Raw genomic sequence first — 57,671 nt, forward strand, 5'->3', positions numbered from 1 at the left:
AAAGGGGTAGGAAAAGAAATAAAACATGTAGAAATGAACTATGCTCCAACTTTGGAAATAAAAAAAGATGCGTTTGAAGATGAAATTATTGAAGATATTGATATTCTGTTTATAGGTGCTCTTAATCCGAGGCGACAAGCTATTTTTGATCATCTAAAAGCGATTGCCCCGAATTTAAATATAGTTTTTAAAAATAATGCGTGGGGAATTGTTAGAAATGAATTGATTGCTAGAGCTAAAATTATATTAAATATTCATTTTTATTTATCAGGAATTCTTGAAACACCTCGCGTGTCTTATGCAGTCGCAAATAAGAAATTTATTATTTCCGAAAATAGTAATCCAGAAGATGAGGTAGAGTGGCCAGGAATTGTGTTTACTCCGTACGAAAAAATAATTGAAAACGTAATGAAATATATAGAATTACCAGAAGAACGGAAAAGATTAGCGGAAAAAGCATATAATCATTTTGAAGCTAATGAAAGTTTAGGTACATTGAGCATGAGAGATGAAACAAAGTAATTGTACAAAACTCATACGAAAGTATGAGTTCTTTTTTGTTTATCATACTATTTTATGAAACAAGTTAACTCTTTATATTGTGTTTTGTATAGAAATTTCTGATAATATATAAGTAGAACTTGAAAACAAAGGGGAGAAATAATCATGAAACTAGTCGTTATTAACGGTACACCAAGAAAATTTGGTCGAACTCGTGTGGTGGCAAAATATATTGCGGATCAATTTGAAGGGGAATTATATGATTTAGCAATTGAGGAGTTACCTTTATACAATGGAGAAGAGTCACAACGTGATTTAGAGGCAGTAAAAAAATTAAAAACGTTAGTGAAAGCTGCGGATGGGGTTGTATTATGTACACCAGAATATCATAATGCGATGAGCGGTGCGCTGAAAAACTCTTTAGATTACTTAAGTAGTAGTGAATTTATTCATAAACCAGTTGCATTGTTAGCGGTTGCTGGTGGCGGTAAAGGTGGAATAAATGCATTAAACAGCATGCGAACGGTCGCTAGAGGTGTTTATGCAAATGCAATTCCAAAACAAGTTGTGCTTGATGGATTACATGTGCAAGATGGTGAACTTGGAGAAGATGCAAAACCATTAATTCATGATGTAGTTAAAGAATTAAAAGCATATATGAGCGTATATAAAGAGGTGAAAAAACAACTAGGAGTGGAATGATATGTCCTCACTTTATCATGATTCTCGCTTGTATTACATTCTAGGAGCCAATAGTCTATCTGCTATTGGTTCCGGAATTGTTATGATAACGATTCCTTGGCTGTTAATTAAAGAGAGTGGAGGAGAGACAACATTTGGTTATGTTTCTATCATTGCAACCCTCATTATGTTTTTATTAACACCATTCATTGGGCAAAGTATTGATCGTTTTTCAAGAAAATCTTTATTGCTATGTAACGAAGGAATCGGAATAGCCGTAATCGGAATAATGGTTATATGGGGATTTGCTGGGCAACCTTATCATTCTATTCACTATATTCTTATTTATATAGCCGGATCATTCTACTATTTATTGTTTTATCCTACAATATTTGCGTTCAACCAAGAGATATTTCAAGCAGAACATTATAAAAGTTTAAGTGGAACGATGGAAATACAAGGACAGTTAACACAAGTTATTTCTGGAGCGGCTGCGAGCTTCTTAATTGAAATTGTATCTTTGAAGTGGATTTTGTTAGTAGACATGTTAACTTTTGCTGGAGCATTTTTTCTTTTCTTATGTATACCGTACGTAAAGAAAAAAGAAGTGAAAAGAAAAATAACATTTAAGAAGCAATTGTTTGAAGGAATTCACTTTATGAAAAAACGTCCTAAGCTCTTTTGGTTCTTACTGGCCACTTATATGCCGTTTATAGGTGTTATGATGGCAAATTATTTAATACCAGTTTATATTTCGGATATACTTAAAGCCAATGCCTCTGTATACGCAATAGAGGGCACGATGTACGGTGTCGGAGCGGTTGTTGCAGGAATCTGTATTCCACTCATAATGAAATATGTAAAAACAGAAGTTTCAATCGTTATGACGATGTTCATTTATGTAATTTCAATTACCGCAATGATTATTGAACCTTCCGTAATTTTCTTATATGGACTTGCAATTTTTCATGCAGTTGGAAATGCGGGTACAAGAGTGGCGAGAAATGTATTGATGATGGAGGAAATTCCAAACGAAGTAATGGGACGTGTAGACAGCTTATTTCGCCTAATTGGTACTGGAATACGAATTGTATTATTAATGCTGTTTACAGCGGGTGTATCTAAAGCCGGAGTAATGCTTCCGTTTTACGTATTAAGCTGCATATTGATCTTCTCATTAGGAATCGCTATTTATTATGTACTATCACAACGTAAAGTAGCGGCGAATGTTTCTAATAAATCAATCGTTTAAAAAACACTTCTGCCGCCCTTTCTTTTTCTGTATAATAAAAAGAAAGGGAGTGCAAACTTATTTATGAACAAATGGATCTTTCTTATCATTTTATTATTACCGCCACTATACATCATTTATATGACGTTTAGAATGAACAAAGTTGCTCGTGAAAAGTTGAGCTATCACTCTCCGTACGTTCTTATACTGGGTGCAAAGTTATTTGGAGATAGACCGTCTTTATCTCTTCAAAATCGTTTGGATGTAGCGGTGGAGTATTTATTTTCCCATCCTGAAGCGAAAGTAATTGTTTCAGGTGGTCAAGGAGAAGATGAAGATATACCGGAAGCTCACAGCATGAGAAACTATTTAATGGTACACGGTATAGATGAGAGTCGTATTTTAATAGAAGATCAATCTACAAATACGTATGAAAACTTAAAGTTTAGTATGGATTTATATAATGTGAAACATGCAGTAGTTGTAAGTAATACGTATCATTTATATCGAACGAAAATAATTGCAAAGCGTTTAGGCATGAAGATGGAGGCACTAGCTGCTGAAACACCAATTCGTTCTAAGAGAAAAATGTATGTTCGCGAATATGCTGCTATTATGAAAACAATATTGTTCGACCGTTAGAGCTCAAATGTGAGCTCTTTTTTAATTTAAAAGCGTATCATTTGAAATGAATGCCATATTCCATCAAAATAAAGGAAACAACATTAAAGGAGTTGTATTTGTGATTCAATTTAATCATGTGTCAAAATCGTATGAAGATGGCACGAAAGCAGTGGATTCATTGCATTTAGAAATTAAAAAGGGAGAATTTTTTGTTCTCATCGGTCCGAGTGGATGCGGGAAAACAACGATAATGAAGATGATTAATCGTTTAATCGAAACGACTGAAGGATCGATTTTAATCGATGGAAAAGATATTCAACAATATAATATAAACGAATTACGTTGGGATATAGGATACGTGTTGCAACAGATTGCTTTGTTTCCTCATATGACAATTGCTGAAAATATTGCAATTGTTCCTGAAATGAGGCAATGGAGCAAAAAAGAAATTAAAGCACGCGTCGATGAATTGTTACATATGGTTGGATTAGATCCGGATATTTATCGAAATCGTATGCCTGATGAATTGTCAGGAGGACAAAAACAACGTGTCGGTGTCGTGCGAGCATTAGCTGCAAACCCGAAAATCGTTCTTATGGATGAACCATTTAGTGCGTTAGATCCATTAAGTAGGGAACAGCTTCAGAAGGATATTGTACAGTTGCAAAAAAAGATTCAAAAAACAATCGTATTTGTAACACATGATATGCAAGAAGCATTATCACTTGGAGATCGCATTTGTATTATGAAAGAAGGAAAAGTTGTTCAACTAGATACACCAGAAGGAATTATACATAATCCGAAAAATGAATTTGTAGAGGAGTTTATTGGAAATCGCGGACGAACTTGGTATCAGGGGAAAAGTATAGCAGATGTATTGCCGCTTGATCAAAGTGTGCAATTAGAAGGGCAGGCGCTATCATTACATTCTTCTTTACAAGAAGCGTTAGTTCGTGTGCGTGATGAGGAGGTCGTTCCAGTTGAAAAAAACGGTCAATATATTGGAGCGTTAACAAGTCGTCATATTGTCAATTACATTGTTGAACAAATGAAGGAAAGAGGCTAAACAGTGACTAATTTTATACAAACGTTCCAAGAACGAAAAATAGAATTACTAACTGCATTAAGTGAGCATTTACAAATATCGCTTATTTCATTATTTTTTGCAGTAATTATAGCGGTGCCACTTGGCATCTTATTAACAAGAAAAGAACGAATGGCTGAATTTATAATAGGAACTTCTGCAGTAATGCAGACAGTGCCATCACTTGCATTACTCGGACTATTAATTCCATTAGTAGGAATCGGAAAACTTCCAGCGATTATCGCATTAGTTGTGTATGCACTATTACCTATTTTACGAAATACATATACAGGAATAAGGGAATTAGATGAATCTCTAATAGAAGCCGCGAAAGCTATGGGGATGAATAGTTGGAGAAGATTGTGGAAGGTAGAACTTCCTCTTGCATTGCCTATCATTATGGCCGGTATTCGTACAGCGATGGTATTAATTGTTGGAACGGCTACATTAGCAGCTCTCATTGGTGCTGGTGGGCTCGGTAAGCTTATACTATTAGGTATAGATCGAAATGATCATGCACTTATCATTTTAGGGGCCGTACCAGCCGCGTTACTCGCTTTATTCTTTGATATAGTACTTCGCATACTTGAACGACCGAAACGCTCTTCTAAGCGTGTTATATTGACGATATGTATTGTTTGTATAATGATTGCTTCTCCATTTCTTTGGAGTACAGAAAAGAAAGATATTGTTATTGCGGGCAAACTTGGATCAGAACCTGAAATTTTAATTCAAATGTATAAGCAGCTTATTGAACAAGATACAGATTTACACGTACAATTAAAACCAGGTCTTGGAAAAACAGCATTTGTATTTGAAGCGTTGAAATCAGGGGAAGTAGATATATACCCAGAATTTTCAGGAACAGCTTTATCTACTTTCGTGAAAGAAGAACCAAAGAGTACAAATCGTGATGAAGTATATGAGCAGGCTCGCATTGGAATGGAAAAGAAATATAATATGATTATGTTGAAGCCAATGGAGTATAACAATACATATGCACTAGCTATGCCGAAAAAAATAGCAGATCAAAAGAATATAAATACAATTTCTGATTTAGGGAATGTTGCACAGGAAGCCAAAGTAGGATTTACATTGGAATTTGCTGATCGTGAAGATGGTTATAAAGGAATGCAAAAATTATATAACTATAAGTTCTCGAATGTTAAAACGATGGAGCCGAAGCTGCGTTATAGCGCAATTGAATCTGGAGATGTTAACGTAATTGATGCATATTCAACAGATAGTGAATTGGAGCAATACGGACTGAAAGTGCTGAAAGATGATAAAGGGTTATTCCCACCTTATCAAGGAGCACCATTATTAAGAAAAGAAACGTTACAGAAATATCCTGAACTTGAAAAGGTATTAAATAAATTATCTGGAAAGATTACAGATGAAGAAATGCGAAAAATGAATTATGAAGTTAACGTAAATGGTAAAAGTAGTGAAGAAGTCGCAAAACAATTTTTACAAAAAGAGAAGTTACTTCGTTAAATTTACAAGAAATATACAAATTTATATGTTTGAAATGACCGTTCATTACAAAATGAGCGGTTTTTTTGTGCATACTTATACATTTTTTCAAAAAAGTATTCCATTTTTGCTCATTTTCTTTTAGAATAAGTAATGTTTTCCTGAAAAAATATAAGAGAAACGTCTATTAGAGAAAAAGGTGACTTTAATAGTTGAACGAACATAACACCTAGAATGACAGATGGGGTGGTACAAATAGAAAAGAAGTTAGGATTTTTTCCATTAATCGCATTAGTAGTTGGAACAATGGTTGGTGGCGGTGTTTTTAGTTTACCGCATGATTTAGCAGTAGGAGCAAACAGTGGTGCAATAATAATTGGCTGGTGTATTACAGCGATGGGAATGATTCCACTTGCGCTCGTATATCAAACGTTAGCAAGACAAAAACCGGAACTTGAAGGTGGAATTTATAGTTATGCACGTGCTGGTTTCGGTGAATATATTGGATTTAATAGTGCTTGGGGATATTGGCTAGCAGGAATCTTAGGTAATGTCGCAACAATTATGTTACTGTTTAGTACATTAGGTTATTTCTTTCCAATTTTCAAAGGAGGAAATAATGTTGCGTCTATCGTTGGGGCATCACTTTTATTATGGACACTTCATTTTTTAATTTTATTTGGAATCCGTGAAGCTTCTATTATGAATGTGATCGCAACAATAGGGAAGTTAGTTCCAATCGTTTTATTTATTGTTGTAATGGTAACAGCCTTTCGCTGGGACACATTTACACATGATTTTTGGGGAGAAGGAACGATCTCACTTTCCGCTATACTTGGTCAAGTGAAAAATACAATGCTTGTAACACTTTGGGTTTTCATTGGAGTTGAAGGAGCGGTTGTATTATCTGGAAGAGCGAAGAATAGTCGAGATGTTGGTAAGGCAACAGTATTGGGACTTATTTTAGTAATGTCCATTTATATTTTAATTTCTGTCCTGTCAATGGGAGCTATGACAAGAGGCGAACTTTCTGTGTTAGAAACTCCGTCCATGGGACATGTATTAGAGCACGTTGTTGGTCCATGGGGTGCAGTTGCGATTAACATCGGATTAGTTGCTTCACTTGTCGGTACATTAATTGGCTGGTTTTTACTTGTTTCTGAAATTTCTCATGTAGCAGGAAAAGATGGCGTATTTCCGAAAGTCTTTACGAAAACAAATAAGAAGCAAACACCGCACATGGCATTATGGATTTCAAATGGTGTTGCCCAAATTATATTTATCATCGTTTTGTTTTCGGAATCAACATATCAAATTATGTATTTCATTGCATCAACATCAATTTTATTACCATATTTATTATCAGCGTTATTCCAATTTAAATTAGTCATTACAAACGAACTAAAAGACGCTAAATTAAAAAACGGAGCGTTAGCTTTAATTGCTTCTATTTACTCTGTATGGCTTCTTTATGCAGCTGGTTTAAAGAATTTACTACTCGTTTCAATTGTGTATGGAATTGGAATTATTGTTTACACGTTTGCAAGAAAAGAACAAGGGAACCGTTGCTTTGTAGGTGCAGAGAAGTATGTGATGTGGGCAATTATTGTTGCGGCTATCACATCAATATATATGTTATTAACTGGAAATATAAAAATGTAAAAAGTCCTTTTCATTTAAAGGGCTTTTTTCTTTGTTTAGAGAATATTTACTACATAAGATATTCAGGAGGGATGAGAATGGAAGAAAAAGAACAGTTGTCTAGAATAATTGATTTAGCTAGTGAGTTAAGGAAAGTATTAGTGCAAGAATCTTTTTTTAATCATCATCCTGAACTAAGAGGAGTCATTGAAAATTTAGCAAGTTCTGTTGAAAATTTGGCGGAATTACAAATAAGTAAAGATGAAAACGCTGAAGATCGATTACGTTACGTACTTGCGAAAATGAAAATTGCTCATAATGCAATTTTACAAGAGAAAAAAGCATTTCCTTCTCATTAATATAAGTTTTTATTTTGAACCTGGCGGATAACGTCAGGTTTTTTATTTCTAGTTTTTCGTTTCTTTCATACACTAAGAATAGTATGAAAAAAGAAGGTGACTAAGGTGAAATTACATAAAGCTCTTCAGCCAAGTTTTATAAAACGAATGTACTATATGAGATTTTTAGGGAAATTTACAAAAGCTGAGAAAGAGAAGAGTGGAGAGAATTTTTTTGTACAATGCTTATCGCCAATACCATTCACTTTACAGGAACAATTTATAAATGAACCATATGTATTTGAAGGGTTATGTAGCAATAAAAAGAATGAAAAAATTTTTTCGGAATTAAAGAAGAGGAAATTAGAAAAGCAATTAGTAATGTTTCGTCTTTATTATGAAAGAGGAAATGTATACGTGGAGTTAATATGTACAGAAGAACCGAAAGAAATAGCAAGCAGCTATAAAATGATTCCGGCACCTAAAGTTACAAATCATAAAAAAAGAGAATCTTTAGAGCGAAAACTTAGCAACGGTTATTTATCATTTCTTATGCCAAAATTTCCGAAAGACTTTGAGCCTCCCGAATTATTGTGGCACGATGGAAGACTGTACGGAAACATATCCCTAAAGTCATCAATTAGCTCAATCGCCTATTTTGAACAGAAACGTGAATGTAAATATATAAACTGCAGTGACTGGACGAAGTATGTAGAAATAGCGGTAGAAGATCAATTATATTTTGTAAGTGATTATGTATATGAGCAATTAAAAAAACGAATGCATGAAGAAGGTAAGCTAGTTGAAGTAGAGGATATAAAAATACAAAAAGATGAATGGGAATGGGATGAGCGTGAATCGTCCTTTTTACAGTATGTACAAAGTATGGTGCATAATAAAGGGTTATATTTGGATGAAACGGATATTTATAATTTCCATATAAGTGTAAAAACAAATATGTTAACGATTCTTGGTGGTATACCGGGCGTTGGGAAATCACGTTTTGTGCAAACTTATGCAGAAGCATTAGGGTTACAGTATGGGGAAGAGTTGGTTTGGATTCCAATTTCGCCATCGTATCAAGAACCACATGATTTACTTGGTTACCTTCATCCAAATGGTACTTTTATTGAATCTGAAGCGAAGTTAGTTAGGACGTTAATGAAGGCGAAAGAAAATCCAAATCAACTGTATATAATCGTTTTTGATGAAATGAACATGTCTCATATTGAGCATTGGTTTACTCCGTTTCTATCTGTTCTTGAACTTGAAACAAAAAATCGTATTTTAAACTTGTATGAGGGTGTACAGGACATAGAGAATTCAATTCCATCAACAATTGAAATTGGAGAAAATATTATATTTGTAGGTACTGTAAATTTTGATGAAACAACGAAAGAGCTCTCTGATCGATTATTAGACCGAACGAACCTAATAACGTTACAGAAAATTCCGTTTTGTGAGATGGGCATGGAACAGGGGAAAGTCGTATTACATCCACCTTTGAAAGTAACGGCGGGAGAATTTCGGATAAATTGGATGAGAAATAAAGCGATGATTGAAGTGTTTTCTGAAGAAGAATTAGAGCTATTAGATAAGTTGCATGTCGTATTGTCATCACATGACGCGTCTAAGGGGATTTCTTTCCGATGTGCAAATGCAATTGCGACTTATTTGCAAAACATACCGTTTCAAAATAACCATACCTATATGATTAGTAGAGAAGAGGGGTTTGATTTACAAATAAAGCAGCGTGTATTGACGAAAATCAGAGGGACCGAAATGATGGTTGGGCCTTTACTTTCTGAAGAAGCAAAAAGGGGGGCGACCTTAGTACCTCTTTTGCAATCTACACTTGCAAACAGAGTATCTACATTTGAACACTCTTTAGCATATATACGAGAAAAACGTAGAGAACTGGAGTTGTATGGATATGCAAAATGAAGGGCGTTATGAAACAAAAATCGTTGATACGAATGAAACGCTCCCTTTTGTATTAAAGTTAATCATTGGAAATGAGGGGAAAGGAGATTATATTTTATTAAATCGTCTTTGTACATCTACTACAGCATTAGTTCAATGTATTTATAAAGTACAAGAATTAAAACCAATAAGATTGCAGTACAATTATGAAATCCCAATGAATATTACTTTTATATGGAATAAAGTATATGAGGGACAGAAAAATATAAAAGAGGCTCAATATGAAATAAATGAAAAAAAACAAAGAGTATTAATATATGAACACGGGAAAACAGAATTCTTTTATCCATGGCGCTGTGGTCTATACCATTTTGAAGTGCGTATAGAAGATACAACGTATTATGGCGCATTTCAAATCGTACCGAAAAACTTTTTTGATGATCAATTTGAAATGATTCAAGACTATGTGAAGTCAATTTTAAATGAGTTGATTTTGGATAGAGGTTACTATAAAAAAACCTTCTCTGCACTTAGCGATATTGAGGATTCTTCTTATTTAGTGTTACTTAGAAAGTTACCGCAAAAAATGAAAATGATAAAGCAAATCTTTAAGAAAATAGAATCAAGCTCAAAATTTATAAATGAATATAAATGGGAAGGAAAAGAGCGAAAGCCAACAAGAAAAGGAACTATAGTGGCAGAACGAAAACCTTATGCCAAACATTATAATCGTAAGTTTATGGAACAAAAAAATAGTAAGGAAAATGCATTTCTTAAATATAAAGCGATGCAATTTTATCATTATTTAATTGAAGCTAAAAGTTTTTTACGTCAAACAATTGAAATATTAGAAAGAGAAAAAAAGAAAAAATCAGAAGAGTTTCAAGCTGTAAAAACGATTATACAAACAATTGAGCGTAATGGATCAGTAACCGATAGAGAGAAGCAAAAATATAAAAATATACATTTACTAAAAGAAGCCGATTTACGAAAGAGCTCAATGAAAATACAAGAATATAAAATATTGGCGCATATTGTGCATGAAAATGTACAATACTTTCAAATGTTAATGCACTCTTCATTTTGGAGGGAAGTTACTGAAACAAGTAACATGAACTTACATGATTTATCGATACCACATCAACAATTACTACATCATTTAGAAGTACTCCCGCAATATACGGATCAATCTCCATCATTATTATTTGTTTATAAGCCAACGTTTTTAGTGTATGAATATTACGCTTTTTTTATCGTTATTTCACTTTTAGAGCAAATTGGTTTTGAGGCTAGAAACTCCATCCGTGAACAAATACAAGAACATTTTTATGTAGATGGATTACAAGATGGAACGACAGTAGTTTTAGAACGAGATGATATAAAGGTGCATGTCGCATTTAATGACTTAATTGAAACACATCCTCTTATTGCATTAAGTAAAGGTAGTAATTTTTACAATGGTGAGGATACGAAGAAGCCAGATATTCGCTTAGACTGTTATGTAAAAGAAGATGGGAAATACGTATATAAATCTTCTATTATTATTGAAGTGAAGTATAGTCCAATGTACAATATTTTTCAGCACGTCGGAAATACGAAAGCAACTGAGCAAATGTATAAGTACTGGTCTATAAAGTATGTAGAAGAACAGGATGGAAAGCGAGTCTATTATCGAAGGTCAATTTATGAAGTCATTTGTGTATATCCAGGAAGCCATATGCATAGTAAAAAAATTGAATCTGGATGCGGTGTTTTCTTGCAGTTATATCCATATAAGACGAAACAAGGGGAAGAGAAATTAGCTGGAAAACATGGGATGGTACAAATTTTTGAAAAATGGCTAAAAAGCATTAAGAAGTAAAAGAAATCCTTTTTCATAAAGGATTTCTTTAGATTAAGAAGAATTATATGCTGTATGGAAAGAAACGTAGTGTAATTTAGATTTGAAAAGTGCTACAAATGTGTTATTAAAAGGAATGTGAGCGCGGGATAAAAGTCGATTAAATTGGAATCTAATTCATTTTGCAGAATATAATAAGTCATAAATATTTTTAGTTGCATACGAAGATTTGTTCTTATATGATAGATAGTGAAAGCGTTATCAAAAAACAGAGCGGCGATGGGAAAGGCGGTTAAATATGTTCCAGCGTGTTCAAACAAAGGAAGAACATTTTGGGTTCGAGCAACTATGGGGAGATTTTTGTGAAGAAAGAAACTTAATGTTCGTAGAACGTAATTTAAATCCATCACGATTTTTATTAATAGAAGATGAACATCCTATTGGTACAGTAGAATGTATTAAGTATACGGTACCTGAACAATCGAATTCTGAGTTTTTCTATCCGTTTTCTAAAAATGATTTAGTAAAAGATTTGAAGAATGTATATGAAATAGGCAAGTTAAGTATTTCGAAAACGTCTCGTGGAAGAGGACATTTCAAAAGGCTAACAGCTATTTTATTTATACATGCGTTAGAAACAAAAGCTGAATGGTACATTGCAGCAGTAACAAAAAGAATGTATATGTATTTACTTACACTTGGTTTTCCAATTGAACCAATAGATAATCCTTTTCAGTTTCATGATACTTTACAAGGTGTACCAGTAAGAATTCATGCTCGAAAAGGGGTTACGCATTTGTATTCTTTAAAAGAATTTCGTGATGTGATTCAAGGGAATGCTCATGCACAGGCATTAATTACAGAATACAGTAAAAATATTATGTTAACGAAATAAAGCGAAGTGAATATGTATAATAAAGAGAATAATATTTGTATAGGATATAACCGTTCATTAAAAAAGACCCTTATTATTTTAATAAGGGTCTAAAAATTATAATCCAAATATACTAAAAATCATTTTGCGGCGCTTCGGTTTCTTTTCTCGTTCATATGTTGGTTTTGAATCCGGAGTAATATAAATGGGTTCTTCTTTCGTTAGGGCAGCTTCTAACTTTTGAATTCGCTCTAACATTTCCTCCATTTCACGACGGTGTTGTAAAAGTTGGTACGTGACGACATCATTTGCCTTATCTTGCATTTGTTCTTCCATTCGATCAAGTCTTCTCGTAATAGTGTTTAATTGATTAGCTAATTGCTCAAAATCATTCGATGATATGTTTTGAACAATTGTATTAACTTGAGTTTTTAATTCCTCAACTTCATTTGAGGAAGCCTTTTGAGTAGATTGAGAATTTTGAGATTGCTCTATTTGAAATCGATGGTGTTCTAACATTTGATCGACATCCTCTTGTGTGAAAATAAAGTGGCCATATTTGTTTTTCTCTATCGTAAGATTTAATTGTTGCGCGATCCGGACAACAGCCTTTGGGCTAACACCTAATTTCTTTGCGATAAATGGTGTTTTATATTCCAAAATAATCCCTCCTATATATATCCTGTTGAATGATTTCGAGCTATGAAGTAAGTTCCCTTCTAGTGCGACAAAAGAAGTGTGGAATCGGCAAAGAAAGTGTTTTTTCACGAAATTGAGTTGAGGAGAATAGTTCTTTTAAATAAAAATGTCTTATCGCAACATTTAGAATAATTTGACGAGTGTAAATGAATTAGATTATCATAATGATAAATATCTTTTTTATGTATGCATATAATATATAAAAAGGTGGTTGCTAATGTAGAATTTTGTTAGAGTATTAGAATGCTTACTTCACTTGAATAAAATTAAGTAGGAGGTGGCTTCCTTGCTTACAAAGTAAGTAAGGAAAAGTATTTGGACATATATAGTATAAGTATAGTGATTGTTTTAATTGCCTTAACGGCATTTTTCGTTGCAGCAGAATTTGCAATTGTTAAAGTGAGAAGTTCACGAATTGACTATTTAATTGCAGAAGGAAATAATCGTGCAACATCGGTCAAAACAGTCATTACAAACTTAGACGAATATTTATCTGCTTGTCAGTTAGGAATTACTGTTACAGCTTTAGGAATTGGGTGGTTTGGTAAACCTGCGTTAAAGCAAATGTTTGATACGCTTTTTGCAAATTGGAATATCTCTACTCAACTAGCAGACATTTTTGCTGTAACTTTAGTATTTTTGTTAATTACTTTTTTACATGTTGTAATAGGGGAATTGGCCCCAAAAACATTTGCAATTCAAAAATCTGAACAAGTGAGTTTGCTTGTTTCTAAGCCGTTAATTTTCTTTTATCGTATTGCATTCCCATTCATTTGGCTATTAAATGGTTCAGCTCGAATCATTACGAAGCTGCTAGGGCTGAAACCGCCGAAGGGGCATGATGAGGTTCATTCAGAAGAAGAATTACGGTTGTTAGTTTCAGAAAGTTATAAAAATGGTGAGATTAATCAATCTGAATATAAATATGTAAATAAAATTTTTGAATTTGATGATCGGATTGCAAAAGAAATAATGGTACCTCGAACTGAAATGAATATTATAAGTAAAGAAATGCCTGCTGAAGAAGCTTTGCAAAAAATGTCTCGCGAAAAATATACAAGGTATCCAGTTGTTGATGGCGACAAAGACCACGTAATAGGTTTTGTGAATTTTAAAGATATTTTTACTGAGTTTGTACAACATAAAGCTGTTAATAAGAAGACAGTAGAGCAATATATGAGACCAATTATTTTAGTTATCGATTCTATTCCAATTCATGATTTGTTTTTAAAAATGCAAAAAGAAAGAACACATATTGCTATATTGATAGATGAATATGGTGGGACATCTGGACTTGTTACTGTTGAAGATATTTTGGAAGAAATTGTTGGAGATATTCAGGATGAGTTTGATACGGATGAGCAGCCAGAAATTCAACAAGTTAGTGAAACGAAGACGATACTAGAGGGAAAAGTACTTGTTAGTGAAGTGAATACGTTATTTGGTTTAGGGATTGATGATGATGGTGTTGATACAATCGGTGGTTGGATTTTAACGAAGAATATAGAGATTGCTGAAGAGGATTCCATTGAAATTGAAAATTATAAGTTTTGTGTGAAAGAATTAGATGGACATTATATAAAAAGATTAGAAGTTACAAAGATAGTAGAATCGATTGTTATTTTAGAAGATGAAAAACAAATTTCGTTACAAGAGCAAATTAGCTCGTAAACTCTGCTATATAGCAGAGTTTTTTTGAGCATAATGTTTTTTGAGGGATAAGGGCTATGATACAATGACATAAGTCAAACCTTTCACTAGGTGAAGTATTGTTGTATACATATATTTGGAAGGAGAAGAAGTATGAAAAAGCATTTATATATAAATGGAGATTGGAAATCTGTAAACACGTATAAACCATTATACGCACCATATTCTGAAGAAACATTAGCGGAAATTGCACAAGGCACGGAAGAAGATGTAAAAGAGGCTGTTACCGCTGCAAAAAATGCAATGACAAAAATGAATACATTATCTGCATATGATCGTGCGACTATTTTAGAGAAAGTTGCACAAAAAATGGATGAAAGAAGAGAAGAATTTGCAGAGATTATTGCAAAAGAAGCTGCAAAACCAATACGTGCTGCAAGGGGAGAAGTAGATCGTACTGTTCAAACATACAAATTTGCAGCTGAAGAAGCGAAGCGTATATATGGTGAGACATTGCCATTAGACGCCGCACCTGGTGCAGATGGGCGTATTGCATATACAATCCGAAAGCCGATTGGGGTTATAGGGGCTATTACACCATTTAATTTCCCATTAAATTTAGTAGCGCATAAAGTTGGACCAGCAATCGCTGCCGGAAATACAGTTGTATTAAAGCCAGCTGATCAAACGCCATTATCATCTTATGCATTAGTTGAGTTATTTGAAGAGGCAGGATTGCCAAATGGAGCTTTAAATATCATTTCTGGCCCTGGCCCCACGGTTGGTGAGGCAATCGTCAAAAATGATTACGTTGCTTCTATTACTTTTACCGGAAGTCCAAAAGTTGGAATCGGAATAAAACAAAAGGCTGGGCTAAAACGAGTTACGTTAGAACTAGGCTCAAATGCTGCTGTTATTATTGATGAAGATGTAGAGTTAACAGATGAAATAATTGAACGTGTAAAATGGGGAGCATTTGTTAATAATGGGCAAGTTTGTATTTCAGTACAACGTGTTTTTGTACATGAAACGAAAATACATGAATTTCTCTCAAAGCTAAAGAAAGCGATGGAATCAGTTGTTGTTGGTGATCCATTGCTTGAGGAAACGGATGTATCAGCTTTAATTTCAAAAAAAGATGTAGAGCGAATTGATATGTGGGTTCAAGAAGCAATTAAGGAAGGAGCAACTGTTTTATGTGGTGGTAAGAAGCAGGATGCAAGAATTTTTGAACCGACTGTATTAACAAATGTTCCAGATCATGTATCTGTGCAGTGCCAAGAAGTATTCGGTCCACTCATGACAGTAAATACATTTAAAGAATTTGATGAAGCGATTGAGCAAGTAAATAATTCGCGTTACGGCTTACAGGCAGGAGTATTTACAAATAATTTATTTAAAGCAATGCGTGCAATTGATGAGCTAGAGGTTGGTGGTGTCATGATTAATGATATTCCAACGTTCAGAGTAGATCATATGCCTTATGGTGGTGTGAAAGAAAGTGGCACGGGACGCGAAGGAATTAAATATGCAATAGAAGAAATGACAGAAATGAAATTAGTATGTATTAAAAAATAAAGTGGAAAAACTTAAAACTTGCACTAAAAAACGAGTAGGAAATGTTTACGATTCCATACTCGTTTTTTACGCTTCTAGTAACTATTTAATTAAGTGTAACTTTTACTTCATTTCTTGTTTGAAAATAGTATCTTCTACATAAATTCGTTCTTTATCTATAGCAGTAGCATGAGTTAATACTAAACCGATTGGTGTTTTTGTATCTTTATTTTGAACAATTGTAAAAGGAACATTTTTTTCGTTTGCTAATTTAATGTATTTTGATAAATGTGGGTAAGCAATGCCACCATTTAGGAGGAGTTGTAATGATTGAGAAGAGCGCATGCTACCCGCCACTTCAGAGTATACATTACTTTGCATTACTTGACCGATTGTTAAAGCGATTTCCACACGCTCACGTAATGTAGTTAAATACATATTACGTTCTTCTGGTTTGTTTTGCTTTTGGCCGTAAATGCCTTCTTGGAGATAATCTTCCACATTTTTATTTACCATATTTTTCACACCTTTCATTTTCTATTGTACGCAAGAATTAAAAATGATGCAAAAAAAAGTCGTTTTGACTACGGAAATAATGAAAATATGTGAAGGAAAAAGGGGATTTGTATACAATTAGTTAAATAAGAAAGAAAAAATAATTTTATCAACAGAAATTAACAAAATGTGACAAAAATCTATTAACGAATCGTATTTTTTGTGTTAATATTCAAAATATAAAGGGTATTCGTCGTATGGAAATGGAGGGAATGGAGGTTTTTCCAATCGATAAGGATATTAAAGAAATATTTTGTTCACACTTGAAAAACAATAGGCACCAATTCGTAGAGAACTGGAAAAACAAAATGATAATTTCCGAAAAAGATCCATTTAAACTAGAAGTAGTTCAAAATGGAGAGGATTTACTAGAGTTAATTATCGAACTTACTATGGAAGATAAAGATATAAATTATCTTCAACCGTTATGTGAGAAAATTGCTATTGAACGTGCTGGAGCAGATGCGAATATTGGAGATTTTGTTTATAACGCAAACGTGGGAAGAAATGAACTTTTCGAAGCGATGTGTGAATTAGATGTTAGCGCTCGTGAATTGAAACCAATTATGGCAAAAATACATACTTGTTTTGACAAATTAATTTATTATACCGTTTTAAAATACTCGGAAATTATATCGAAGAATTTAGAGGAAAAACAGCAATATATTAACGAAACACATAAAGAAAGGCTGACGATTTTAGGGCAAATGTCAGCTAGTTTTGTACATGAATTTCGTAATCCGCTTACTTCCATTATGGGGTTTGTTAAATTATTAAAGGCGGATCATCCGAGTTTATCGTATTTAGATATTATTTCGCATGAATTAGATCAATTAAATTTTCGTATTTCGCAATTTTTACTCGTATCGAAAAAAGAAATGTGGAATGAATCGGAACGGTTTTGGCTTAATGACTTGTTTCAAGACATTATACAATTCTTATATCCGAGTTTGGTCAATGCGAATGTTTTGATTGAAAAGAATTTACCGTATCCAATTCCGCTTGTTGGTTATCGGAGTGAAGTGAGACAAGTATTTTTAAACATATTAATGAATTCAATTGATGCTCTTGAATCAATGAAAGAAGAACGAAAAATTATCATTGATGTATTTGAAGAAGATCAAGCTATTCGAATTGTGATAAAAAATAATGGACCAATGATTCCAGCTGAAAATGTAGAAACGATTTTTGAACCATTTGTAACTACTAAAAAGTTAGGAACTGGTATTGGATTATTTGTATGTAAACAAATTGTGGAAAAACATAATGGATCCATTATGTGTCGATCAGATAACGATTGGACAGAATTTCAAATTGCATTTCAAAAATAAACAGTCTACACCAAATGAATGGTGTAGACTGTTTTAATTTGTGAGTATAACGGCTTCTAATTTAGGATCTTTAGTTGAATAACCTACTATTGAAATTGTATAAATAACATTTGGTTCAACATTGAATTTTGGTATAGTCAATAAAACGTTTTTATTATCTGCTAGTGAAATTTCAATATCTGCTGTACCAGGGCTAACTTGCAAAAAATCTGTTATTTGTTTAAAGAGTACATTTTCAAATAAATGATCCCCATCTTTTAAATCTACGTTTACAACAGGGGTATCTGGAGAGAAATGTGCAAACCGTATTTTGGCTTGACCAGCTGGTAAATGTGTATTATCAAGTATAGGCTGTAATTGTAGGTGATTATCACTATTTATTGCAGCAAGAGTATAAGTATGATTTCCCATTATTGGTACCAACGCTGAAAAGATTGGAGTTTCATTTCCGACAGGAACAATATCTATACGGTATTTACCTTGCACTAATGATAAATAAGGGCTGAATTGCTTAAATGAAATATTTTTAATAACCTTTTGTCCGTTTACTAAAATGTCAACCGCTGGTATATTTGGATCGGCATGAAAAATTCTTATATGTGACGGTAAAGCAGCTTCTTGTGAGTCTCTTGTTTCATACGCCTGTACAAGTTTTGATAGTGCATCGTAATATTTCATATATAATTCTATATATTTTTTAGGATTACGAAACTGATAGTAACGTGCGAGTTGTTCGTATTGTGTAACTTCTTGTCCATATTTTTCGATTTCAGATTGAGACATGAACATTCCTCCTTTGTCATCATTAAAACTATATGCGAAGCAAGAAAGCGGTTATGCAAAAAAATGATTTTATAAAGGGAAAATTAAAAATTGACAACAAATATGTTTTCATAAAGAGGTGCTGGTGCTTACGAGAATTTCGCAGAGTAAAGCAGTACATATGACTGTACGAAAGTAAAATAAATGCCAAATTGAAAGTGCATTTCAATTAACATATTGAATACATGTCCAAAAATCGCTAGAAAACTAGGGATTTTTTTAATTATAGGCAAATACACATACAAAGTGATAATTGTCCTACATAAATTATAAAGGAAAGATACTTTGAATCTGAGGAAAGGAGTGCCACTTCGGGATAGGGATATCCCGATAGTAATTGTGAATGAAGTTATGAAAAGGTTTTGTGTTATAGGCTGTAGGATGAATTTGTAAACTTCATTTTTCTATTTATTTTAGCAATTGACAGTATTAACCCATAAGAGAGCGTCATGACGAACTGATTAGTGTGGTTAATCGGTTCTTTTTTTATAGTTTAAAACTGAAAAGTTTACATAATGAATAGGAATCTGAATTGATTAGTAAGGTGGGTGTCGAAATTTGTTTTAAAATATGCAATTTAAAGTAGGATAATAGGAAGGAGTTTAACGGGAGTTCCGTCGAAGTGTACAGAATGTCGGCATTTAAGGACAGCTGGCATTATGCTATAAAAACATTTGGTGATGTAGTCATTTCATATAAAAAGGAGGGTTATTTGGGCGTATAGAAAAGGGTTGGTCTTCGTTTTTTAGTTCTGAATTTTCTGTTTTATAAAAATTTTTAAGCACTCATTTGTATATTTTATAATAGTTTTTTGATAAATTCACTGCTTTTGCAGAGGATTCTTTTTTATGAAAGAAACGTCAATTTTCTTCATATATATATACAAATTGGAGAAATGGGGGAGCGCTATGCGCGATTACTTAATTAAACCACTTGTTGGTCAGCCGTATCCAATGATTTCACATGGAAAAGGTGTTTATTTGTATGATCAAAATGGCAATAAATATTTTGATGGTTCGTCAGGAGCAATTACGGCAGGTATTGGGCATGGCGTAAAGGAGATTGCAGACGTTATTAAAAAGCAAGCTGAGGAGATTGCTTTCGTTTATAGATCACAGTTTACGAGTGAACCAGCTGAAAAATTAGCGAAGAAGTTAAGTGATTTAAGTGTAGGAGATTTGAACTGGAGTTTTTTTGTAAATAGTGGTACGGAAGCGAATGAAACAGCTATGAAAATTGCAATTCAGCATTTTCAAGAGCGAGGTATTCAAGGGAAACATAAAATTTTATCAAGATGGATGAGTTATCACGGTATTACGATGGGTGCTTTATCGATGTCTGGGCATCCACTACGTAGACAACGTTTCGTATCTATTTTGGAAGATTATCCGACTATACCAGCTCCATATTGTTTCAGATGTCCTGTTCAAAAGGTATATCCAACTTGTCAGCTGGCATGTGCGACTGAACTAGAAAGATCAATTGAAAGAATTGGTGCAGAGCATATTGCTGCTTTTATTGCTGAGCCGATTATCGGAGCAGCTGGAGGCGCGGTTGTTCCGCCGAAAGACTATTATAAAGTCATTAAAGAGATTTGCGACCATTACGATATTTTATTTATTGCGGATGAAGTAATGACTGGGCTTGGTCGTACTGGAGCATGGTTTGCGATGGAGCATTGGGGCGTAGAGCCGGATATTATGACACTTGGTAAAGGGTTAGGAGCGGGATATACACCGATGGCAGCGACAGTTGTAAGTGATCGTGTTATGGAACCAATATTACGTGGATCACGTTCAGTAATGAGCGGTCATACGTTAAGTGCAAATCCATTGTCTGCAGCAACGGCTTTAGCTGTTATTGAATATATGGAGAAACATAATCTTCCTGAAAAAACAGCAGAAAAGGGAGAGTATTTAATAAAAGGCTTACAGAAAGTTCAGCAACAATCGACAATCATTGCTGATGTGCGCGGAAAAGGGTTGCTAATCGGAGTAGAATTGCAACCGTTTACAAAAGCGTCAGAGCTTATTTCAGTTGCAGCTAAAAATGGTCTGCTTTTATACCAAGCAGTTTCAGGGCAAGCAGGAAAAGAAGATAGTGCACTGCTTGTAGCACCGCCAATGACAACTACATATTCCGAGTTAGATGAATTACTTTCAATTTTCTCTAAAAGTGTGGAAGAGATGATGCAAAAAGGAGGGCATAGTATCGCATGACAACTATTACAAATACATTCGGTAAATTAAAAGAAATTGAGGAAGTAATTTCTTTGTTCCATGATGATATGACATTGATGTTTGGGGGATTTGGAGGGATTGGATCCCCTCCATCTTTAATACAGGCAATTTTAGAAAAAGGCGTTACAAATTTAAATTTAATTGGAAATGACACTGGATTTCCTGATGTAGGTATCGGTCGTCTTGTTACAAATGAAAGAGTTAAATCAATAATTACTTCTCACATTGGCTCCAATCCAAATGCAGGAAGGCAACTAAACGAGGGAAGGTTACAAATTGAGTTTTCTCCGCAGGGAACATTAGCAGAGCGTATTCGCGCTGGTGGCGTTGGTCTTGGTGGTGTTTTAGTTGATGTTGGTGTTGATACGATTGTGGAAGAGGGAAAACGAACAGTTGAAATGAATGGTAAGACTTACTTAGTTGAAACAGCATTAACTGCTGAAGTTTCAATTGTATATGCGAAAAAGGCAGATCCGTTTGGTAATCTTGTATTTGACAAAAGTGCACGAAATATGAATCCCCATGTAGCTATGGCTGGGGATATAACAATTGTAGAAGCAGAAGAAATAGTCCCGCTTGGAAGTTTAGATCCAGAGGAAATTGTCGTTCCAGGTGTTTTCGTAAATTATATTGTACCGTCGGAAGGAGTGAACTGGAAATGGGTATGGGCGTAGAAGTGAGGGATAAGATTGCTAGGCGTGCGGCGAAAGAAATACAAAATGGTATGATTGTAAATTTAGGTATTGGCATACCATCGCTTGTACCAAATCATTTGCCTGACGATATAAATGTTATGTTTCATGCGGAAAATGGAATCGTCGGCATGGGACCAACGCCAAGTAAAGGGAATGAAGATGAAAATTTGTGTAATGCAGCAGGTTTACCAACTTCTCTTATAACAGGAGCGAGTTATTTCGATAGCTGCACAGCGTTTGGGATGATTCGAAAAGGTTTGCTAGACATAACGATTCTTGGTTCATTACAAGTAAGTGAAAATGGTGATTTAGCAAACTGGATTGTACCTGGAAAACGTGTTCCAGGTATTGGTGGAGCAATGGATTTAGCACAAAAAGCGAAGCGGGTCGTTGTTGTGATGAATCATGTTGATAAGTACGGAAATGCAAAAATTGTTTCAGAGTGTACATTGCCATTAACTTCAAAGAAGTGTGTAGATTTAATTATTACTGATATGGCAGTCATGGAGGTAACTCCGAGTGGACTTATATTACAAGAATTAATGAGCCCATACACAGTAGAAGATGTAAAACGACATACAGAAGCTGATTTTCAAATTAGTTCTAACTTACTAGTAATTGAATGAAGGGAGATGTAATATATGGAGCAATTAAAAAAGCAAGTTTGTGATTATATTGAGAGCCATGAAGAGGAAAGTGTGAAATTTTTAAAACGATTAATTCAAGAAAAGAGCGTATCTGGTGATGAAAGCGGTGCGCAGGCAATTGTGATTGAAAAATTACGTGAATTAGGTTTAGAGCTCGATATATGGGAGCCTTCTTTTTCTAAAATGAAAGATCATCCTTATTTTGTATCACCCCGTACAAGTTTTTCAGATAGCCCAAATATTGTAGCAACTTTAAAAGGAAGTGGCGACGGGAAATCTATGATATTGAATGGGCATATTGATGTAGTTCCAGAAGGGGATGTGAATCAGTGGGAACATCATCCTTATAGCGGTGAGAAAATCGGAAATCGTATATATGGCCGTGGAACGACGGATATGAAGGGCGGAAATGTCGCACTTATGCTTGCGATGGAAGCGATTATTGAATCTAACATTGAATTAAAAGGAGACATCTATTTTCAAAGTGTAATAGAAGAGGAAAGTGGCGGAGCAGGGACATTAGCAACTATATTACGAGGATATAAGGCAGATGGTGTCATTATTCCGGAGCCTACTAATATGAAGTTTTTCCCGAAACAACAAGGTTCCATGTGGTTTCGTCTACGTGTAAAAGGGAAAGCTGCACACGGTGGAACGCGCTATGAAGGGGTTAGTGCAATTGAAAAAAGTATGTTTGTTATAGAACATGTAAGAAAGCTAGAGAAGAAAAGAAATAGTCGAATTACAGATCCGTTATTTAAAGAAATTCCGATTCCAATTCCAATTAACATTGGGAAAATTGAAGGAGGGAGTTGGCCAAGTTCTGTTCCCGATGAATTAATTTTAGAAGGAAGATGCGGTGTTGCGCCGAATGAGACTATAGAGGCGGCAAAAGAAGAGTTTGAGAATTGGATTGCTGAATTAAATGATGTGGACAATTGGTTTGTTGAAAATCCAGTAGAAGTAGAATGGTTTGGAGCGAGATGGGTTCCTGGTGAACTAGAAGAGAATCATGAACTCATTACGACACTTCATCACAACTTTGTTGAAATCGAAGGGAACGAACCAATTATTGAAGCATCTCCGTGGGGGACTGATGGAGGTTTATTTACACAAATTGCAAACGTACCAACAATAGTATTTGGTCCAGGAGAGACGAAAGTAGCACACTATCCAAACGAATATATAGAAGTTGATAAAATGATAGCTGCCGCAAAAATTATTGCATGTACATTACTAGATTGGTGTGAGGTGAAAAAATGAAATACTATGAATCTTTTAGAGAACAGACGAATTGTTATACAGTAGAAGGTGTTTTAGATTATTTTAATAAGCGTATTCGGGTAGATCACTATACAGGAAATGTTGAAAGTATTATACAGACAATTGACGAACTAGCAGAGAAACATTCTTTCACTAAATGTATTATTAAAGGAAAGGGAGAGCATGTTTCAACATGGCTCTCTTTCGGTTTTTTGTTGGAAGCAACGATACCTCATTATTTTCAAGGACACGATGCATACTTTTTTGTGAAATATAATAATGATGAAAGACGAAATAGTATGCATTGGATTGAGGAAGATACTATATTAAGCGGTGTAAAAGGAAAAGAAATAAAAGAAAAAGTAGTTCCAGAGAAATTTTTGCTGAGAAAAGCGACTGAAGAAGATGCAGAAGAATTAGCAACTGTATTCGGAAAAGTATTTGAAGTGTATCCGACACCTTTAAATGAAGCGAGTTATGTATTACAGACGATGAAAGAAGACGATACAATTTACTACGTGTATGAATTTGAGGGGAAAATTATTAGTACAGCATCTGCAGAAATGAACATAAAGGAAGGGAATGCAGAATTAACGAATTGTGCTACTTTACCTGAATACCGTAAACATGGATTTATGAAAAGTTTACTAATTAAATTAGAGGAAGAACTTCAAGAAAGATCTATTTTCTGCTCCTATACAATTGCTCGATCGCTTTCTTTCGGAATGAATGCTGCCTTTCATCAATTAGGCTATACGTATACAGGAAGACTGGCGAATAATTGCTACATTTTCGATAAGTTGGAAGATATGAATATATGGGTGAAAGATCTATCTAGCTATTCGAAAGCAGTAAAACTTCCGCCTCAAAATTTGGCTGTAAAGCAAAACAGTTAGGTGGAGCTGGGTGTTTGAAAAAGCCGTACTAATTAGAGTTTCGAGTTATCTAATGAAAATATAAAATTGATTAAAATTATAGAACGGAATCGTCATGCTTACAATCGCACATAGGTGTGCCGAAAATTCGGCATGTAATTGCTGGATTTTCGGCAAAAGGGGGGATGACATTGCTAGCAGTTTCGACACAAGAAGTCATTGAAGCGATTTTGGGCAGTATTGATGAGGCTATACACGCTGTAGATGAAAATGGAATTACAATATTTTATAATTCTGTAGCTGCAAAACACGATGGATCGAAGATTGAAAAAGTGTTAGGGAAACATCTGTTAGAAGCGTTCCCGTCTTTATCAAGGGAAACGAGTACATTGATGAAAGTACTAGATACAAAAAAACCTATCGTACATCAGGTACAACATTATCAAAATTTAAATGGTGAAGATGTTTGTACAGTAAATACGACGTTACCTATTTTTATAGATGGGAATATTGCTGGGGCTGTTGAAATTGCAAAGGATTACTCTACAATTCAAAAGCTTACTGACACAATTGTTGACTTACAGTCGAAAATAAAGCGATCATCTAGAAAAAAAGTGATTAAAAAGCACGCTGCATTTGAGACGATAGTGACAAATGATACGCGGTTTAAACAGACGAAAGAGTTAGCACAAAAAGTAGCACCAACAGACGCGAATGTTTTAATATATGGTGAAACAGGAACAGGAAAAGAACTGTTCGTACAAGCAATTCATGAAGCTTCTAAAAGAAAAAACAAGCCATTTATTGCACAAAACTGTGCAGCTTTACCAGAGTCGCTATTAGAAAGTTTATTGTTTGGAACGACAAAAGGAAGCTATACGGGAGCGATTGAAAGAGCTGGGCTATTTGAACTTGTTGATGGTGGGACATTATTTTTAGATGAACTGAATTCAATGCCTCTTGATTTGCAGGCAAAAATGTTACGAGTGTTAGAAGATGGAGTCATTAGAAGAATTGGTGATAATAAGACGAGAAAAGTAGATGTTCGTGTTATTACCGCGATGAACCAGCCTCCAGAAATATGTTTACGAGAGAATAAAATTCGCACTGATTTATATTATCGCTTAAACGTATTTTCATTATATATCCCACCGCTTCGTGAAAGAACTGAGGATGTACTATTATTAGCATCTTATTTTTTGAAAGAATATAATAAAAGTTATAAAAAAGGTGTACTTCAAATTGATGAGGAAGCGAAAGATAGACTGCAAGCTTATCAGTGGCCTGGAAATGTACGGGAGTTAAAACATACGATTGAACATGCTGTTATTATTGCAGAAGGGAATACATTAACAGCCAATTGTTTACCACGTACATTTCGGAAAGAGAAGTTTTCGAAGAAGAAGGGTATAATGCCACTTAGAGAAGCACTTCATCAAACAGAAAAAGAATTAATAGATCAAGCGTTGATTGAAACGGAAGGGAATATATTACAAGCCGCAAAAATGTTGGGTATCCCTCGTCAAACGCTTCAATATAAACTGAGCAAGTACGACAAAACCGCCGAATAATCGGCGGTTTTTGTGTGTTTGCACCAATAAAAGAGCGTTTACATATATAAAAAGTAATGAATATGATGTTAAGTATTGATTTCATACAACGCTTAAAAATATTTTTTCGCTTATGTAATAGGGTTCTCCGCACATTTACTTATCAACAATGTAAAGTTGGCATAACTATTGCTTATATAAAGGATGAGCGTATAAAAAGGGGGAATAGCAATGTTACATGATGTATACAAACCAAATCGTCACTGGAAGGATATCGAATTATGGAAAGATGTTACTGAAGAGCAATGGAATGATTGGGTTTGGCAATTAACGAATACGATCAAAACGTTAGATGACTTAAGAAAAGTGATTAACTTAACACCTGAAGAAGAAGAGGGCGTTAAAATTTCAACGAAAACGATCCCGTTAAATATTACACCGTACTATGCTTGGCTAATGAATCCTGATGATCCACGCTGTCCGATTCGGATGCAATCAGTACCGATTTCGGAAGAGTTATATAAAACAAAATATGATTTAGAAGACCCACTTCACGAAGACGAAGATTCACCAGTTCCAGGGCTAACACATCGCTATCCAGACCGTGTACTATTCTTAGTAACAAATCAATGTTCTATGTATTGTCGTTACTGTACACGTCGTCGTTTTAGTGGACAAATTGGAATGGGTGTACCGAAGAAACAATTAGATGATGCAATTGCTTATATTCGTGAAACGCCACAAGTACGAGATGTATTAATCTCCGGTGGTGACGGACTTCTAATTAACGATAAAATTTTAGAATATGTATTAAAAAATTTACGAGAGATTCCGCATGTTGAGATTATTCGTATCGGAACGAGAGCACCAGTAGTATTCCCACAACGTATTACAGAAAACTTATGTAACATTATTAAAAAATACCATCCAGTATGGTTAAATACACATTTCAATACATCTATTGAAATTACTGAAGAATCGAAAAAGGCATGTGAAATGTTAGCGAATGCTGGTGTTCCAGTCGGAAACCAAGCAGTAATTTTAGCTGGTATTAACGACAGCGTTCCAATTATGAAAAAACTTATGCATGACTTAGTAAAAATCCGTGTACGTCCATACTACATTTATCAATGTGACTTATCTGAAGGTATCGGTCACTTCCGTGCACCAGTATCTAAAGGTCTTGAAATTATTGAAGGTTTACGTGGACACACATCTGGTTATGCTGTTCCGACATTCGTTGTTGATGCGCCAGGTGGAGGCGGTAAAATTGCACTTCAGCCAAACTATTTAATCTCACAAAGTGCAGATAAAGTTGTACTTCGTAACTTTGAAGGTGTTATTACGACGTATCCAGAACCAGAGAGCTATATTCCAGGAAGAGCGGAAGGATACTTTAAAGAGATTTATCCGAACTACGAAGAAAAACGTTCAGATGTTGGTATCGCAGGTCTTATGAGCGATAAGAAATTTAACCTCGTTCCAGACGACTTACAGCGTATGAACCGTCGTAAAGACTACGAAGATAATGATACTCATGCATCTTTAAAAGATAAACGTGATAAGCGCGATCAATTAAAAGATAAAAAATATCAAGCACAAATGGCTAAGTTAGAAGAAAACGACAAAAAAACTGAGGGTGATGCAGTATGAATTGTATGTGGTGTGACAGTACAGAAGCGAAAGAAAGCTTGAATACTGTATATTGGGAATTACCAGATGGTACGAAAGCCATTGAAATCCAAGAGACACCATGTATTTCTTGTTCCTCGTGCGGGATGGACTATCAATCAGACCATACAGTAAAAGAAATTGAAGATCAATTATTCTTAATTTACACGAAAGATTTACCAAAACAACTAACATATGAAGAATTAATGGGAAGACCGCGTCTATTAAAAAGAAATTATTTCGACTTTTAACCAGCTTTTATGCTGGTTTTTTTCTTTTTTGCCTTGTATAATGTACCCAAGTTAGAAAGGTAGGGAATATTTTTGAAAAAGACATTTTACCATTATATGATGAAGCATCGTGCAGCTTTATTTAGAAATGAAATTTCAGATTTAGCAGAGGCGATGTATGATGATTTAAGTTTTCCGAAGCAATCTGAAGACTATGATGAAATTAGTTCATACTTAGAGTTGAGCGGAATGCTAGAAAGTATGTCTATATTTGATGAAGCCTGGGATTTATACATACAAGATAGATAAAAACTATTTGAAAACATACAGAATACATTACTTTATTTAAAGTGAAGTATTCTGTATGTTTTTTTATTATGAAATTTGTTGATTTGAAGCTAGTCTAGTTACTAGCTTTTGTTTGAGTGTAATGTAAATTTTATAAGATTATATTTTTTATTGAAAAAATTTATGAATATAAGCTTCTGTGATAAGCGTTTTTATGTAGGTTGCATATACTGATATCAAAATCACGACGTCAAAAAAAGGAGAGATAGAGATGGCAAGAAAAAAACAACCTAAATACAACGTAGGGGACATAGTCGTGATTACGCTATATGGAACCGTTGGGAAAATCACAAATATGAAGGTTTTAGATGGAGTTTATGTATACGAAGTCAATAATCACGATGGGTTTTACGTAGAGCAAACATTGCAGCACGTTACAGAGCAAGATATGAAAAAGGGCGATACGGAGTGGATTGAATTAAATTATAATTTCACGTTTGGTGATCTTGTGCAAGTAACTGGATATGATAAAGATGTTTTCCGTATTGTTGGTTTTCGTACAGAAGTATGGAGATATAAGAATGACGCATGGGAAGATACAATTTATGAATTGTCACGGATTACGGATGGTGAATGGTTAGAAGCGGATGAATCAGATTTAACGTTACTCGCCAATGCTCAAACGGCAAATGCAATTTTGAAGAAAATGAAACAAGATAAAGCCGGTATGAATAAATTAGATTTAGGAAAGTTAAAGTCAATTAACAACTCGAAAAAAGTGAGTGTTAAGACGAATCGTCAAGAAATCATTGATGGATTACTTGATATTTATAACGATTATCAATTATTGTTCGATACATTTAAAGATGAAGAATATAAAATTGTAATGGATGTTGTTCATAATTATTTAGTTAAATTGACAGAGAAAAAATAGTTAACTAGAAAGAGAGAATAAATTGAACAACAACATATGCAGTATAAGGTATGCCTACAACTATTAAAAAAATAAAAAGCCACTTTATAAGAGAGTCTGCCCATTGATCTTCATGCATGAACTCTTCTTTTGTTTGTCCTACTTCATATTGATTTTCCATTATTATTTCCCCCTTTGAATAGCTTGTACTACAATCGTATGCATCTCGTCCAAAGCTTATGACCTATAAAAAAATAAAATCTATTTTTCTAATCTCATATACATAATTTTGAGATTTTTTCATAAAACAGAAATAAAGGAGTGATGCTCATGAAGGAAATTGAAGTCGTGATTGATACGGAAGAGATTGCGGAGTTTTTTTATGAGCAACTAATTGAAAGAGGGTACGTCCCAAAACGAGAAGAAATTGAAGATCTCGCAGATATTACATTTGAGTATTTATTAGAGAAATGCATGATTGATGAAGTTTTTGATGAAGAGGATGAATGAAAGTAACGACGGGCATAACTCGTCGTTTTTTACTCTTTACAAACCTGTCACAAATATAGTCAATAATTATTGGTATAATGAAAAGGAAATTTTACTCAAGAGGTGAAGGAATGTTCAAAAAAATTATTGATTCTTTATTAGGAAAGAAAAAATATCGTTCGTATTCAAGTAGTGATTATCGTCGTAGAGGGCGCTCGTATTCAAGTAGCGATTATAAACGACGTTCATCTGGTTATGGACATCAACATTATAAAAGAAAACGTAAAAGCCGTAGCTTCTTTTCAAGTAGCTGATGAAATGGCGTCGTGTACTAGCATTATTTGATAGACCACTGCGAAAAAATACAATTGTTGCAGAGCGTTATAAAATTGAATCAGTAATTGGAATGGGCAGTTATGGGGTTACATATGTCGTTAATGATTTACAAATAAATAAATATAAAGTCTTAAAACAATTAAGACAAAGTAAACAAAGATATGAGTCTGGTAGAAAATCATTTGAACAAGAGAAAATGATCTTACAAACATTAAATCATCATGCAATTCCTAGTCTATATGATCATTTCCTATGGGAGAAAAAGAGCTTCTTTGTGATGGAGTACATGCCTGGTAAAAATTTTGAAGATTATATTTTCATAGATGGGTATGTATATACAGAACGTGAAGTTTTTGAGATTTTATATGAAATATTAGAAATTGTATCGGTGTTTCATAGTGAAGGCATTATTCATCGAGATTTACGCATTCCAAACATACTAATGAAAGAAAATCAAATTAGTATTATTGATTTTGGATTGGCTAAATGGAAAGGTGAGGATGATGAGCGAGCTACAACTTACGAAGGTGAACAAGCTTTGATGCGAGAAGTTCACTTTCGTAGCGACTTTTATGCGCTCGGTCATTTCTCATTATTTTTATTATATGCAGGATATGAATCTAATGAAAAACAGGAAAAACCATGGTACGAAGAATTAACTTTGGAACATTATAATCGTGAAATGCTTATGCGAATGTTACAAATAAAAACGCCGTACTATGAGAATGTACAAGATTTAAAACAAGATGTAGCTTCTGCTTTAGAAAGGATGGAGACTCCATGTTTCAAAAGTTTTTAGCAAGCGTTGGTATTGGAAGTGCAAAGGTAGATACTGTTCTTGAAAAAGATGAGTATATTGTTGGGGAAGAAATAGTTGGAAAGGTTCATATAACTGGAGGTTCAGTTAGCCAACAAATTGAAAGCATTTACTTAACATTATCGACGTCGTATGTACGAGAAGTGGATGATAAAAAAGTAACAGCAACATATGATTTAGAGCGAGTACGCTTAACAGAACCTTTTTCTGTAGAACCGAATGAAAAAGTTGAAATTCCATTTTCTTTTCCAATGCCAATTGAAGCACCACTTACACTTGGTATGAAAACGGTTTGGATTCATACAGGTCTTGATATTAAGCGTAGTATAGACCCAAGTGACCGCGACTACGTTCAAGTGTTACCTAATGCATTATTAAGTAGTGTTTTAGATAGTGTAAATGAATTAGGGTTTAAAGCACGTCATATAGAATGTGAAGAATTACCGCATCGATTACGTAAGCAAGTTCCATTCGCACAAGAATTTGAGTTTATTTCGGTTTCTGGAGAGCATTATGGGAAATTAGATGAATTAGAATTATTAATCTTGCCACGTGCATACGACCGACTAGAAATTATTATGGAAGTAGATAGAAAATCCCGTGGTTTAGCTGGATTATTCGCTGAGGCGCTTGATCTTGATGAGAAGGTGATTCGTTTTACCGTAACAAGAGAAGATATCCCTGAGATGAAGCAAAAAATTAATAATTATATTTTTTAATAAACTATGCATAAAAAAGAAATGGAGAGGAAAACTAAAACAACCGCTCCATTTTTTTGCATAGTGAGGTTATGTATGTGAAACGATATCGACATTTATACTTGCTAAGTTTTACGTTACTCATTTGTTTTGTCGTATTATCACTTTCGTATCATACCGCTTGTATTGAGAACTTTGACAATATAGTCGCACATTTTATTCAAAGCTTTCGAAACGATTATTTGACGACCTATTTTACTTGGGTGTCTTTTATCGGTTCCAAAAGAATATATTTTCCATTACTCATTATTCTTGTAATGTATTTTCTCGTTAGAAAAAAGTTACTTAGTGCGTTACTTCTAACAATTAATTACTACGGATCTCGTTATTTAAACAGTATGCTTAAACTATGGTACGAACGAGCAAGACCTGATGTCACGCAGCTTGTTACTGCAACTGGATATAGTTTTCCGAGCGGTCATACGATGAATGCTACTGCTTTTTTAGGATTTATTGCATACGTCACAATTACTGAAGAGCGTATTTCGTTGCATAAAAAATTGTTAATTATTCTTATAGCAAGCTTTGTTGTATTATCTATTTCAGTTAGCCGAATATATCTTGGCGTGCACTATCCATCTGACATATTAGCAGGATGGGCAGCTGGCGGTAGCTGGCTCGTTTTATGTGTTATATTCCATAAAACGTTCATAAAAAAAGAACCTATGTCATAATAGGTTCTTTTTTCATTGGCTCAACATGAATGTGTGCATGGTAAATTCCAAATTTTTTGCGCAGCATAGCTTCGATGTTGTCGGTAATACAGTGACTTTCTCCAACATCCATGCGAGCATCTACTTCAATTGTAATATCAACGTACGTTTGATTCCCATACATACGTGCTCGAATATCTACAATGTTTTCCACACCGCCAATATGCTCAATAGCATCAGCGTATTCTTCCATTTTATCAGGATCAATTCCATCTGTTAGCATATGAGAAGATTCTACGAAAATCTCCCATGCAGTTTTACAAATAATAAGACCGACAATTAAAGCGGCAATAGGGTCTAAAATAGGCATTTGGAACTGAGAACCGACAATACCTACTACGGTACCAATACTTACGAGTGCATCTGATAAATTATCCTTTGCAGCGGCTTCTAATGATTTACTTTTTGTTCGTGCTGCAATTTTTTTCGTATACAAATACACGCAGTACATAACGACAGCAGAAAATAAAGCAACCCATGCAGCGAGTACATTAGGCGCTGCTTGTTTCGGATTTAAGAAAGATTGAATGGCACTAATAACAACTTCTAATCCGACTGTTGCCATAATGAAGGACGCAACAAGTGATGCGATTTGTTCGGCACGCGAATGCCCATACGGATGATCTGGGTCACGAGGTTTACGAGATATTTTTAGACCAATTAATATCGCTAAAGAAGCACCGATATCCGTTAAGTTATTTAAACCGTCAGCGCGTAATGCGCTAGAGAGGGTAATATAACTGATGATGATTTTCATAGAGGATAAAAATATGTAGGCCATAATGCTGACAATAGCACCTTTATCAGCTTCTTTATGAGAAAGAGTATCCATTTTAATCACTCACCTTTCTTTAAAGGAATTTCTTTCTATAAATAGAGTATCAAACGAAAGTCGTGTGGGTCTATACAAACATTGTTGACGTTTTATAGCTTTTTAAGAAGGGGATAACAAAGTTTCGTAAAGGAAAAATATGTTGAAAAGTACAAAGTCAAGGTGTGAACCTAATTGGAGTTTATTTACTAAAGAGATAGGAGAGTAGATGGATGAGGAAACGAATACTTTTCTTACTACGTATTATTCTTATCATGACAAGGTGTAATTCATTAAACGATGAAAAACTTCAAAAGATAATTGTGAAAATAGATGAAAACCCTCTGAAAAATATTTTCCAGAGGGCTTTCATTTTAGTATGCTTCTAAAAACTCAGTAACTTGCTCTTCTGTTTTTGCATTAGCACTATGTAAGTGGCCTAGCTTCTCACCGTTTTGGTATACAAGTAAACTTGGAATACCCATTACTTGATACTCTTCAGCGATACTTGGAAACTCATCTTTATTGATAGAGTACCATTCAAATTTATTGAACTCTTCCATTACATCTCCGATAAAGTTGTCCATACGTACGCAATCTGGGCACCATGTAGTAAAGAACTTAACAACTACAGGCTCCTCGCTTGCGATGATGTCTTTGAATTCTTGTTCTGTTTTAATTTCTTTCATAAGTAAAACTCCTTTCAATATCACACGAATTTATATGCAAAATTCGTATTTGCAAACATGTTGCAAACTTATTATTTGTTTTTTAGTTTTGTAGTTCGTTCACACTTATAAAATTATATGTAACATGACTGCGCTACTAAGTGTGAAAATAATGGAACCTCACTTTTCTTTATAAGCTTTTTCCAGGATTGTGTCAAACTTTTGAATTTTATACAGAAATTAAAGAAGCCCACACTTTGATTGAGTATGGGCAGAGTGACTAAAATTAATCGCTTATTAATTTCGAATAGATATTTAAATCGATAAGCTTTCCAGCTGATTTTTCGCTCTTTCTCAGAATCCCTTCTAGATTAATTAACTTTTATTATACAAGAAAATAACTACATTGAACAAAAGCGTTAATTGGAGGTAACGAAATGACAAACTCATCAATTGAATATTGCGTTCAGTGTGATTAAGAAAGTCTAGTGGTAATAAGTCAAGAGTAAAACAAGACTGATTTTTTCTAGGTGCAATTTTTTAAAGCATACGGAAATAGACCCGACCAAAAATGCAATTTTTTCGGGCCGTTTTCCAAGGGTGCATCAATAACCAAGGGTTATTTTTCTATCACGCTCCTTGGTGGCGTGTAGAGTTGATGGTTACGTAGTAGCGTATCCACCAGACGCACAAATTTTCTTGCGGTTAAGACGATGGCTCTTTTGTGTTGATGTTTGGGTGTTTCGTTGTATTTCTTTTGATAAAACACTTGATATTCAGGCAAATATCTTCTTACTGAATTGGCAGCCTCAACTAAGTAATAGCGAAGATAACGATTGCCTTGTTTGGTTAATGGTGTATTCTCAGACTGATAATTGCCTGATTGCTTGATTTTCCAACTTAATCCGGCGTATTTAGCTAGTTTTGTTTGATCTTCAAAGCGTTGAATTTGTCCAATTTCGGCAAGTAATCCCGCAGCGTAAACTTTGCCAATACCCGGAATACTTGTCAGACATTGATACTCTGGTAAGACAATGACGAGCTGTTCAATTGCCTTATCAAGGTCTTTGATACTAGCTTCTAGTGCACGGATTTCACGGGCAAGAACACTCAAAATAATATTGACAGATTGTTGAGCCACTTCACCTAAGCGGTAAGACATCGTAATGGCGCGTTGAATTGTTTTCGCTAATCCTTCCGGATTTTTAAATCGACCGTTTCCTTTTTCTTGAAGTAAAGAAGCGAAATCTGTTAAAGGCATATGGGCTAACTCATCCAATCCATAATCTTCTGTCATTAAAGACAGTAAGGTTGCGCCAAATACAGAAGAAGTCGTTTTACTATTTTTCAATTCGCGCGTGAGCGCGTTACATTTGTAAGTTAAATTTTCAAGAAAATGCTGTTTCGTTTCTACAAGCTGTCCAATTAGTTGATAACGTGTTCGAGTTAAGCGTTGTAGCGCCATATATTTCTCTTCTTTAATTGGAGAGGTAGTATACCGTTGGATTCTTAAAAAGTCAGCGATTCGCATCGCATCATTTTTATCGGTTTTATCTTCATCAAATATTCGGCTGAATTGTTTGATTCGAAAAGGATTTTCAATTGTAACGACGGTATTGATACGTTGTAGTTCTCGATCCTCGTTAAAAAATGTTGCAGGGTGAAAACTATACATAGAGGTGGACTCCATACCAATCACAATTTGAGAAAACGAGTAGACCTTTTGAAATGTCAAGATTTTTTGTTTGATTTGGCTGGCACCTTCTATGTCATTACCTAGACTCTCTTCCAGAAGGATTGTCAACTTATCATCGTCTGATAAAAAACAAACATCTAGTTTTTCAGAGCTGACATCTAAACCAACAAATAATTTCATTTGGAAGGACCTCCTTTCATGAATAATTTAGAAAATGCTTCGATACTGTGGGATTTCCCAGAAGCTCATTGCGTAACCACAACCTCGCCTACAAGAATACAATGACAGCTTTTTGGGGGCTACCTTTTGAACTACTATTCAAAAGCCCAATTCGCTATCGAAACAGCTAGTGTGTTGGTAGTGATAACAATGGCTCGGGTAACAGACTTAGTATCGTAGACACTGCTACAGGGGTGATAAGCAAATTCCCGATGGATCCTTTCCATACATCCATTGTATCTGAGAAATTCAACAGTATCGAAACAAATTCCGTAAGGAATCTTTTGGTATAGTTTAAGCTTTACATGAGGGTGATTTAAAAACAGAAAGCTTTATCTAAACTATATTTTACGAGTGGTGTATAAAGATGGGACGAGATGAGAGTTACTTCCGAGCTAAAAAAAGAGTAGATAATTTAAAATCATTTTACATGCATTTAACCATTTACATACTAGTCAATCTGATGCTTTTTTACTTTTTAAGTAGTGAATTAGCTATTTTTTATTTTATAAAGAAATAACTCCGAAGCTCATATCCTTTCATGATAATATAAGGTGAAGAAGAGGGCCTTCCCTCTAATTATTAGTACACACTAATAAGGTTTTACGGGTAGTTAATTTTTTATCTAACTTCCTCGTATGTACTGAATTTTAATGTGAAAATGTTCGTTAATAGGAGATAAAAGAAAAAAGAGGATATATGAATGCTTGTATTAGGTTTTATATTAATTGGTTTAGGTGTTTTTATTGTTTGTCTGACTGTAATTGATGGAATCAGAGAGACAAAGGAACATAGTTTCAGTGGGTTTAAAGATTTTATTATTATTGTGCTGGTGCATATTATAGAAATAATCAGTGATTTATGGGGATTCCGATTGCTATTTATATTGATAGGATTGGTTTGCATCGGATTTGGCGTTGCTATTTTAATAGTGGAATTGTAGTGGAAGATAAGTAAAGGGCATCTAATTAAGATGCCTTTTTATATTAATTCCAAAAATTGAATAAGGTTAGAAATTATATGGTTGTAATGGGAATTGAGGGATATGAATAAAAAAATTTTATCCCGCTATTTGTCGGGCAGTAAATACCTCCACCTCAAAATTCAGCGGAAGCAAAGAAGTTAGGTGGGGTCGGGCTGCCAGTAAAAGCCCGATTGGTGAGAGCTGATTAAAGTTTCACTTTATTAGGGATTTGCCTTAAACATTTATTACAGTCAAGAATATTTATAATAATATGAACTAAAAAAGGTCCAATTTTTGTAATGTTGGAGGGGATTATTGTGGACATAACTCAAAGCGTATCAAGAATAGTGGTTAATGGGAAAGACCTTTCTTTCACTTCAGTTCAAACCTCTGCATGGAATCATGGACCTGTAAATGATTTAATCGTTACGACGAATCAGAGAGTGAATGAGCTTTATCAATTCATGTGGTCGCAAGTACCGGTTACGATTTCGGTATATTTCCTTCAAGGAGCGGATTTACTTAGGTTCGTTAGGGTTGCGGGAATTAATGAGCGTGTAACAGGAGAATATGTATATCATTTCATTTGGTAATAAGAAGGAGTCAAAGTAGTCTAGCAGCTACTTTTTTATTTTGTCATTTGAATATAAGCGAGCGGACTAGCTTTATAGTACCCACTGAAATAAAGAATCATAATATAATTTGTAATAACTTATACGGGAAGGGAGCTGAAAATCATGTTTTATTCATATTTTAATTCTGAAACTGGTATGCGACCAGCGTATGGTACATCTATAACGTATAGTGGAGCACAAAGTACAGTCCAAGCTATTCAACAAGCATTGCAAATGCAACAACAATTGCAAATGCAGCAGCAAGGTGTACAACCGTATTATTCATCCGTAGAGTATTTTTACCCAGTACATCATGTTACACCGTACGGAAGTTCTTTTCTTACTATTCCATATGGAACTGTATACAACTTATAACTAATAAGGAATGCAGTGGTGTATATAAATAAGGGTGCAGGTTAATAGCGCCCTTATGAATAATAAAAATAGCTAGTCCAAACCTTATAAATCAATCTTACATAATATGTAGTAATAAGTTTGAAAGGGGAATTAGTATGTCTTGTTATTACTACTGTAAGTATTGTAAGGAGTATAAAAAGAAGCATCATGATTGTTGTAAGAACACTAGTAAGTGCCATGATAACAAGGACAATCTTGTTAGAGCATCCGCATTTAGAGCTAGAAATACAGTAAATCAAAATGTTCCTGCTAATACTTTTGTGAAAGTGTTATTTCAAAATGAACAATTTGATTTAGCGAATGAGTATAATCCAGCAACATCTATTTTTATGCCGAAGACTAAAGGTGTATATTCTATTATTGGAACGATTGGTTTCTTTCCAAACGATCCAACTTTAAATTATAGAGCGCGTGTAGAAATTCGTGTGAATGGAAACGCAGCGATAGCTATAGATAATGACTTTTTTGGTCCAATAAGTTTTGGAAATGTCGTAAGTGTTTCGACGATTGTTCAATTGAATGCAGGGGATGAAGTTGAGATTTATGCACAAAGTAGTATAGATGGAGTTTTAAGTCCTTTAGAAGATGGTGCACATTTTGAAGCAGCAAGATTTCCTTCTCCAATTAAATAAAGTCATTAAACAATGAGTTTGCAGAAGCTTAAAGGTAAACCCTCACCGAAATGGTGAGGGTTTTTTAATCTATTAAAAATAGTAACAGGTCGTCCAAGCTATTCTAATCTATATAGCATACTATGTAAAAATAAGTGTAAAGGGGGACTAACTATGTCTTATTATTACTGTAAGTATTGTAAAGATTACAAAAAGGAAAGTCATGATTGTTATAGGAAAAGTAGTAAATGTGATAGGAAGTATGTAAAGGTGAAGTGTTGTGATGATAAGAAAGAGGAGCTTGTAAGGGCATCGGCATTTAGAGCTGTGAATACAGTTAATCAACCTGTTCTAGCAAATACTCCTGTTAAAGTATTATTTCAAAATGAACAATTTGATCTAGCGAATGAATATAATCCAGTAACGTCGATTTTTACTCCGAAAACTAGAGGGGTATATAGTGTATTAGGAAATATAACATTTTCTCCAAATGATTTTAATGTAAATTACAGAGCTAGAGTAGAAATTCGTGTAAATGGCAATCCGGCAATAGCGATAGATAATGATTTCTTTGGAACAGGAGTATTTTTTAATAATGATGTTTCCGTAACTACTATTCTTCAATTAGAAGCAGGAGATTTAGTTGAAGTTTTTGCAGAAAGTAGTATTGCTGGCGTAATTGTACAAAATGTTAATGGTGTAAATACGGTTCACTTTGAAGCGGCAAGATTTCCTTCTCCAACTAAATAAAACTGATTATTAAATGTTTTTTAGTAGGTTTAGTTAATCCCCTTACCAAATGGTGGGGGATTATTATTGTTTTTCTAAAATATATAAGTAAATAGGTAAAGCGTAGTTTAATTTGTAGGGGCTTCAACCTTCTTCAGATAATAAACAGAATAATAAGTAACATGCTTGTAAAAACACATTGTTAGTAAGTTTACTAGTTTTCTTATAGAACAAGAAAGACGGAATACATAAAAGATCGTATCATTATGTTTTTTCTTTACTATATAGAAATTATATATTGAACATAGATTTGTGTAGGGAATGCTAATACACTGAAAAGAATAGCATAAAGGCGATTACACTATATAAAAACAAAATCAATCCTAAGATGAGTAGTATTGGATGCAACTTGAACATATTTGACCTCCTTGAGTATATAAAGAATTTTAATATATTGTTGGTCAATTTAGAAGGGGGACGGTTACATAAAAAAAGAGCATACATAAAAAGTACGCTCCAAAGAAAGATAGGTTTTATGAGTGGATAATCTCCATACGATAATATATGTTCTTTTCATAAAAACGTGTAAAAAATCAATGAATTATCAATGGAATATCATAACATGAGTAATTTTAGTCTAGGAATGCAGTTATTTTCTTTCTCGGTTATTTTAGGTAATAAAGTTGTGAAAATCGTGCATTATGCGGACTAACAACGGGATAGCGATCGTACTTCCGTTACATATTTCTTAAAGTCTGGGTATTGCGTGATAGTTTGACATTTAGGGGTGCATAGTTGATTAATTATAGACACATTTGTAATTACTTCGTTACAAGGACCGAAAAATGTAATTTTTAGCTTTGAATTTGGTGGGATTTTGAACACGATAGGTTTTTTTTCCATGAAATCAGCTCCTAATATTGAGTATTATAATTTAATGGATATAGAGTCGTATTAGTATAATATGAAATTTCAGTGGATTTGCTTATAATAAAGAATTTTATAGTAGTAAAAGTGCTTAAAGATGTAAAGAGGAAATTGAGAATGGGAAATAAAATGTTTAATTAATATAATCAATAAATACGCAAATGGTTAATATAACTAATGCATTTTTTTGTTTGTTACATATTATGTTAGTAAGAATGGTATAAGGGGGTAGTATAAAATAGTGGAAGAAAATGTACAAGCTCAGCTTTCGCCACCGTGGATCACATATTTTAATGAATTAAAAAATTCAATAGGTGCTGATCCAACTGTTACAGTTGGGCCGCTTATTCCTGTTGGTGGTAATTATATTATTTTAGTGCATGCGTTAAGCAACGAAAAAGCGAGAGCATTAGCAACGCTTTTAAAATCTTTTGTACAATTTGGGAATGTAAGTGTGACAGTTATTGTAACGAATAATGAGAATGAAATTGTAAATCCATTTCCTTGTCCACTAGATGCATTTGAAATAGCTCATTTATTTCAAGTAGCACTAGAAAATAATCCTTATTTTGAACAAGTTGTGGTACAGCCTCAGTTCCCTGGCGGACCGAATGTTGTTTTTCCGGTTTTCGCTGCGGAAGTCATTCAGTTTTTCAATGACGATATTTCTAACTTATGTCAAACGTTTACAGGTGTTGCGGCCAATGTGTTTCGTGATGTAATGAATGATGAGGTTTGTGGTATCCCAATTCTATTTTCCACAAGTTGTGTTATGAGCAGTGAAAACTCACAATTACAAAATACAGATTTAGCACCAAAGTTGTTTTATTAAACTGTAAAAAGACATTTTCAGTAATAGAAAATGTCTTTTTTATGCACCAATAGTGTTCAGGTTGGAAAATTGCAATTTAATAGGAGTAAACTTCAATTAATTAAAATTTTTCTAAATCTCAAATTTCATGTAGAGGTAGTAATTTTGACTTAAGAATATATAGAAAATGAGGGATGAAATTTTTTAGTTGAAAGGAAATCGATACTGAAAGTTATAATTTAATAATACAGGAGATTTTTTTTAATATCTGTAAAAATGATTGATAGGACGAGATTACATAATAAATGAATAGTAGGGTATATTTCGAATGTTTTATGTGGCATACATGTTAAAGTTGATAGAAATATTTCTGAAAGAGAATATATTTTGAAAAACAGTAAAGATTCTTTTTATTTATATTATAGATAGCTAGTTTTAGAGAGAGGAGGCTTACAATAAAACAAGCTATGAATAAGACATTCAAAAGGAGCTGGAATGTATGGGGTATATTGTAGATATTTCAAAATGGAATGGAACTATTAATTGGGATATTGCAGCATCTCAGCTAGATTTAGTGATTGCTAGAGTTCAAGATGGCTCTAATACGGTGGATTTTATGTATCAAAATTATGTTAGTGAAATGAAAAAGCATAGTATCCCATTCGGTAATTATGCTTTTTGCCGTTTTATATCTATTGCTGATGCAAAGAAAGAGGCACAAGATTTTTGGAATCGTGGTGATCAATCAGCTAAGTTTTGGGTGGCGGACGTAGAAGTTCAAACGATGGCAGATATGCAAGGCGGGACACAGGCATTTATTGATGAATTACGCCGTTTAGGTGCGGAAAAAGTAGGATTATACGTAGGGCATCACACGTATTTATCATTTGGAGCATGTAATATTGAAGCTGATTTTGTATGGATCCCTCGTTATGGAGGGAATAAGCCAGCATATCCATGCGATATGTGGCAATATACGGATTCAGGGAATGTTCCTGGGATTGGGAAATGTGATCTGAATCGATTAGTAGGAAATAAGTCACTTTCTTGGTTTATAGATTCCAACAAAGCAAATCAATCTAACATAGTGTATACACAGCAACCGAATGGCATTGGTATTGCAGTTTCGAAATATCCTGATGGATACGGAATAAATTTATATGAAACTCCCATGACCCCTCAATTTACAGGTGCACTCACTCAGAAAATTCCATATTTAATCTTAACAGGTTATTGGGGAGGCGGTGAGCAAGATATGATTTGTTTAGAGAACGATAAGCAGTGGGCATATTTAAAACATTTTAATGTGAAATGGTTTTATGCAACTTCGAAATATCCTGTCGGTTACGGAGTAAATTATTATGAAGAGCCTGAATGTATGAATTATAAAGGGAATATAGATGGATCGACATCTTTTCGAGTGTGGGGTAGAGTGGGAAATGCGGTAGATATCGGGCAGAATAGTTGGATACCTGAAAAACATGTAATTATTAAGTAACTATAGCGGCAGTATTGTTTTTAAGGAGTATGTAAAGAGTCTTCTTACTATACATAATAGTAAGAAGACTCTTTACGTTTAAAAATGAAAATACATGATACATAGTCTACTCATATGAAATGAATTACATGTAGAAAACACACTGTTTTCACAATGACTGTGTATAGTTAATTTGCATAATGATAAAAGTGAGGTATTTGAATTGAAAAAGAAAAAAATATTTATTGGAACAATTATTTCATGCGTGATGCTAGCATTATCTGCATGTGGTTCCTCAGACAACGTAGTAACATCAAAAGTAGGGAATGTTACAGAGAAAGAATTAAGTAAAGAATTACGACAACAATATGGAGAAAGTACTTTATATCAAATGATGTTAAGTAAGGCATTGTTAGATAAATATAAAGTTTCAGATGAGGAAGCAAAAAAGAAAGTAGAAGAAGCAAAAGATAAAATGGGTGAGAACTTTAAATCGACTTTAGAACAACTTGGATTGAAAAACGAAGATGAATTAAAAGAAAAAATGAAGCCAGAAATTGCATTTGAGAAAGCGATTAAAGCAACAGTTACAGATAAAGATGTGAAAAATAACTATAAACCAGAAATGAAAGTAAGTCACATTTTAGTGAAAGATGAAAAAACGGCTAAAGAAATAAAGGAGAAAGTAAATAATGGTGAAGATTTTGCTGCCTTAGCAAAACAGTATTCAGAGGATACTGGTTCAAAGGAACAGGGCGGGGAAATATCTGGTTTTGCTCCTGGGCAAACAGTGAAAGAATTTGAGGAAGCTGCGTATAAATTAGATGCAGGCCAAGTAAGTGATCCGGTTAAAACAACTTACGGTTACCATATTATTAAAGTGACGGATAAAAAAGAATTGAAGCCATTTGATGAAGTAAAGGATAAAATTCGTAAAGATATAGAACAACAAAGACTACAAGATACGACAGGTAAATGGAAACAACAAGTAGTCAATGATTTATTGAAAGATGCTGATATTAAAGTGAATAATAAAGAATTTAAAGATACATTTAAATTTCTAGAAAAGAAATAATGACTGTAATCATAATTAGAAAAGGGAACTCATATAGAGTTCCCTTTTCTAATTAGTGTGTGAGTTATAAATAGATAGTAAGACAATACAATATTACATTTAAATATTAAGAATTACAATGGGAAATTATGGTTTATAATTATTTCAACGAAAGTGGATATTTTACGGTTTTCATTATGCAAGTTTATTACATATATTTACTCTTTAATAATGAATATCGAACATAATTTAAAAAATAATACATATAATGTTTTTGAATAAATATTTAACATGGATAATTAGTAAAAAGCTGAGCATTCGATTGGAAAGGATGTTCTTTTTGTTGTGAAAATTTTAGGATAAAGAATGAATCGTTTTAAACGCATCATTTACCACATCAATAAATTAAGGTGGGGAGAATATATGAAAGTAATCTTTCAAGGAGAGGGCGGAGCGAAAATTTTTGAGTCATATGATGAAAATATAAGTGATTTATTAGTTATATTAAAAGAAACGAAAGGGATTAAAATTGGGATGGTTGAGTATAAAGTGTTAAAGTACGAACTTAATTATTTTCGTCATCCGAAAAAAGCGGATACAGAGAGAGAGTTACATATAATAGTACAACCTAAGTATATGTAATAAAATATAATAATAAAAATCACTGATTCAGTTTTGTAAAGTTCCATAGAGTATGTAAGAAAAGAGAGTGTTGTAAATGCTCTCTTTTCTTATGCTTTGTGAGTTCGTTCATCATAGTATATGTTTTCAGTTATAGATGGTTAATAAACGATAAAAATTTAAAACTTTTTCGTTTAGGCAGGGATTTTATATTTGAGTAAATAAATATACTATGAAGTATTTTTTATACGAATATTGAAGGAGTATAAAATGAGTTTAGCAAGTTACATAGGCTGTAATGTAGAAATTCCGTTAACGGATCCAGATTCTAATGATGTAATTGTTTTTGGACCGTGTTTTTCAGATGAAAGTATGCTTGAAATTGTACAAGATTATCAATTCCAAACAAATTACACATATGAGGTTTCAACTAATTGGGGAATTGAACTGGTCGAGTGGCAAAATGTAAAGGAAAAAAAGAAGCGAAAGAAAAACTTTTAACTTTATGCAAGATTATGGAAAGTTATTTGGAAGATGGAGATTATTTCGAATTATTTAGTTGTTGGGTTGGTGATGAAGATGAGGAACGAGTAGGGGAATTGAACTTAAAAATAAATCATTTTAATATAGATGAATTATGTATTCCAGAAAGAACATTAGTTAGGATAGAAAAATAAGCTTTGAATATTTTTTAGAAAAAGGCGATTTCACTTTGTGTGAAGTCGCCTTTTAGTTTTTATATGCATTTTATATAAGAAATGAAAAGTTTATTTGATAAAGGAAAAAATATGGAGATAAATAAAATTATGTTTTTTGTTAAGAAATAATAAGTATAGCTCTTCTCAAAGGAACGTAAGTTCGTGTATAATAAGAACGAATGTTCTTTTGAGAGGTAACCTAATTATAGTTTAGAAGTAAATTCGAGTTTAGTAAGTATTAAAAATAACTAAGGGATAGCATGAATAAATAAATGTATAAATGATCAAGGAGATAAAAAATGAACGATGTAAAGATACAAAAAGAAGAAAGAGAGTGGGTTCCGTTTACAGTAATGTCCGAACAACTTTTAAATATGAGAAAGATTATTGGAGAGAAATTAAAAGTACAAAAACCGCTTTTAACAAATGAAGCAAAAGAGAGGATTTCTGATAAATTATTAACGTCATTACTGTCTGAGAAAGAAATATTGGTAACATATTTTGAAGATGGTTACATATTAACAAGCTACATGACTGTTGTACATATCAATCCGGTAAAACAAATTGTAATTTGTACAGACGCCTTTTATAAAACTTACGTATTTAACGCTATGGATATTATTGAAATAATGTAAAAGAAGCTGAATATTAAATGGCAGCTTTTTTTATTTCTGATTTATGAGACAAATAATATAAGAAAAAGCAGCTAGCTTTGTGCTAGCTGCTGAGCCCCAGGGAAAGGGAGAAAAAGATAGGGTACTCCAAAATCGATAAGAGCTGTCAAACAGCCTGATTATAGTATAGACAAATTAAAATTTTCTATACAAAAAGTTGAACATAAGATTAGGCTGTACCCACTTGGTTTTGATCTGCAAGGTCAGAATCAAATGTATTGGTCGCGCTAACACCGCTAAAAGTATTAACAACAAAACCAACGTTTGATGCGCCGGAACCATTATAAGCTTTCGTATTTTCTTTCGGAGAAACGTTGTAGAAATCACCTAAGTTAAATGATCCATTACTATTTTGTACAACTAAATTTCCTACAACTGATGGCATAATTTTCACCTGCTTTATAAAAAGTTGTTAACATTACTATATGGAGTTATAGTCCAGATGGTTCATATAATAAAAATTGTGGAATAGTAAAACGTTTGGAGCATGGATTTCAATAAAAGTGTGTTAAAATTAATATAATAAAGTTGAGTAATTTTTTTAAAAATTTGTATAATCGATATATATGAAAATAAAGGAGGCAAAATGTAATGAAAGATATTATGAAAAAAGTTGATTTAACAGATGCCAAATCAAGTAATCTTGTTGCACTAATTTATAGTAATGAAGTTATATTAGTTGAAGACGCATTTTGTCCAAATGAAATAAAATTAAAGTTTAATGAAATTGCAATTTTATCTGCAATTAAAACAGCTCATATTGCGAAAGTGTCTATTAGGAAAGAACTTGAAGCGCTTTTTCATGATACGGGTGTTATATTAGTGAAACAAAATGTTGATTATGGTAGTAGCCAATCTATTACCATGCATTTTGAGCAATTTAAAAAGTTGCAAGATGAGATTGAACATTTAAATAAAAGTATGTAATAAAGCAGCTAAATAAAGGTTCTATCATAAAGGTGGAATGTGTTGTGTTGAAAAAGTGGTTTAAAAATTATTTGGGTGAATCGCATTGTAAACATAAATATATTTTTATTAAGATGCAGGATAATGAGGATTTTAAAAAAAGGTACATTAGGTGTAGTTTATATTTACCAGTGTGAGAAATGTGGAAAAGAGAAGTTGAAATGTAAAAACAATAATGAAATAAACAATGAATTTTTAGATATATAGCAAAAAGTAACCATGATGGTTACTTTTTTTGTTTATGTATACAATATCAAAACCATTACTAAAGTATGAGTTGAGTTAATACTATAGTAAATCGCTGAATAAAAATGAAGAGAGTAAGATATAGGGAAGGAGGATGAGAGAAATGAAGCGAAAAGAAATTAGTAAATCTGTAATTATTACAGGCGTGACACAAGGGTTAGGGCGTGCGATGGTTGATCGATTTCATGAATTAGGGTGGAACATATATGGTTGTGGACGTTCAAAAGATAAAATTGAAGAACTAAAAAAACAGTACAGTAAAATACATGATTTCCAAGTAATTGATGTTTCAGATTCTCAGCAAGTTAACAATTGGGCAAATTATATACTTAATACACATACAGCTCCCGATATGATAATAAATAATGCATCGATTGTAAATCAAAATGCACAACTTTGGAAAATTACGGCTCAAGAATTCGAAAATGTAATGAATGTAAACGTGAATGGTGTAGTAAATGTAATAAGAGCATTTGTTCCAGCGATGGTAGCTAGGAAAGAAGGAATTATCATTAATATGAGTTCTAGTTGGGGGAGAGAAGGTGAGGCTGAGCTTGCGCCATATTGTGCCTCGAAATTTGCTATTGAAGGTATCACTAAATCTATGGCCCTGGAATTACCCCATGGCATGGCTGTAGTTGCTTTAGATCCTGGAGGGAGTATTAGTACTCCAATGCTGAAGTCATGTGCGCCACAATATATAAATGAATCGCCTACACCTGAAACTTGGTCACATAAAGCAATTGAATATATATTGAATATAACAATAGATAAAAATGGAGATTCATTGACATGCCCAGCATGCATATAAAAAGCACCTTTAAGGTGCTTTTTATATTAGTAGCACATTATATCATTCACAAAATTACATCTAAAAAATAAAATAAAAGATTAAGGGTGAGATTTGTTTGTTTTGAAAGCTTTAGAAAATATTTAAATAGGTGATAAAAATGAATCCAAGCAGTTTAAAAGTGACAGGGGCATGGTTTCAAGTGGGAGGGAATCTTACAGCTGCTATTGGAACGACAAGAGGATTTATTGGAGAAGAGAAAGTTGAATCGGATCTTGTTATTGTAGGAAGCTCATTACAAGCCCTCGGATATATATTACAAATCATTGCGAGCAATTATGATGATGGGGAAGAAAAAAGAGAAAATCAAAATATAGGCTTAGAGAATCAAAGTAAATTACTTGATCAAATAGGAATTGAGTTATTAGCATTAGGCAATATATCAAATGTAATAGGAACATATTTTAATATAAATGAACAATTGAAAGAAAATGATTATCTTATCATTACAGGGAACAGTTTACAATCGATCGGTGCTTTTTTAGGAGTAGAAGCAGCTTTGTTGGATATAAATGTATTACAGAAAATTATTATACTGGGTAACTCCATGCAAAGTTTAGGGGCTGGATTACAAGCGTATCAAGGTGTTTCAAATGTATTGAAAGATGAGAGAGAAAATGAAGATAGTATTTTTGATAAGAAGGATGAGAGAATCATTGCACTCATTGGTATTTGGATACAAGCGATAGGAACGTTAATTTCTGCAATTGGAGTAACTGCAATAGAGGAAGAAAATAGGCTAGAAAACAATAAAAAGTCTGAAATACTTATTTAAATAGAAGGAGATACATTGATTTTAGAGGTAGGTTAAGATTAAAATGGTAGTAGGTTTTTTTGCGTATATTTTGAAAAGTGATATATAAAATACAAAATAAGGAGTTTTCAAGGGATGATGTATTTATTAGCAATTCTTCTTCCACCTGTTGCTGTATTATTTTGTGGAAAACCAATTCAGGCAATCATAAATTTCATATTAACATTAATATTTTGGGTTCCAGGAGTTATACATGCAATTCTTGTAGTGCATGATAAAAAAGCTGATCGGCGTTTGAAAAAACAAATTCAAGCATATGATGAAATTAATAAGAGGAATCGAAGATAATTCATCTGCAAAATGTTTTTAAAAGAAAGGAGGATTAACCTCCTTTCTTTTTTAGTGGTTGTTAAGTTTAGATTTTTGTGTGGCGGAAAGAATTTTTAATGTAAGTATTATGATAATAACTTTTAGATTGTGCATGTAATAGGCCAGTATAAATACTTTCTGGTACATTAAAGAAATCGTACATACCATTCTTTAATTGGATTCGCAAAATCATAGAAAAAGGATTATAACCAACAGCAACTATATTTTTTGAAATTACGGGAGATAGCTTCATCATTACGCAACTCCTCACTTTTCATTTTTAATACTTTTTTGTAGATGTTGAGGTTGTGATGTTGAAATCCTTATAATTTAAGAGGTATTATACTTATATGCAATATATTAAATGTTTGTTATACGTAATTATAAGGAAGTTCACACGAAGTACATATCGTTGTGCTATTTTTATTTCACCTTTGATTTATAAATAAGAAAATATTGACCATTTGAAAAAAAGGTATATTATTTATACGAGGTATTAAAAATTCACTTTTTACATTCTATGCTTCAAGGGGCAGCGTTATTAGGAAAAATAGAAGTGAAAATAGTTTGTATAAGAAGTATTCTAAAATTTATAATCTGTGAATTGGGAAAATATTGAATGCTCCAGGTCAATATACTTTCTTAATCAAATTTATTTTAGAAAGTGACCTCAATATTTTTAAGTAAATCAACGGGAGAATTGAAAGGCAGGAGAAAGTAACATGTCAGAAAATTATCGTTCTCGAGAGGAACGACGACAAGTTAAAAAGAAAAAACAACCAGCTTCTAAAACACAAAAGCCAAAAGGTAAAACATCATTCTTTCGCAAGTTTTTAATTACTTGTTTATTACTTGGTATTGTTGGTTTAGTGGCGGGGGTTGCTACCTTTTTCGTAATGATTAAGGATGCACCAAAACTTGAGAAAGCAAAACTTGTTAATCCGTTATCCTCAAAAATTTATGATAAAAACGGGGATTTGGTATATGAATATGGAAAAGAAAAAAGGACGAATGTTACGTATGAGCAAATACCTAAATTAGTAGAAAATGCATTTTTAGCGACAGAAGATTCACGTTTTTATGAGCATAGCGGAGTAGATTTTAAAGGTACTGCCCGTGCTGTTCTAGTAAGTCTTAAAGGGGATTATGGTTCTCAAGGTGGAAGTACGATAACACAGCAAGTTATAAAAAACTACTTCTTATCAATGGACAAAACACCAAAGCGTAAAGCGCAAGAAATATATTTAGCTTATAAGCTAGAACAACAGTATTCAAAACATGAAATATTAGAGATGTACTTAAATAAAATTAACTTAGGAAACCGTTCATACGGAATCGCAACAGCAGCACAAAACTACTATGGTAAAGAATTGAAGGACTTAACATTACCAGAAGTTGCGATGCTTGCTGGTTTACCGAAAGCACCGAATAACTATGATCCAACGAAAAAAGAAAATGTTCAAAAGGCAACAGAAAGAAGAAATGTTGTTCTAAACTTAATGAACCGACATGGATATATAACAAAACAGGAAATGGAAGAAGCATCAAAAGTTGACGTAGAAAAGGGGCTTAAGCCTGCAGCTCAACTACAAACAATGCCATACCCTGCATTTATGGATGCAGTTGTGAAAGAAGTAGAAAAAGAATTACCAGATGCTAATATCGGTTCTGACGGTTTAGAAATTTATACAACGTTAGATCCGAAAGCACAGAAACTTGCTGATAATATTTTAAATAATAATATCATTGATTATCCGAACGATAAATTCCAAGGTGCATTCACATTTATGGATACGAAAACAGGAGAAGTTCGTGCTATAGGTAGTGGCCGTGGAGAAAATAAAGCTGTATTTAAAGGGCATAATATGGCAATTGAATTAGATCGTGCAGCTGGTTCAACGATGAAGCCGATTTTCGACTACGCTCCTGCAATTGAATATTTAAAATGGGCTACGTACCATCAAATTGATGACTCTCCATTTAAGTATTCAACGGGACAAGAAGTACGAAATGCAGATAGAAGTCATATGGGTCCAATTACAATGCGTGAAGCATTAAAAATGTCGCGTAATATTCCTGCAATTAAAACTGCAAAAGAAGTAGGGATTAGTAAATCGAAAGAATTCTCTGAGAAACTAGGTATTACATTTAATACAGCACCGACAGAATCGACAGCGATTGGTACAAATGAAGTATCGCCAACTGAAATAGCGGGTGCTTATGCGGCATTTGGTAATGAAGGTAAATATACGAAACCGCATTTTGTTAAGAAAGTCGTTTATCCAGACGGTAAGTCACAAAGTTTTGGACAAAAACCAAAACAAGTTATGACAGATTCTACCGCATACATGATTACTGATATGCTTCGTTCTGTAGTTGCATCAGGTACTGGTACATCGGCAAATGTAGCATCTTTAGATGTAGCTGGTAAAACGGGTACGACAAACTATTCATCAAAGCAATTAGCTCAATATAAAATTCCAGAAAGTGCAACTCGTGATAGTTGGTTCGCTGGATATACACCGCAATATACGATGGCAGTATGGACTGGGTATATGAAAGATGGTAAAGACGAGTATATTAGTAGTAAAAATACGAAAATTGCACAGTTGATCTTTAAAGAAATGATGAGCGAAATGGCTACAGATAAATCACGCTTTAAAATGCCAAGTAGTGTTATTCAAGAAGGTAGTGAGCTACGTATAAAAGGTGAAAAACGTGATTCATCGCCAAATACTAGCGTACCGGATACAACGGAGCAACCAAAACAAGATCAACAGCAAAAAACTGAAGAAGAGAAAAAGCAAGAAGAATTAAAGAAACAAGAAGAACTGAAAAAACAAGAAGAACAAAAGAAACAAGAGGAACTTAAGAAGCAAGAAGAACAAAAGAAACTAGAAGAGCAAAAGAAACAAGAAGAACAAAATAATGGAAATGGCCAAGGAACGACACCTCCAGCAAATAACGGAGGAGGTCAAGGAAATACGACACCTCCAGCAAATAATGGAGGAGGTCAAGGAAATACGACACCTCCAGCAAATAATGGAGGAGGTCAAGGAAATACGACACCTCCAGCAAATAACGGAGGAGGTCAAGGAAATACAACTCCACCAGCGACCACACAACCAGAGACTGGCGGTAATGCAGGAGAGACCCCTGCTAATAATGGGCAATAAGAAAAATTTATAAAAAATATTAAAAAGCACTTAAGATTTGTGAAAATTACAATCTTAAGTGCTTTTTTCGTTTAAATGTAGTAGCTATGAAATGATGTGTTTTAAATGTTAAACGTACCATAAAAATTTTGAAAATAAATTGATGGGAAATGATAAAAGACTTGAGCCTGAGGTAGTGGAGCGTGGCTAGGATGATAAAAGGTAGTGCTACTTGGATGGGCACCATGATGCCAAAATGAAGGGGTAGCTTGACCTGGTGATTGGTATTGTTGCCAAATTGCTGGAAGTTCAATGCCGACATCGGAACTTGCTGTATGAACGGCGGGGGCATGTATTTCGGGTATCGAAGGAACCGCGACAGTTACTCTTGATGATAATACCCACATAAAATAATCACTCCTAAGTTGTGATAATAAATTAGTATATTCTTTTCACACGTATAAAGGTACATATATAGGACTTTCGTTTAAAATATGCGTACAAAGTCTTAAGACTAATGTAAGCTGATGGTGGACTATTTAATATGAAAAGATACGTCTATTTGCGGAGGGAAAAGAGATAAAAAAAATATACAATGAGGGTGTTAATCGTAATATTTTACGAGTGTATGGAGGTATTTTTATGGAACGATTATGGACGAAATCATTTATTCAAATGACTTTCGCAATGCTATTTTTATTTACAGGATTTTATTTACTTGTTCCAACGCTCCCGCTCTTTATTAAAGAGATAGGTGGCAATGAATCGCAAGTTGGACTTATGATGGGGATGTTTACAATAGCTGCTGTTGTAATACGACCGATTATTGGAGGAATGTTAGATCAATATGGTAGAAGATCCTTTATTATTTTCGGACTCATCTTTTTTGGCTTAACGATGTATTCCTATAATATAGCATCGACTATTGTCCTTTTAGCTGTTTTACGTGTTATTCACGGAGTAACATGGGCTGTTTCTACAACAGCTGTTGGAACAGCAATAACGGATATTATTCCAGATTCACGCCGCGGTGAAGGTATGGGTTGGTACGGGATGGCGATGACAATTGCAATGGCGATCGGACCTATGATTGGATTATGGGTTGTGCAAAATTATTCATTTGATGGTCTATTTTTATTAGCGACGTTGTTATCTTTTATGGCAGTCGTATTATCATTCATAACGAAGATCCCATTTACGCCACAAAAAGAAAAAGGGAAAATTCAGCTATTTGAGAAATCCGTATTAACAATCACGATGGTAGTATTCTTTTTATCGTTTGCATATGGAGGAATAACAACCTTTTTACCGTTATTTGCATCATCAATTCATGTAAACCCGGGAACTTTCTTTCTTGTATATGCAATTGCATTAACAATTGTAAGACCAATTTCAGGGAAACTATTAGATAAGTATGGAGAAGTATTCATTATACTTCCAGCATTATGTATTACTATTTTAGCTATAGTTGTTTTAACTATTTCAAATGGTTTGATAGGTGTAATTATCGCAGCAACATTATACGGTATTGGATTTGGTTCAGCGCAGCCAGCTTTGCAAGCGGCAATGCTTACAATTGTCGATCCGAGTAAAAGAGGAGTTGCAAATGCTTCATTTTTTACAGCGTTTGATTTAGGAATCGGGTTAGGTGCTATTTTACTTGGAGTTGTTTCACAAATGTTTGGTTATCGTATTTTATTTTCAGGGAGTGCAATTTCAGCATTGATAGCCTTAATTATTTTCGTCTTCTTTGTAAAACAACGATTAGGAAAAAAAGAGTTTGCGTAAACTGGAGGAATAAAGATGAGAATTTCAATTGATCGTAAAGCTCTGCAATGGTTCCAGGAAGAATTACGTATAAAGCACGGTGCATCTGTACGTTTTACTGTAAGGTACGGAGGAGATAGTTCAATTCAGCCCGGATATTCTTTAGGGGTTGTTGCTGAGAAACCCGATGGCGAAATAGTGTCAGTTGAGAAGGAAGGTATTATATTTTTTGTAGATTCTGATGATCTTTGGTATTTTCAAAACTATGATTTATTTGTAAGTTATCATGAGGAAATGGAAGAAATTCAATTTAATTATGTAAAATAATAACTTTATTAAAAATGAATAAGTTTTATATAAAAATTATATTTAAGAGATAGTGAAATAAATATCATATAGTAACGAGCTGTATTTATGTACAGCTCGTTTTTTCTATTTCTCAAATAAAATTAGAATAATTGTATATTTGGCGGTGTTATATGAAAAATCTTTATATCTTGTTTTTGAAAATACGCAAAGAAGTCTATCCTTTCTTTATAAAATATAAGAATTATTTTCAAAAAATTGTATTGTTACAGTAAGAAAAGTGTAGGAAACTTATCATTATAAAATAAATTGAAATCTTCCAAAAACTCTGATACATTGAAATAGAAATGTAGTTTCACAATATTGTAAAGGCTTACAGTTATGTGCACGAAGATCTATTAGGATTGGAGGAAATAATGATGAAAGCTGAAGAGAAATTTTCCCCGGGATTAGATGGTATAGTGGCAGCGGAGACGAAAATCTCGTTTCTTGACACAGTAAAAGGTGAAATTGTAATTCAAGGGTATGACTTAATCGAACTCTCAAAAACAAAAGAGTATTTAGACATTGTGCACCTTTTATTGGAGGAACACCTACCGAATGAAGATGAAAAAGTAACACTTGAAAAGAAATTAAAAGAAGAATATGCAGTACCAGAAGGTGTATTCAACGTACTAAAGGCATTGCCTAAAGAGACGCATCCCATGGATGGATTACGTACAGGTGTGTCAGCGTTAGCTGGTTACGATAATGATATCGAAAACCGCTCGTTAGAAGTGAATAAAAGCCGAGGGTACAAGCTGTTAAGTAAAGTGCCAAACATTGTAGCGAATAGCTATCATATTTTAAATAATGAGGAGCCAATTGAACCTCTTAAAGAATTATCTTATAGTGCGAATTTCTTCTATATGTTAACTGGTAAAAAACCAACTGAACTTGAGGAAAAGATCTTTGATCGTTCCCTTGTTTTATATAGTGAGCATGAAATGCCAAACTCTACATTTACAGCTCGCGTTATTGCATCAACACAATCAGATTTATACGGTGCTTTAACAGGTGCAGTTGCATCTTTAAAAGGAAGTTTACATGGCGGTGCAAATGAAGCGGTTATGTACATGCTTTTAGAAGCTGGTAATGTTGAGAAATTTGAAGAGTTATTACAGAAGAAACTATATAACAAAGAAAAAATTATGGGCTTTGGACACCGTGTTTATATGAAAAAGATGGATCCAAGAGCACTTATGATGAAGGAAGCTTTAAAACAGTTATGTGATGTAAAAGGTGATTATACACTATATGAAATGTGTGAAGCTGGAGAAAAGATTATGGAAAAAGAAAAAGGAATTTATCCAAATCTTGATTATTATGCAGCTCCAGTATATTGGATGCTAGGTATTCCAATTCAACTTTACACACCAATCTTCTTTAGCTCTAGAACAGTGGGGTTATGTGCGCACGTTATTGAGCAACATGCAAATAATCGTTTGTTCCGTCCTCGTGTAAATTATATTGGCGAGCGACATGTACTTAGTAAATAAGAACAACTGGGGAGTTGTTAGCGCCGCCCGCCAGATGGGTGTTTGACCGACACCCATCATTAATAATAACGAATTTTCGACAGAAAGGGAAGAATAGCATGATTAAAACAAATGAAATTAAGCAAAAAGATGCATTATTAGAAGAGATTACCGATTATGTATTAAATAAAGAGGTTACTAGTGCAGAAGCATTCAGTACAGCTCGTTACGTATTACTTGATACACTTGGATGTGGAATTTTAGCACTGCAATATCCAGAATGTACGAAATTACTAGGACCAGTTGTGCCAGGAACAATCGTGCCAAATGGTACACGTGTACCAGGTACGTCTTATGTACTAGATCCAGTAAAAGGTGCATTTAATATCGGATGTATGATCCGTTGGTTAGACTATAACGATACTTGGCTTGCAGCAGAGTGGGGACATCCATCTGATAACCTAGGCGGAATTTTAGCAGTTGCAGATTATATTAGCCGTGTTCGTATTTCAGAAGGAAAAGAAGCTTTAAAAGTACGTGAAGTATTAGAAATGATGATTAAAGCACATGAAATTCAAGGCGTGCTTGCTTTAGAAAACAGCTTAAACAGAGTTGGTCTTGACCATGTATTATATGTAAAAGTAGCAACAACTGCAGTAGTTGCGAAAATGCTTGGCGGAACACGTGAAGAAATCTTTAATGCATTATCACATGCGTGGATTGATAATTCTAGTCTTCGTACATATCGTCATGCTCCAAATACGGGCTCACGTAAATCATGGGCTGCAGGTGACGCAACGAGCCGCGGTGTTCATCTTGCAATGACTGCTCTAAAAGGTGAAATGGGTTATCCAACAGCATTATCTGCGCCAGGATGGGGATTCCAAGATGTATTATTCAATAAACAAGAATTAAAATTAGCAAGACCACTAGAGTCATATGTAATGGAAAATGTATTATTTAAAGTGTCATATCCAGCAGAATTCCATGCACAAACGGCTGCAGAATGTGCAGTGAAGTTGCATCCGGAAATTAAAGAGAGATTAGATGAAATTGACCGTATTACAATTACAACTCATGAATCAGCAATTCGTATTATTGATAAAGAAGGTCCATTAAATAACCCAGCTGATCGTGATCATTGCTTACAATACATTACGGCAATTGGTTTATTAAAAGGAGATATCGTTGCAGACGATTATGAAGATGCAGTAGCAAACGATCCACGTGTAGATGAATTACGTAATAAGATGGTTGTTGTTGAAAACAAACAGTACAGTTTAGATTACCTTGACCCGAACAAGCGCTCAATCGCCAACGCTGTTCAAGTTCACTTTAAAGATGGCACAGTAACAGAAAATGTGGAATGTGAATATCCGCTTGGTCACCGCTTCCGTAGAGACGAAGCAATTCCAAAAGTTGTTCAAAAATTCACTGCAAATATGGCAGGTCATTATTCTAGTAAGCAACAAGAACAAATTCATGAAGTTTGTTTAAATGAAGAAAAACTAGAAAATATGAATGTAAACGAATTTGTAGATCTATTCTTAATTTAATAATAGGGGGGAATTTAGAATGGCTTGGGTTGTGAAAAAACAGTCAACACAAGAGGAGCTTGCGAATCGATTCCGAGCTTTAGTAGAAGCAAATGAAATTTTGCAAATTCCAGGTGCTCATGATGCAATGGCAGCTCTTGTTGCGAAAAATACAGGTTTTTCAGCTCTTTATTTATCAGGAGCTGCTTATACTGCAAGTAAAGGTTTACCAGATTTAGGTATCGTGACGTCTACTGAAGTGGCTGAGAGAGCAAGAGATTTAGTAAGAGCTACAGACTTACCTGTTCTTGTTGATATTGATACAGGATTTGGTGGTGTACTAAATGTGGCGAGAACAGCTGTAGAAATGGTGGAAGCGAAAGTAGCAGCTGTCCAAATTGAAGATCAGCAATTACCAAAAAAATGTGGACATTTAAATGGTAAGAAACTTGTTACTACAGAAGAATTGGTTCAAAAAATTAAAGCGATTAAAGAAGTTGCACCGAGCTTATACATTGTAGCACGTACTGATGCTCGTGGCGTTGAAGGATTAGATGAAGCAATTGAAAGAGCAAATGCATATGTAAAAGCAGGTGCAGACGCAATTTTCCCTGAAGCGCTTCAATCAGAGGAAGAATTCCGTCTATTTAATAGTAAGGTAAATGCACCTTTGCTTGCGAATATGACTGAATTCGGAAAAACTCCATATTATAGTGCAGAGGAATTTGCGAATATGGGTTTCCAAATGGTTATTTATCCTGTAACTTCACTTCGCGTTGCAGCGAAAGCGTATGAAAATGTGTTTGCTTTAATTAAAGAAACAGGTTCTCAAAAAGATGCACTTTCTAATATGCAAACGAGAAGTGAATTATACGAAACAATTTCATATCATGACTTTGAAGA

Annotated in this window: 60 protein-coding genes and 3 pseudogenes (2 of these 63 running past the window's edge); 52 read left to right on the top strand and 11 right to left on the bottom strand. The window is 33.9% G+C overall.

The features are described from left to right. The 11 genes from MHH55_RS05400 to MHH55_RS05450 form a co-directional block, all read left to right on the top strand. Positions 1–522, top strand: the final stretch of a protein-coding gene (locus MHH55_RS05400) for a hypothetical protein (RefSeq protein ID WP_000420431.1). The gene continues 633 nt to the left of window position 1, outside the view; the window shows 522 of its 1,155 coding nt (coding positions 634–1,155); the start codon falls outside the window, past its left edge; its stop codon occupies positions 520–522. A 144-nt stretch (positions 523–666) separates the two neighbouring features. Continuing rightward, positions 667–1,203: an NADPH-dependent FMN reductase gene (locus tag MHH55_RS05405; protein WP_000780355.1), complete on the top strand. Its 537-nt coding sequence runs from the start codon at positions 667–669 to the stop codon at positions 1,201–1,203. Between the two features lies 1 nt (position 1,204). Continuing rightward, positions 1,205–2,434: an MFS transporter gene (locus tag MHH55_RS05410; protein WP_000097165.1), complete on the top strand. Its 1,230-nt coding sequence runs from the start codon at positions 1,205–1,207 to the stop codon at positions 2,432–2,434. Positions 2,435–2,497: 63 nt separating this feature from the next. Further along, the gene (locus MHH55_RS05415) at positions 2,498–3,055 is read left to right on the top strand and encodes a YdcF family protein (RefSeq protein WP_001045715.1); all 558 of its coding nucleotides are present in this window, start codon (positions 2,498–2,500) and stop codon (positions 3,053–3,055) included. Between the two features lie 100 nt (positions 3,056–3,155). Further along, entirely contained in the window at positions 3,156–4,103 is a 948-nt protein-coding gene (locus MHH55_RS05420; RefSeq protein ID WP_078186543.1) for an ABC transporter ATP-binding protein, read from the top strand. 3 nt (positions 4,104–4,106) lie between these two features. Continuing rightward, on the top strand, positions 4,107–5,618 hold the full coding sequence (locus tag MHH55_RS05425) for an ABC transporter permease/substrate-binding protein (RefSeq protein ID WP_000181014.1): 1,512 nt from the start codon (positions 4,107–4,109) through the stop codon (positions 5,616–5,618). Positions 5,619–5,831: 213 nt separating this feature from the next. Continuing rightward, complete coding sequence (locus MHH55_RS05430) at positions 5,832–7,259, top strand: basic amino acid/polyamine antiporter (RefSeq protein WP_000129444.1); 1,428 nt, start codon at positions 5,832–5,834, stop codon at positions 7,257–7,259. Between the two features lie 77 nt (positions 7,260–7,336). Then, entirely contained in the window at positions 7,337–7,597 is a 261-nt protein-coding gene (locus MHH55_RS05435) for a hypothetical protein (RefSeq protein WP_000391445.1), read from the top strand. Positions 7,598–7,702: 105 nt separating this feature from the next. Next, on the top strand, positions 7,703–9,520 hold the full coding sequence (locus MHH55_RS05440; RefSeq protein ID WP_000766194.1) for an AAA family ATPase: 1,818 nt from the start codon (positions 7,703–7,705) through the stop codon (positions 9,518–9,520). Continuing rightward, positions 9,510–11,360 (top strand): hypothetical protein, encoded by a 1,851-nt coding sequence (locus MHH55_RS05445; protein WP_001178731.1) that lies wholly within the window; start codon positions 9,510–9,512, stop codon positions 11,358–11,360. The genes MHH55_RS05440 and MHH55_RS05445 overlap by 11 nt, the downstream gene beginning before the upstream one ends. Positions 11,361–11,637: 277 nt before the next feature. Further along, positions 11,638–12,234 carry a hypothetical protein gene (locus MHH55_RS05450; RefSeq protein WP_000487796.1) on the top strand — a complete coding sequence of 199 codons (597 nt, stop codon included), beginning with the start codon at positions 11,638–11,640 and terminating at the stop codon, positions 12,232–12,234. 96 nt (positions 12,235–12,330) lie between these two features. Here MHH55_RS05450 and racA read toward each other — a convergent pair whose 3' ends face one another. Next, the gene (racA, locus tag MHH55_RS05455) at positions 12,331–12,873 is read right to left on the bottom strand and encodes a chromosome-anchoring protein RacA (RefSeq protein ID WP_000456023.1); all 543 of its coding nucleotides are present in this window, start codon (positions 12,871–12,873) and stop codon (positions 12,331–12,333) included. 354 nt (positions 12,874–13,227) lie between these two features. On the opposite strand from racA, the gene MHH55_RS05460 reads away from it, so the two are divergent. Beyond that, complete coding sequence (locus MHH55_RS05460; protein ID WP_002164551.1) at positions 13,228–14,583, top strand: hemolysin family protein; 1,356 nt, start codon at positions 13,228–13,230, stop codon at positions 14,581–14,583. A 132-nt stretch (positions 14,584–14,715) separates the two neighbouring features. Then, the gene (locus MHH55_RS05465) at positions 14,716–16,140 is read left to right on the top strand and encodes an aldehyde dehydrogenase family protein (protein WP_000716455.1); all 1,425 of its coding nucleotides are present in this window, start codon (positions 14,716–14,718) and stop codon (positions 16,138–16,140) included. 102 nt (positions 16,141–16,242) lie between these two features. On the opposite strand, the gene MHH55_RS05470 is transcribed toward MHH55_RS05465, so the two are convergent. Beyond that, positions 16,243–16,635, bottom strand: coding sequence for a YueI family protein (locus tag MHH55_RS05470; RefSeq protein ID WP_000247559.1), 393 nt, complete (start codon positions 16,633–16,635; stop codon positions 16,243–16,245). A gap of 236 nt (positions 16,636–16,871) precedes the next feature. Between MHH55_RS05470 and MHH55_RS05475 the strand changes: the two genes are divergently transcribed. Continuing rightward, a complete protein-coding gene (locus tag MHH55_RS05475) occupies positions 16,872–18,005 on the top strand; it encodes a BA2291 family sporulation histidine kinase (protein WP_000425086.1) in 1,134 nt (377 codons plus the stop codon). A 33-nt stretch (positions 18,006–18,038) separates the two neighbouring features. On the opposite strand, the gene MHH55_RS05480 is transcribed toward MHH55_RS05475, so the two are convergent. Beyond that, entirely contained in the window at positions 18,039–18,788 is a 750-nt protein-coding gene (locus MHH55_RS05480) for a DUF4397 domain-containing protein (protein ID WP_000083284.1), read from the bottom strand. A 947-nt stretch (positions 18,789–19,735) separates the two neighbouring features. Between MHH55_RS05480 and MHH55_RS05485 the strand changes: the two genes are divergently transcribed. The 10 genes from MHH55_RS05485 (at position 19,736) to MHH55_RS05530 (ending at position 29,220) form a co-directional block, all read left to right on the top strand. Continuing rightward, on the top strand, positions 19,736–21,046 hold the full coding sequence (locus MHH55_RS05485) for an aspartate aminotransferase family protein (protein WP_001205882.1): 1,311 nt from the start codon (positions 19,736–19,738) through the stop codon (positions 21,044–21,046). Then, positions 21,043–21,741 carry an acetate CoA-transferase subunit alpha gene (gene atoD, locus MHH55_RS05490; RefSeq protein ID WP_000208102.1) on the top strand — a complete coding sequence of 233 codons (699 nt, stop codon included), beginning with the start codon at positions 21,043–21,045 and terminating at the stop codon, positions 21,739–21,741. The genes MHH55_RS05485 and atoD overlap by 4 nt, the downstream gene beginning before the upstream one ends. Then, the gene (locus MHH55_RS05495; RefSeq protein ID WP_000525278.1) at positions 21,726–22,388 is read left to right on the top strand and encodes a CoA transferase subunit B; all 663 of its coding nucleotides are present in this window, start codon (positions 21,726–21,728) and stop codon (positions 22,386–22,388) included. Before atoD ends, MHH55_RS05495 begins: the two co-directional genes overlap by 16 nt. A gap of 15 nt (positions 22,389–22,403) precedes the next feature. Next, positions 22,404–23,672, top strand: coding sequence for a peptidase (locus MHH55_RS05500; protein ID WP_000436702.1), 1,269 nt, complete (start codon positions 22,404–22,406; stop codon positions 23,670–23,672). Beyond that, positions 23,669–24,568, top strand: a complete 900-nt coding sequence (ablB, locus tag MHH55_RS05505) for a putative beta-lysine N-acetyltransferase (RefSeq protein ID WP_000878594.1) — start codon at positions 23,669–23,671, stop codon at positions 24,566–24,568. Before MHH55_RS05500 ends, ablB begins: the two co-directional genes overlap by 4 nt. A 164-nt stretch (positions 24,569–24,732) precedes the next feature. Continuing rightward, positions 24,733–26,118 carry an arginine utilization transcriptional regulator RocR gene (rocR, locus tag MHH55_RS05510; protein WP_011110073.1) on the top strand — a complete coding sequence of 462 codons (1,386 nt, stop codon included), beginning with the start codon at positions 24,733–24,735 and terminating at the stop codon, positions 26,116–26,118. Between the two features lie 210 nt (positions 26,119–26,328). Further along, a complete protein-coding gene (ablA, locus tag MHH55_RS05515; protein WP_000902142.1) occupies positions 26,329–27,750 on the top strand; it encodes a lysine 2,3-aminomutase in 1,422 nt (473 codons plus the stop codon). Next, positions 27,747–28,019, top strand: coding sequence for a YokU family protein (locus MHH55_RS05520; protein WP_000995763.1), 273 nt, complete (start codon positions 27,747–27,749; stop codon positions 28,017–28,019). Before ablA ends, MHH55_RS05520 begins: the two co-directional genes overlap by 4 nt. A gap of 72 nt (positions 28,020–28,091) precedes the next feature. Continuing rightward, complete coding sequence (locus MHH55_RS05525) at positions 28,092–28,307, top strand: YozE family protein (protein WP_000750717.1); 216 nt, start codon at positions 28,092–28,094, stop codon at positions 28,305–28,307. A gap of 250 nt (positions 28,308–28,557) precedes the next feature. Continuing rightward, a complete protein-coding gene (locus MHH55_RS05530; RefSeq protein WP_000101499.1) occupies positions 28,558–29,220 on the top strand; it encodes a hypothetical protein in 663 nt (220 codons plus the stop codon). Between the two features lie 4 nt (positions 29,221–29,224). On the opposite strand, the gene MHH55_RS05535 is transcribed toward MHH55_RS05530, so the two are convergent. Continuing rightward, positions 29,225–29,380, bottom strand: coding sequence for a DUF3930 family protein (locus MHH55_RS05535; RefSeq protein ID WP_000431486.1), 156 nt, complete (start codon positions 29,378–29,380; stop codon positions 29,225–29,227). Positions 29,381–29,529: 149 nt separating this feature from the next. On the opposite strand from MHH55_RS05535, the gene MHH55_RS05540 reads away from it, so the two are divergent. From MHH55_RS05540 to MHH55_RS05560, 5 genes are all read left to right on the top strand, one after another. Further along, positions 29,530–29,709: a YozD family protein gene (locus MHH55_RS05540; RefSeq protein WP_000658451.1), complete on the top strand. Its 180-nt coding sequence runs from the start codon at positions 29,530–29,532 to the stop codon at positions 29,707–29,709. 110 nt (positions 29,710–29,819) lie between these two features. Next, complete coding sequence (locus MHH55_RS05545; RefSeq protein WP_000473371.1) at positions 29,820–30,002, top strand: hypothetical protein; 183 nt, start codon at positions 29,820–29,822, stop codon at positions 30,000–30,002. Beyond that, positions 30,002–30,823 carry a serine/threonine protein kinase gene (locus tag MHH55_RS05550; RefSeq protein WP_000872054.1) on the top strand — a complete coding sequence of 274 codons (822 nt, stop codon included), beginning with the start codon at positions 30,002–30,004 and terminating at the stop codon, positions 30,821–30,823. Before MHH55_RS05545 ends, MHH55_RS05550 begins: the two co-directional genes overlap by 1 nt. Continuing rightward, positions 30,805–31,560, top strand: coding sequence for a sporulation protein (locus MHH55_RS05555; RefSeq protein ID WP_000486628.1), 756 nt, complete (start codon positions 30,805–30,807; stop codon positions 31,558–31,560). The genes MHH55_RS05550 and MHH55_RS05555 overlap by 19 nt, the downstream gene beginning before the upstream one ends. A gap of 77 nt (positions 31,561–31,637) precedes the next feature. Next, on the top strand, positions 31,638–32,273 hold the full coding sequence (locus MHH55_RS05560; RefSeq protein WP_000833370.1) for a phosphatase PAP2 family protein: 636 nt from the start codon (positions 31,638–31,640) through the stop codon (positions 32,271–32,273). On the opposite strand, the gene MHH55_RS05565 is transcribed toward MHH55_RS05560, so the two are convergent. The 3 genes from MHH55_RS05565 to MHH55_RS05580 all read right to left on the bottom strand — a co-directional run bounded on the left by MHH55_RS05565 (position 32,263) and on the right by MHH55_RS05580 (position 35,667). Next, complete coding sequence (locus tag MHH55_RS05565) at positions 32,263–33,144, bottom strand: cation diffusion facilitator family transporter (protein ID WP_000380385.1); 882 nt, start codon at positions 33,142–33,144, stop codon at positions 32,263–32,265. The two genes, MHH55_RS05560 and MHH55_RS05565, sit on opposite strands and share 11 nt — an antisense overlap. 353 nt (positions 33,145–33,497) lie before the next feature. Beyond that, entirely contained in the window at positions 33,498–33,812 is a 315-nt protein-coding gene (locus MHH55_RS05570; RefSeq protein WP_000658787.1) for a thioredoxin family protein, read from the bottom strand. Between the two features lie 598 nt (positions 33,813–34,410). Beyond that, complete coding sequence (locus MHH55_RS05580; protein WP_078188167.1) at positions 34,411–35,667, bottom strand: IS110 family transposase; 1,257 nt, start codon at positions 35,665–35,667, stop codon at positions 34,411–34,413. A 406-nt stretch (positions 35,668–36,073) separates the two neighbouring features. On the opposite strand from MHH55_RS05580, the pseudogene MHH55_RS05585 reads away from it, so the two are divergent. The 6 genes and pseudogenes from MHH55_RS05585 to MHH55_RS05610 all read left to right on the top strand — a co-directional run. After that, positions 36,074–36,178: pseudogene (locus tag MHH55_RS05585) on the top strand (2TM domain-containing protein); the annotation flags it as partial. A gap of 231 nt (positions 36,179–36,409) precedes the next feature. Beyond that, entirely contained in the window at positions 36,410–36,649 is a 240-nt protein-coding gene (locus tag MHH55_RS05590; RefSeq protein WP_000960640.1) for a hypothetical protein, read from the top strand. Positions 36,650–36,987: 338 nt separating this feature from the next. Then, positions 36,988–37,263, top strand: a complete 276-nt coding sequence (locus tag MHH55_RS05595) for a hypothetical protein (protein WP_000355695.1) — start codon at positions 36,988–36,990, stop codon at positions 37,261–37,263. A 144-nt stretch (positions 37,264–37,407) separates the two neighbouring features. Beyond that, positions 37,408–37,659: a DUF3947 family protein gene (locus MHH55_RS05600; RefSeq protein ID WP_000500095.1), complete on the top strand. Its 252-nt coding sequence runs from the start codon at positions 37,408–37,410 to the stop codon at positions 37,657–37,659. 137 nt (positions 37,660–37,796) lie between these two features. Next, a complete protein-coding gene (locus MHH55_RS05605; protein WP_001278088.1) occupies positions 37,797–38,333 on the top strand; it encodes a C1q-like domain-containing protein in 537 nt (178 codons plus the stop codon). Positions 38,334–38,486: 153 nt separating this feature from the next. Further along, positions 38,487–39,062 (top strand): hypothetical protein, encoded by a 576-nt coding sequence (locus tag MHH55_RS05610; protein WP_000122943.1) that lies wholly within the window; start codon positions 38,487–38,489, stop codon positions 39,060–39,062. 687 nt (positions 39,063–39,749) lie between these two features. On the opposite strand, the gene MHH55_RS05615 is transcribed toward MHH55_RS05610, so the two are convergent. Beyond that, positions 39,750–39,944 carry a hypothetical protein gene (locus tag MHH55_RS05615; RefSeq protein ID WP_000412555.1) on the bottom strand — a complete coding sequence of 65 codons (195 nt, stop codon included), beginning with the start codon at positions 39,942–39,944 and terminating at the stop codon, positions 39,750–39,752. Positions 39,945–40,209: 265 nt separating this feature from the next. Between MHH55_RS05615 and MHH55_RS05620 the strand changes: the two genes are divergently transcribed. From MHH55_RS05620 to MHH55_RS05645, 6 genes and pseudogenes are all read left to right on the top strand, one after another. Further along, positions 40,210–40,800, top strand: a complete 591-nt coding sequence (locus MHH55_RS05620; protein ID WP_000392281.1) for a hypothetical protein — start codon at positions 40,210–40,212, stop codon at positions 40,798–40,800. 478 nt (positions 40,801–41,278) lie between these two features. After that, complete coding sequence (locus tag MHH55_RS05625; protein WP_000540655.1) at positions 41,279–42,277, top strand: glycoside hydrolase family 25 protein; 999 nt, start codon at positions 41,279–41,281, stop codon at positions 42,275–42,277. 202 nt (positions 42,278–42,479) lie between these two features. After that, positions 42,480–43,331 carry a peptidylprolyl isomerase PrsA gene (locus MHH55_RS05630; protein ID WP_000727348.1) on the top strand — a complete coding sequence of 284 codons (852 nt, stop codon included), beginning with the start codon at positions 42,480–42,482 and terminating at the stop codon, positions 43,329–43,331. A gap of 402 nt (positions 43,332–43,733) precedes the next feature. Continuing rightward, a complete protein-coding gene (locus tag MHH55_RS05635) occupies positions 43,734–43,952 on the top strand; it encodes a hypothetical protein (protein ID WP_000864275.1) in 219 nt (72 codons plus the stop codon). Positions 43,953–44,201: 249 nt separating this feature from the next. Next, positions 44,202–44,608, top strand: a pseudogene (locus tag MHH55_RS05640) (hypothetical protein). A gap of 320 nt (positions 44,609–44,928) precedes the next feature. Further along, positions 44,929–45,264: a YolD-like family protein gene (locus MHH55_RS05645; protein WP_002024004.1), complete on the top strand. Its 336-nt coding sequence runs from the start codon at positions 44,929–44,931 to the stop codon at positions 45,262–45,264. Positions 45,265–45,472: 208 nt separating this feature from the next. Here the strand turns inward: MHH55_RS05645 and gerPF are convergent, their stop codons facing one another. After that, positions 45,473–45,688 carry a spore germination protein GerPF gene (gerPF, locus tag MHH55_RS05650; protein WP_001141569.1) on the bottom strand — a complete coding sequence of 72 codons (216 nt, stop codon included), beginning with the start codon at positions 45,686–45,688 and terminating at the stop codon, positions 45,473–45,475. Between the two features lie 206 nt (positions 45,689–45,894). Between gerPF and MHH55_RS05655 the strand changes: the two genes are divergently transcribed. The 5 genes and pseudogenes from MHH55_RS05655 to MHH55_RS05675 all read left to right on the top strand — a co-directional run bounded on the left by MHH55_RS05655 (position 45,895) and on the right by MHH55_RS05675 (position 48,467). Continuing rightward, the gene (locus MHH55_RS05655) at positions 45,895–46,230 is read left to right on the top strand and encodes a hypothetical protein (protein ID WP_000651907.1); all 336 of its coding nucleotides are present in this window, start codon (positions 45,895–45,897) and stop codon (positions 46,228–46,230) included. 44 nt (positions 46,231–46,274) lie between these two features. Continuing rightward, a pseudogene (locus MHH55_RS05660) lies at positions 46,275–46,476 on the top strand (hypothetical protein). A gap of 142 nt (positions 46,477–46,618) precedes the next feature. Then, a complete protein-coding gene (locus MHH55_RS05665; protein ID WP_000823062.1) occupies positions 46,619–47,326 on the top strand; it encodes an SDR family oxidoreductase in 708 nt (235 codons plus the stop codon). 139 nt (positions 47,327–47,465) lie between these two features. Further along, positions 47,466–48,140 carry a DUF6944 family repetitive protein gene (locus MHH55_RS05670; protein WP_001070038.1) on the top strand — a complete coding sequence of 225 codons (675 nt, stop codon included), beginning with the start codon at positions 47,466–47,468 and terminating at the stop codon, positions 48,138–48,140. A 114-nt stretch (positions 48,141–48,254) separates the two neighbouring features. Further along, positions 48,255–48,467 (top strand): YqaE/Pmp3 family membrane protein, encoded by a 213-nt coding sequence (locus MHH55_RS05675; RefSeq protein WP_000990233.1) that lies wholly within the window; start codon positions 48,255–48,257, stop codon positions 48,465–48,467. A gap of 67 nt (positions 48,468–48,534) precedes the next feature. Here MHH55_RS05675 and MHH55_RS05680 read toward each other — a convergent pair whose 3' ends face one another. Then, a complete protein-coding gene (locus MHH55_RS05680; protein ID WP_000977081.1) occupies positions 48,535–48,744 on the bottom strand; it encodes a KTSC domain-containing protein in 210 nt (69 codons plus the stop codon). A 466-nt stretch (positions 48,745–49,210) separates the two neighbouring features. On the opposite strand from MHH55_RS05680, the gene MHH55_RS05685 reads away from it, so the two are divergent. Next, positions 49,211–51,664: a transglycosylase domain-containing protein gene (locus tag MHH55_RS05685; protein WP_025686728.1), complete on the top strand. Its 2,454-nt coding sequence runs from the start codon at positions 49,211–49,213 to the stop codon at positions 51,662–51,664. Between the two features lie 101 nt (positions 51,665–51,765). Here MHH55_RS05685 and MHH55_RS05690 read toward each other — a convergent pair whose 3' ends face one another. After that, on the bottom strand, positions 51,766–52,050 hold the full coding sequence (locus MHH55_RS05690; protein ID WP_000270101.1) for a hypothetical protein: 285 nt from the start codon (positions 52,048–52,050) through the stop codon (positions 51,766–51,768). A 235-nt stretch (positions 52,051–52,285) separates the two neighbouring features. On the opposite strand from MHH55_RS05690, the gene MHH55_RS05695 reads away from it, so the two are divergent. The 5 genes from MHH55_RS05695 to prpB form a co-directional block, all read left to right on the top strand. Further along, on the top strand, positions 52,286–53,431 hold the full coding sequence (locus tag MHH55_RS05695; protein WP_078187882.1) for an MFS transporter: 1,146 nt from the start codon (positions 52,286–52,288) through the stop codon (positions 53,429–53,431). A 15-nt stretch (positions 53,432–53,446) separates the two neighbouring features. Further along, positions 53,447–53,737 carry a HesB/YadR/YfhF family protein gene (locus tag MHH55_RS05700; protein ID WP_001222841.1) on the top strand — a complete coding sequence of 97 codons (291 nt, stop codon included), beginning with the start codon at positions 53,447–53,449 and terminating at the stop codon, positions 53,735–53,737. Positions 53,738–54,132: 395 nt separating this feature from the next. Then, positions 54,133–55,254, top strand: coding sequence for a citrate synthase (mmgD, locus tag MHH55_RS05705; protein WP_002041090.1), 1,122 nt, complete (start codon positions 54,133–54,135; stop codon positions 55,252–55,254). A 98-nt stretch (positions 55,255–55,352) separates the two neighbouring features. Continuing rightward, positions 55,353–56,789 carry a 2-methylcitrate dehydratase gene (prpD, locus tag MHH55_RS05710; protein WP_000598123.1) on the top strand — a complete coding sequence of 479 codons (1,437 nt, stop codon included), beginning with the start codon at positions 55,353–55,355 and terminating at the stop codon, positions 56,787–56,789. Between the two features lie 19 nt (positions 56,790–56,808). After that, positions 56,809–57,671, top strand: the 5' portion of a protein-coding gene (prpB, locus tag MHH55_RS05715) for a methylisocitrate lyase (RefSeq protein WP_000312639.1). It continues 46 nt past the right edge of the window; the window shows 863 of its 909 coding nt (coding positions 1–863); the start codon lies at positions 56,809–56,811; the stop codon falls past the right edge of the window.

Source organism: Bacillus sp. FSL K6-2944 (assembly GCF_038005385.1).
Lineage (GTDB): Bacteria > Bacillota > Bacilli > Bacillales > Bacillaceae_G > Bacillus_A > Bacillus_A cereus.

Coding starts and splice junctions, on each gene's coding strand:
- MHH55_RS05550 (WP_000872054.1), top strand. CDS start 30,002: ATGAAATGGCGTCGTGTACTAGCATTATTTGATAGACCACTGCGAAAA.
- MHH55_RS05485 (WP_001205882.1), top strand. CDS start 19,736: ATGCGCGATTACTTAATTAAACCACTTGTTGGTCAGCCGTATCCAATG.
- MHH55_RS05470 (WP_000247559.1), bottom strand. CDS start 16,635: ATGGTAAATAAAAATGTGGAAGATTATCTCCAAGAAGGCATTTACGGC.
- MHH55_RS05610 (WP_000122943.1), top strand. CDS start 38,487: ATGTCTTATTATTACTGTAAGTATTGTAAAGATTACAAAAAGGAAAGT.
- MHH55_RS05625 (WP_000540655.1), top strand. CDS start 41,279: ATGGGGTATATTGTAGATATTTCAAAATGGAATGGAACTATTAATTGG.
- MHH55_RS05670 (WP_001070038.1), top strand. CDS start 47,466: ATGAATCCAAGCAGTTTAAAAGTGACAGGGGCATGGTTTCAAGTGGGA.
- MHH55_RS05690 (WP_000270101.1), bottom strand. CDS start 52,050: ATGTGGGTATTATCATCAAGAGTAACTGTCGCGGTTCCTTCGATACCC.
- MHH55_RS05570 (WP_000658787.1), bottom strand. CDS start 33,812: ATGAAAGAAATTAAAACAGAACAAGAATTCAAAGACATCATCGCAAGC.
- MHH55_RS05450 (WP_000487796.1), top strand. CDS start 11,638: ATGTTCCAGCGTGTTCAAACAAAGGAAGAACATTTTGGGTTCGAGCAA.
- MHH55_RS05680 (WP_000977081.1), bottom strand. CDS start 48,744: ATGATGAAGCTATCTCCCGTAATTTCAAAAAATATAGTTGCTGTTGGT.
- MHH55_RS05465 (WP_000716455.1), top strand. CDS start 14,716: ATGAAAAAGCATTTATATATAAATGGAGATTGGAAATCTGTAAACACG.
- MHH55_RS05480 (WP_000083284.1), bottom strand. CDS start 18,788: ATGTCTCAATCTGAAATCGAAAAATATGGACAAGAAGTTACACAATAC.
- MHH55_RS05495 (WP_000525278.1), top strand. CDS start 21,726: ATGGGTATGGGCGTAGAAGTGAGGGATAAGATTGCTAGGCGTGCGGCG.
- MHH55_RS05645 (WP_002024004.1), top strand. CDS start 44,929: ATGAACGATGTAAAGATACAAAAAGAAGAAAGAGAGTGGGTTCCGTTT.
- gerPF (WP_001141569.1), bottom strand. CDS start 45,688: ATGCCATCAGTTGTAGGAAATTTAGTTGTACAAAATAGTAATGGATCA.
- MHH55_RS05520 (WP_000995763.1), top strand. CDS start 27,747: ATGAATTGTATGTGGTGTGACAGTACAGAAGCGAAAGAAAGCTTGAAT.
- MHH55_RS05540 (WP_000658451.1), top strand. CDS start 29,530: ATGAAGGAAATTGAAGTCGTGATTGATACGGAAGAGATTGCGGAGTTT.
- MHH55_RS05535 (WP_000431486.1), bottom strand. CDS start 29,380: ATGGAAAATCAATATGAAGTAGGACAAACAAAAGAAGAGTTCATGCAT.
- MHH55_RS05665 (WP_000823062.1), top strand. CDS start 46,619: ATGAAGCGAAAAGAAATTAGTAAATCTGTAATTATTACAGGCGTGACA.
- MHH55_RS05590 (WP_000960640.1), top strand. CDS start 36,410: ATGCTTGTATTAGGTTTTATATTAATTGGTTTAGGTGTTTTTATTGTT.
- ablA (WP_000902142.1), top strand. CDS start 26,329: ATGTTACATGATGTATACAAACCAAATCGTCACTGGAAGGATATCGAA.
- MHH55_RS05545 (WP_000473371.1), top strand. CDS start 29,820: ATGTTCAAAAAAATTATTGATTCTTTATTAGGAAAGAAAAAATATCGT.
- MHH55_RS05430 (WP_000129444.1), top strand. CDS start 5,832: ATGACAGATGGGGTGGTACAAATAGAAAAGAAGTTAGGATTTTTTCCA.
- mmgD (WP_002041090.1), top strand. CDS start 54,133: ATGATGAAAGCTGAAGAGAAATTTTCCCCGGGATTAGATGGTATAGTG.
- MHH55_RS05415 (WP_001045715.1), top strand. CDS start 2,498: ATGAACAAATGGATCTTTCTTATCATTTTATTATTACCGCCACTATAC.
- MHH55_RS05405 (WP_000780355.1), top strand. CDS start 667: ATGAAACTAGTCGTTATTAACGGTACACCAAGAAAATTTGGTCGAACT.
- MHH55_RS05600 (WP_000500095.1), top strand. CDS start 37,408: ATGTTTTATTCATATTTTAATTCTGAAACTGGTATGCGACCAGCGTAT.
- MHH55_RS05655 (WP_000651907.1), top strand. CDS start 45,895: ATGAAAGATATTATGAAAAAAGTTGATTTAACAGATGCCAAATCAAGT.
- MHH55_RS05635 (WP_000864275.1), top strand. CDS start 43,734: ATGAAAGTAATCTTTCAAGGAGAGGGCGGAGCGAAAATTTTTGAGTCA.
- MHH55_RS05410 (WP_000097165.1), top strand. CDS start 1,205: ATGTCCTCACTTTATCATGATTCTCGCTTGTATTACATTCTAGGAGCC.
- MHH55_RS05475 (WP_000425086.1), top strand. CDS start 16,872: ATGGAAATGGAGGGAATGGAGGTTTTTCCAATCGATAAGGATATTAAA.
- MHH55_RS05580 (WP_078188167.1), bottom strand. CDS start 35,667: ATGAAATTATTTGTTGGTTTAGATGTCAGCTCTGAAAAACTAGATGTT.
- atoD (WP_000208102.1), top strand. CDS start 21,043: ATGACAACTATTACAAATACATTCGGTAAATTAAAAGAAATTGAGGAA.
- MHH55_RS05685 (WP_025686728.1), top strand. CDS start 49,211: ATGTCAGAAAATTATCGTTCTCGAGAGGAACGACGACAAGTTAAAAAG.
- MHH55_RS05435 (WP_000391445.1), top strand. CDS start 7,337: ATGGAAGAAAAAGAACAGTTGTCTAGAATAATTGATTTAGCTAGTGAG.
- MHH55_RS05615 (WP_000412555.1), bottom strand. CDS start 39,944: ATGGAAAAAAAACCTATCGTGTTCAAAATCCCACCAAATTCAAAGCTA.
- MHH55_RS05555 (WP_000486628.1), top strand. CDS start 30,805: ATGTTTCAAAAGTTTTTAGCAAGCGTTGGTATTGGAAGTGCAAAGGTA.
- MHH55_RS05695 (WP_078187882.1), top strand. CDS start 52,286: ATGGAACGATTATGGACGAAATCATTTATTCAAATGACTTTCGCAATG.
- MHH55_RS05675 (WP_000990233.1), top strand. CDS start 48,255: ATGATGTATTTATTAGCAATTCTTCTTCCACCTGTTGCTGTATTATTT.
- ablB (WP_000878594.1), top strand. CDS start 23,669: ATGAAATACTATGAATCTTTTAGAGAACAGACGAATTGTTATACAGTA.
- prpD (WP_000598123.1), top strand. CDS start 55,353: ATGATTAAAACAAATGAAATTAAGCAAAAAGATGCATTATTAGAAGAG.
- MHH55_RS05605 (WP_001278088.1), top strand. CDS start 37,797: ATGTCTTGTTATTACTACTGTAAGTATTGTAAGGAGTATAAAAAGAAG.
- MHH55_RS05445 (WP_001178731.1), top strand. CDS start 9,510: ATGCAAAATGAAGGGCGTTATGAAACAAAAATCGTTGATACGAATGAA.
- MHH55_RS05530 (WP_000101499.1), top strand. CDS start 28,558: ATGGCAAGAAAAAAACAACCTAAATACAACGTAGGGGACATAGTCGTG.
- rocR (WP_011110073.1), top strand. CDS start 24,733: ATGACATTGCTAGCAGTTTCGACACAAGAAGTCATTGAAGCGATTTTG.
- MHH55_RS05700 (WP_001222841.1), top strand. CDS start 53,447: ATGAGAATTTCAATTGATCGTAAAGCTCTGCAATGGTTCCAGGAAGAA.
- MHH55_RS05565 (WP_000380385.1), bottom strand. CDS start 33,144: ATGGATACTCTTTCTCATAAAGAAGCTGATAAAGGTGCTATTGTCAGC.
- MHH55_RS05500 (WP_000436702.1), top strand. CDS start 22,404: ATGGAGCAATTAAAAAAGCAAGTTTGTGATTATATTGAGAGCCATGAA.